Here is a 57,671-nt window from a genome sequence, read left to right as displayed (position 1 = left end):
AATGCGCGAATCGGATCGCGGCCGGCCAAGCGGACAGGCAAGAGGACGATGGCTGACCTTCGCGCGATTCCATGGGTCTTCGGATGGATGCAGTCGCGGCAGCTTGTTCCCGCGTGGTTCGGCGTCGGTCACGCCCTGGACTTATTTGTCCGCGAGAATCCCAACGGCCTTGAGCAACTGCGGTCGATGGCCCGGGACTTCCCGCTGTTCGTCGACATCATTCGCAACGTGGAGATGGCGCTGGCCAAGTCGGACTTTGGCATCGCGCAGCTGTACGCCTCGCTTGTGGAAGACGAGAAGCTGCGAGACCGTGTCTATACGATGCTGAAGGCGGAGTTCGATCTGACCCAGAAGATGTTGCTCGCCGTGACGGGGCAACAACGGCTGCTGGAGACCAACCCGGTCCTCGAACGTTCGATCCGGCTTAGAAATCCTTATGTCGATCCGATGAGCCTGATCCAGGTGGAACTGATTCGCCGCAAGCGCGCGGCAGCCGCGAACGGCGAGCCGGAATCGACGGAGCTGAACCGGGCAATCTCCGCGACGATCAATGGCATCAGCGCGGGATTGCGGAATACGGGCTGAGATCAGGCGGCAGCGTTCCGCTCCGCCGGATAACGATGCAGATACCACTCTCCGGCGGCATAGGTGGCGGCGAAGCCAATCCAGAACGCGATTCCGAAGAACTGCTGTGGTTCCAGATGCGTGAGACGCGCTGTAACGAAGAAGACTCCCATCACCGGTCGCGTGGTCGCAATCCCCAGCAGAACGGCGATAGCACGCATCATCCATTCGCGATAACGGGGCTGGCGCCGGAGGAAGAGCGTCAGCGCTCGCAGCAGCGAGAAGAGGAAGAGCCCATCGAAGACGATGATGGCGGAGAGCTCCGTGGCGCCGCCCACAGGCGTAGCGACCAGTGGAATTGCCGTGATGCCGATGATGAAGCCAAGGACGAACAACGCCCAGCTGATACGCCGGTGCAGTGTCTCTTTGCTACGAAGACGCGCTGAAAACCAGAGAGGCAGCAGAAGGACGAAGATCAGCGCCGGAACGATATGCGTGAGGGTGAGAGCTTTGCGTGCCGCAAACGCCGCGTCGAGCTCACCGAACTGTCCTGCGCGCGCCGAGGTCTCTACCAGCAGCAACGCAACCATCCGGCGGAGGGCGGCTGCCGCGGCAATAAAACAAAGCACATAGAGGACCGGCCGCATCCACGCGGACTGCCGGACTGCACTTGTCGCCATCTCGAACTCCTTCGGAACCGGCGCAACCGTCCTCGGGAATCGGCCCGCTCAGTTAGAAGCCCTGGTCGGGTCGGAAGGCCGTCGCCTTGTTCTTAATAAACGTTACGGCGATAGGCTTGCCTAAGTTCGCATAAACCACGAGACGATTGCCGTAATCATTGCTGAGGCTTTTGCTGACCTGGCCCAGGGCAAGCTGCGTCTCGCGCTCGCTCATTCCCAGGATCACGACGTGCGAATCGACTGCCTTCCAGATCTCCGAGCCCCAGTGCTTGTACAGTTCGTGTGGATCGTCGTAGAAAAAGATCTCGTCGAGATAAAAGGTGTACTGGCCCGACTCATGGTAGCCGACCGGCACGCCATATTGTTTCGCCGGATTCTCTGAGGCCGGCAGGGTGAACAGCATCAGAACCTGGCGGTCGCCGCCCGGAACACGATGAGTGGCGGACTTGGGAGCAGTCTGCTCGACGAAGTCTTTCACCTCGAGCTTCTGGGCCCCGAGCAGCGTACCGGTGACTTTGGCATAGTCGACGCGCTTCCCTGCGGCCGGGTAGAACTCCATCTGCCCCCCTGCGGAGACCCATATCGCTGAGCCGTTGAGCTCTTTGGCGTCGGCCATCGAAGACTGGCGTTTCTTCTTCAGAAACACCAGGTCGTCGTCGGCAATCTTTGGGCGAGCAGGTGCGGCGACAGGTTTTTCCGGTGCATTGCGCTCGCGGTAGATCATTCCCACTCGAGCCCCCACCACTGCCAGAAACACCAGGGTCCCGCCGATAGCCCATTTGGCACCGCTCTGCATCGTCTTCCCTCCGGAAATCTTTTATACGTGAGCTCGGGTGTACTTTAGTCGATTGGCTCCGCTGTGCTCAACTCCCGATTGGCTTCCATCAGCGACTCGGGAGTCAAAGCATCCGCGTGGCGAAGGTTGGGAAAGAGAGCCGCAGCGGAGCCGGTGACGAGGAGCGAGCCAATCCCTCCGACAATAACTGCCGGCACGGCCCCCCACCAGCTTGCAGTTAGACCGCTCTCAAACTCGCCGAATTCATTGGAAGCCCCGATAAACAGCCAGTTCACGGCGCTGACGCGTCCTCGCATCTCAGGCGGGGTGGCAAGCTGCAGGATGCTGGACCGAACCACTACGCTGACCATGTCGCTGGCTCCTGTCACGAGTAGCGCAGCCAGGCTAAGCCATAGATTGCGTGAGAGGCCGAATACGATCGTCGCCACGCCGTAGATGCCTACGCAGGTCAACATCGTAACTCCTGCGCGGCGTTTGATTGGCCTCACGACCAGAATCAGGGAGACGATCAGCGCGCCTACGCTCGGCATGGCGCGCAGCAGACCAAGGCCGCGAGGACCGGCGTGCAGGATCTCGGTCGCGAAGATAGGCAGCAGGGCGACCGCCCCCCCGAGCATGACGGCGAACAGGTCGAGGGAGATGGAGCCGAGCAGAAGCTTCGTTTGCCAGACATACTCGAGACCCGCAAGTACAGTCCTGATACTGAAAGCGGTCGCCTTCCTCTCGACCGGTTCGGGGCGGATCATGCTGATGAAGACGATGAAGCCGATAAGCATCAGAAGGGTAAGAGAGTAGACAACGGCGGCTCCGCGTAAGGGCTCCAAGGCTCCCGACAATGGAAGCGTGAAGAGCAAGCCACCGATGGCAGGACCGGACATGTTAGCTATCTGGTAAATAGTGGCTCCCCACGTCACGGCATTGACGAAGTGATCCTTGGGAACCAGGCTGGGGAGCAGGGCGCTGGAGGCGGGTCCGCTGAAAGCCCTGCCCATGCCGATAAGGACCAGGACAGCATAGATGGGCCAGATGCGCCGCCCGGCAAGGGTCCAGGGGTTAAGCGACAGCCACAGCAGAATGGCGGTACAGAGGGCCTGAAGCCCGTAACACAGCAGAATAATTCTGCGGCGGTCGTAGCGGTCCGCCACGTGTCCGGCGGCGAGCATGAAGATCAGGCCAGGAAGAAAGAGGGCGAGCCCTGTGAGCCCAAGGTCAAGCGCCGAGTGGGTAATCTGGTACACCTGCCAGGCGACGGCGACCGACTGCGCCTCCGCCCCTATAATCACCATCAGTCTCGCGCTTTGATACAGCCGGAAATTACGCGAGCGAAAGGCAGCCCCCGCTCTCGCGGGCGTTCGACTCTCCCCGTCAGCCATAATTCTATGCTGTCATACTTTCACGGCACTCAAAGTGCAGACAGATCACAAACCTGTGAGTTGTTGGTTAACCTGTCCCGATTGGGTAATGGCAGGAACCCCACAGATTTAGACTCGTGAGTATGGCTTGAAAGCACCATAGAAATACAGATCATTTTCTGGTGTGATGAGGACGAGGGCCGATCGATGCACCATAGAGATGGCCCGATCTTCACGTCGTTTAGCGCCGGACACGGACGCGATCTCGTTTTTTATCGTCGACGTCCGGTTGCCTTTGCAGAGGATTCGCCAAAGCGATTTATTGTTCATGCACGCCTGATTTCTGCTGTTCGAACACATTCTGTCTTGTTGAAAGAGGGCCACTTGAAATTTCAAATCATGAAGCGGATCCCAGGGCAGGATCCTGAAAGGGTTTTGGGAGTACTGGAAGATTGCCTTCGCTCGGTATCCACCGAGATTGTGCGGGAGGGCAGACGGATTACATTCTTTGGGCTTGGCCCCTCGCCCCGCGCCATCAATCGCCGGGACACCACTGTGATCGACGTCGATGCCGAGGAAGGCGTAACCACGATCGGCGCGGATGTGAGCTTTCAGGCGTCGGCCTTCCTGGGCAACACCCCGCAGGATGTCGTGGTACAGGAGAAGCTTGACCGTGTCTTTGACCAGATGAGGATCCAGCTCGGGCTGGATCAATTTGAGGCATCCTCTCATCCGGAACCCTCCATCGCCGACGTGCCAGCTGCTGCTACGAGTTGGGAAACTCCACTTGAAGTTCCTCCTCCGGAAGACATCGTGCCCGCGGAAGAGATTGTGGTACTTCCCATCGTTCAGCCGGACGCGCCGTCCTCCACATCGCCCGCGCTGCTCTCTGAGAAGTCGCCTAAACCCCGTGAGCAACCGCCGGTCGAAACCGTGCCTGTGACCGAGATCGTGATCCTGACGACCGATCTGGAGACCGAAGCAGCGGCTGCGAACACGAAGTTAGAACCGGAAACAACGGCGCCTGAACCTGCGCGAGCGGCATCATCGGCGATCGGCTACGAATCTGCGACAGAGAGACCGCGGAGGTTCGAGCCGCGAGTTGCGGAGGTCATGACGCGGTCGCGGTCGAGTATCTCCGCAAAAAGACCGTCCAGTGGCGCCATCGCCACGATGCTCGAAGAAGAACCTTTGGAGGCAGCAGTAACCGCTCCGAGACTGCTACTCGATGAAGCGGTCTCCGATGAACAAGACGAGAAGAAGTCCAGGCGATTGCAGTGGAGCGCCTGGGCGGCCGCAATTGTTGTTCTGGTCATCGCGCCTGCAGCCTGGCTGTTTCTTCCAAGTCACTCGGAGACCAGGACTCCGCCGCCCCAAAGGCAGCAGTCTCCGGTTCCCATCTCCCAGCAAGCTCCCATCCCTGTCTCGCAGCAAGCCCCGGTTCCACCCGCCCCACCCGCTCCGAAGGAGCCTGGGCTCAGGGACGATCTGGCTGAGGTCGTGCAGGAGTGGGAGGCGGCAATGGGCTCGAGCGACGCCGCGGCCCAGGCCGCCTTCTATGCTGACCCCGTCGAGCGGTACTTTCTTCGCCACAACGTCAGCAAAGATCAGGTTGTTGCCGACAAGCAGGCTGCGATCGACAGGCGACACGGGACATGGGCCGTGAAGATGGAACAGGTAAAGGTGACTCGCCCGGATGACGCAATCGCGAAGGTTCGCCTTATAAAACACTTCGCGGTGCGACAGGACGGCAGACTCACCTCGGAGTGGTTCATTCCATCCCAGCTTCAACTGAACCGGCTGGAAGGCAAGTGGCGAATTACCTCGGAGCGCGATCTCGGCTGGGCCACCTCCATGGACGAGCTGGACTATTGAGAAGCTAACTCTTCTGTTGCTTCAACAGTCCCAGAACCTCTTCCGCGTGTCCCTCGGGTTTCACCTCTTCGAAGACGTGGATCAGCCGCTGTCCCTTTCCGGTATCCGGGCTGATAAGGTAGGTTGTCCGCTTGACCCCTTTCACCAGCTTGCCGTACATGTTCTTCGGCTTGATGAGGTCGTAGCGGTTGATGAGGACCATCTCCGGGTCTGCGAGCAGGTCGTAGGGAAGCTTGTACTTCTCTTTGAACTTCTTCTGCGCCGCGACGGTGTCGCGCGAGATGCCCAGCACCACAATGCCTTCCTTCTGAAACTTCTTGAAGGCGTCCCGAAATCCGCAGGACTCGATGGTGCAGCCCGGCGTATCGGCGCGCGGGTAGAAGAAAAGCACCACGGGTGAATCCTTGAAGTCGGAGAGGGAGACGTCTTTGCCGTCCTGATTCTGAAGGGTAAAGTCTTCTACGAGCTCGTCGGGTTTCATTGTTCAATCCTCTCAGTTGTGGCCAGCTTAGCGGGGCATCGACTTCAGAAGCATCGCTGGCCGTGTGACTATTTTAATCTCGAAGATCGTGGGCCATTGTTTTCCGGTAACAAACAGCCGGTCCTGCTGTGCATCGTAAGCTATGCCGTTCAGCACCGATTCGGCATCGGCCTTCTGATCCTCAGCAAGAATCCCGGTGAGATCGATCCAGCCGATAACGTGCCCGTCCCGGGGAGAGATGCGGGCGATGCGGTCCGAGTGCCAGACATTCGCATAGATCTCGCCCTTGACGTACTCCAGCTCGTTGAGTTGCAGGATCGGTTGCGATCCGTCCTTGACGATGACATGATGCGTCTCCTTGAAGGTCTCAGGATCGCGAAACCGCAACGTTGCAGTACCGTCGCTGGTGATCAGCTCTCGATCGGTACGGGTCATGCCCCAGCCTTCCCCCGTATAGCGGAACTGTCGGATCGGTCGCAGGCTGAAGCGGTCGTAGACGAAACAGATGTGGGACTGCCAGGTCCACTCATAGAGATTCGGTCCCCAGTCGACGATTCCTTCGCCGAAGTATTGCGGCGGCAGCTGGAGCTGTTGAACCGCCTCGCCCGTCTGGGGCCTGGTAACCACAACCTTTGAGCGTCCTTCGAGTCCGGTGCCTTCGTAAAACAATCCGCCCAGGTAGAAAAACCCCTCCGTATAGCTAGAGGTAGCGTGCGGATACTTCGCCACGACCCTGTAGCCGGCAACGGGAGCCGCAACTGCGCGGTCCGCTACGAAGAGCGTGGCAATCAGGGCCAGACCGCGGGCTGCATGGAGCAGATGTTTCATCGCTGACATCGATTGAAGGCTCCTGCGTTAGTTAAGAGCCGTTATCACCTTCTCAAGCGAAGCCGCATCCTCGACGTTGAGAGAGGCGATGGCGGAATCCCTGCCCAGAATCTGGCGGTTCAGGCCGGTCAGGACCTTTCCTGGGCCAACCTCGATAAAGTGGGTTGCTCCCTGCGCGGCGAGCAGTTGAATGCACTCCACCCAGCGCACCGAGCCCGTGACCTGGCGAATGAGACAGTCTCTCGCGTCCGTCCCGCGGGTAATCAGGCGGGCATCGACGTTCGCCGCAATGGGAAATGCGGGATCGTTGAACGGAATGCCCTCAAGATCGATTGCGAGCAGATCCTGTGCGGGCTGCATCAGCGCGCAATGGAAGGGAGCGCTGACCTGCAGCATCACAGTTCGCTTGGCTCCTGCCTCTTTGCACAGATCCGCTGCCCTTTGCACTGCCGCGGCCGAGCCGGAGATAACCGTCTGGTCCGGCGAATTGAGATTTGCGGGGGCGACAATCGATCGAGCCATGGCGGCTCGCGTGGCCTCTGGATCGGTAGCGCCCGCAGCCGAGGGTGTCCCTGCGCTCGCAGCAACGGCTTTTTCAGGATTCGGTGCGTCAGGATTAATCGGAGGTGGCGGCGGGGCTGTGTTTTCATCGGAGGCCTGCGCGCAGAGCTCCGTAATCCGCGCTGCGGGCAGCCCAAGGATCGCGGCCATCGCCCCCTGGCCCGCGGGAACCGCCTGCTGCATATACCGTCCGCGTGCACGAACCGTGCGAACCGCATCCGCGAAGCTGAAGGTACCTCCTGCGACGTGGGCGGAGTATTCGCCAAGCGAGTGGCCGGCAGCCAGCGTCGCCGTAATGCCGCGTTCGGAGAGCAGGCGCGTGACCGCGACCGACACCGTAAGGATGGCAGGCTGTGTGTGCTCGGTGAGCTTCAGCTGGTCCTCCGGACCTTCGAAGATCAGCTTCGAAAGCGGGAATCCAAGTGCCGCATCGGCCTCTTCAAAGACGGAACGGGCGGAGGGAAAGGTCTCGTAGAGATCACGCCCCATGCCAACCGATTGCGAGCCCTGGCCAGGAAAGAGAAAAACTGGTTTCATCATGACTATCGTAAATGACCAGCGCCGCGTTCTCGTGTGGGCGTCTCCATCGAACCCTGCTCTGCAAAACCACGCATTCGTGGAGATCTGGAAGCTTATCGAATGCTGCAGGAGCTTGCCCTCTTTCTTCTGGCGGCGGTCCGGCCCTTGAAGTGCAGGATCAGATCAATCGCCCCTGCTGTTCCTCATGGAAGACGATGCAGTTGCGGCCCCGGGCTTTTGCGCGGTAAAGGGCCTCGTCTGCGCGGCGGATCAGGTCTTCCGCCACGACGATACTGGGGTGGGACCATGCAACGCCGAAGCTCGAAGTTACGTGCACGGAACGATTCTCGACCTCGAAGGGCTCGCGGGAGATCGACTGCAGCAGCTGGTTGAGGCGCATGTGGGGATCGAGCAGCGGCAGGCCCGGCAGAACGATGAGAAACTCCTCACCGCCATAGCGTCCGATAAAGTCATAAGGCCGGATGTTGTGAAGCATGCGTCTGCTGGCGTCGCGCAAAATGGAGTCGCCGGCAAGGTGTCCCAGCGTGTCGTTGATCTGCTTGAAATGGTCGATGTCGGCCAGGACAACTGCGAACATGACCCCCGTGCGCCGTGATCGGTCCATCTCGCGGGTCAGAATGTCGAAGATCGCCGCACGGTTCCATATCCCCGTGAGTGCATCGCGCGTCGCCTGGTGGCTCAGTGCCTCTCGCGCGGCGACCAGCTCCGCCTTCTCGGCTTCAAGTTCCCGGGTCCTTTGCGCGACCAGCTGCCGCAGCATGTGCTGACGATGCAGGAGTCGCCGCTCCCGCCAGTGCCACACCAGGATGGATGCCACGAAGGAGAGAATCCCAAGCAGCAGGTACATGGCCCGGGTTCGCCACCAGGGCGGCCTTATCGTGAAACGCAGCGAGAGGATAGCCGACTGTTTCTGCTGATCTGGATCGACCGCCTGAAGTTCAAAACGATAATCCCCAGGTGCGATGGCCGGATAGTGCAAGACATGCGACGTGGTCTCGCTCCAGTCAAACTCCATTCCCGTCAGGCGATAGCGAAAATGCACGGAGCCTTCGCGCGCGAAGTTCAGCGAGCTGAACGCAAGATCGAGCGGTGCGTCCTGCCAGGGGGTCAGTGTCGTCGAGGTGAGAGAGAGCGGTTGCGTCCCCAGATCGGCGGAGGTGAAGCGTACATCGAGAGGCGCGGAAGAGAAGAGATGCTCGGGTTGAAGCAGATGAATGGCTCCGCCGTTTGCGCCAATCCAGACCGAGCCATCGGTATCGGCTAGAAAGGCTCCCTCATCGGTGTCGTTCGAGATGAGGCCATCGCGACGTGTCAGCAGACGCCACTGCCTGCCGTCAAAGACATTCACGCCAAGGTCGGTGCCGATCCAGAGCCAGCCCCGTCCGTCGATCCGCACGATCTGAACGTCGCTTGAGGCAAGGTCGGGGGAGGTGACTCTATTCACCATCGTGGCGCGATCGCCCGCAACACGCAGATGAAGCAGTGCGGGGATTCCGCCACCGATCCATAACGTGCCGTCCGCGGCGGCGGCAATGTTTCGCATCTGGCCACGGGTTTCGTCAGGGTCCAGCTCGACTTTGCTGAATCGCCCACTCTTGGACGACAGCCGGTAGAGGTGATTGTCAGCCAGGAACCAGAGATCGTGGTCGGGACTCTCGGCCGCATCCGCAAATGCGTCTCGAGAGATCAGGGAAGCGGCGATCTTCTCGATAAAGGGTTGATCCGGATTGCGAACCACGTAAAGGCCGTTCCGCGACAGGATCCAGATTCGATGCGACGAATCCGTAAACGCACGGGCGAGGCTGGGAAGCTTGGATCGAAACACGATCCGTCTGATCGCCGCATCGGTGCGATAGACCTCGCCATCCAAGGTAAAGATCCAGAGCGATCCGTCCGGCGACTCCGCGAAGCTGGTGCCATGAAGGATCGGTGCATTTTGAAAGGTCCTGGGTGTGGCGAGCCGCTCGCCTCTTTTGTTCAGGCGATTGATCTGGAACTGATCCGCAATCCAAAGATCATGATGGCTATCTCGAAAGATGGGCCAGACGACGTCATCGTGCAACCCTTGAGCGATGGTCCAGTTTTCCGCCTCACGGTAGCCCCTCCACCGTACGACACCTTGTCCTCGCGTGGAAAACCATGGAGCCCCATGGCGATCAAACAAAATGGAGCTGACATCCTTGAAGTCGACGCCATTGGATGAGTCGAAGATCCTCCAGGAAGATCCCTCCCACCGGGCCAGCCCGCGGTTGGTTTGCGTGAGGACGGCTCCCTGGGGATCCTCAGCTATGGTGAGAATGCCCGAACCTCGATAGGCAGGCAGTCCATCGGACGAAGGAATATCCCGCGAACGGAAGACCGCTTCGCCACGGGCGAGCACCCGGACATAGCGGCGGCTGCGCGCCCACAGGGTTCCCTCGCGATCCCTGAAGAAGCAGGTCCATGAATCCGCCGGAATGCCTTGAGCGTCGGAGAAGACGTCCACATGCTGTGGCTCTTGTGTCTTCAAAGACCCGCGGATACGGCAGACGGCCTGACCGCATCCCAGCCATAGATCGTATCCGGAGAGTCGATCTTTCGAGACGAAGATGCTGTGAAGCTTTCCCAGAGCGGGATTCGCATCCACCTCAGGAAGACGGAAGAACGGCGCTGTGGTCCAGCCAGCAGCGCCCTTGCCCGTTCCCCTCTGCGTAACAAGCATCAGGGAACCATGATCGAGAAAGAGAATGTGCGCAGGATCGATGGAGTTGATCGGTTCCTCGACCCCGAATTGCACCGTAGAGCTCCCCAGGGGAGCAGGAAGAAAACGGCTCCCATCGAAGAAGTACAGATGATCGTTCGTTGCTACCCAGATACGCCCGGAAGCGTCCTTGTGCAGTCCCAGCACAAGGGTTTCGCCGATTCCGTCTTTGGGTCCAAAGCGATGGAACTGTGCGCCATCGTAACGGAACAGGCCGTTCTCCGTGGCAAGCCACAGCAGACCCTCGTCGTCCTCCACCAGTCCGAAGACGTCCAGGTTCCGGAGACCTTCGTCCTGGCCATAATGGGCAAAACTGAACTGCTGGGCAACGGAGTTTGTGATTCCCGAAATGAAGACAAATACAGCAAGGGTGAGATGCAGGATCGAGCTTCCACCGACCGATGGCAACCTCGGAGGCAGGGGAGTAGGTTTGCGTTCAGGTTGCCTGCTCAACGGAGTCACCTGCGCAACACCTTGGGTCCGGACCGGAATCAGCAAGTGGCTGGTTCGGCCGAGATAAGTTTTGGGGAGGGGCCCGGGTGTGTCTTTTTTAATGTATCAAGTCGAATCCGCTGCGGGATATCTATCTTCCAATAGATCGCGATTTAGCGGTGGAAGAACGCTGCGCCTGACGAATCCCGGAAGAAAGAAAAAATTGCGTTCGACAGTCAGCGGAATTATTAAACGCCCAGCCCGAAGTCGACGTCCTGCTCGTCTCCGGAGTGCGAATAGAAGTCATAGGGTGTCCGGCGGTTGAACTTGTAACGCTGGCGAAGCTCGCGGCCAATAAATAGCCCAAGCGCGACCGCTCCCAGACCGGCCGAAACCCAGCCGATCGTCTTGACAAGGGTCGACTCTTCCTCTCCTTCAGGAAATGGGAGCGTATTCAGCGTATTCAAGGCAGAGGCCACGGAATCCTCACTGCAAGCGGACTTCATGCAAGGATGATAGCGCAGGTTGCAGAAGGCTGGCAGGGGCACACAACCGGTTTTCTGAACGAAAGGAACCCTTCTGGGCTCTGCCCATCCTCAGCTGACGTCCACCTGCTGGAAACCCAGGCTGTAAAGCAGTGTAGCCACCGTGGCGCGGGCGTTTTTTCGGGCGGCATCCAGAATTCCGTCTGATAGCGCCGTCTTCTGTAGCTGCTGCTCGGCTCTCGCTCGCGTCTCCGATTCGAGATTTTGATCAACAGGCACAAGAATGCCGGTCGACCGCGCGTAGACGCGGGTGTGCTGGTTATCGAGCGTGGTAGCAAACAGCTGCGAAGCCGGTAGCGTGACATGGATGCCGCGCACACCGTTGTTCTCCGTAATGCGGATATCTTCCGGCTTGAGATTGGAAAGGTCGATCCCCGCGATCGCCTGGCCATGAACGACCAGCAGAATACGGTCTCCGGCCAGCAGATCCGGAAGTACGGCGCTGGACCTGGAACCTTCGACGATGGTGTCCATCGAATAAACCACGGTTTCAAGGCGGTTGAGCCGCTGAATACGCTGAACTATGGCTAGAACCGAGGTATCGAAGGTTGTACTACGTCCTGCGATACGATCCGCTATGCGAGCCATGTAGCCGCCGGTCGCTTGGCGGAGGAAGAGAGCCAGGGCGGCTGCTCCGAGCAGCAATGCGAGCAGAAAGGCAAGGAATGGTCCCGACGAGCTTCGGCCGGTGTTGTATTGAGTTGTCATCCTGGTTTGGATGGTACCGCACAGCTATACCGATGGATGGAAAGTCCCTTAGCCGGAAAGTCAGCAGAAACAAAGATTCCGGGGGAACAATCGAGTTCCCCCGGAAGGAGCGGAGTTGCTTTCTTCAGGCTACAAATTTACGAGCGCCAAAGGCCACGATGCCAAGAGCTCCTGTCCCGAAGAGAAGCAGGGAGGAAGGCTCTGGAGTCGCCGCAGTGCTCGGAGTGGCCAGGATCAGTCCCGCTGAGCCCTGCCCGCCAAGGATGTTGGTATAGACGTATCCCAGCCCGGCGGAATCCAGCGTGATCTTGAAGAAGCCGTTCCCCAGAGCTCCGTCGTAATTGATGCTGCTTACGCTTCCAAGAAAGAAGAAGACGGAAGCCGGAGACTCGGAGTCGGCGAGGGTGAAGGTGTTGCCGCCGATCGTCAGAGACAGGTCGGTCAAATCGCTTCCGGCAGAACCATTCTGGAAGAAGGCATCTGCGAGAAAGTTTGGGTTGTCATCCACGGTGAATGAGCCGGTACCTCCGGCGACGTTCCCGAATATATTGACGAGGGTTAAATCGTACGTTACGGGCGAAGCATGAGCCGCCATAGGAGCAGCAGCTAAACCAAGTGCGAGAACCAGTGCAGAGAGAATTTTGCGCATTAGAAGGGCCCCTTTTCAGATCCCTGTAATTTCAAGGTATCTGTAAGGTGCTACTACACTTACGAGGCAGTCAACGGGAAAGATGCTTCCGCGAAATGCGCAAAAGAATGCACAAACCCGTCTCAATCCGCACAAAATTGCGGCTAAAGAGGGTTGAACAGTCGGTCAGTCCCAAATGGGGAAAGACTAACCGGCTTTTAGGTCGAGATCATGCAAATATTTGCGCACAAAAACTTTGGGCATCAGTACCCAATTGGGCCACTTTACCCCTGCGAGACTGCGGTCAGGCTTGGGGTCGCGCTCTCGGACGATGCCTCGCGATTGCGATAGCTCGCTGCGATGAAATCGCGGAAGAGCGGGTGTGGCTCGAGAGGCTTTGATTTGAACTCGGGGTGAAACTGGCAGCCGAGGAAGAATGGGTGACCGGGAATCTCCACGATCTCTACATAGGTCGCGTCGGGAGTCGTTCCGGTCAGGCGAAGTCCAGCGCCGGTCAGCACCGCCTCATACTCGCGGTTGAACTCGTAGCGATGGCGGTGGCGCTCGCTGATGTCCGTCGTCCCATAGGCTTTGGCCGCAAGCGATCCGGGCTCGAGCACGCAAGGCCACGCGCCGAGGCGCATCGTTCCGCCCATCTCCTCCACGCCGGTCAGCTCGCGCAGCTTGTAGATGATGCGGTGAGGCGTGGCAGGATCGAACTCGCCGGAGTTGGCGTCCTTCAGTCCGCAGACATTGCGCGCGTACTCGATGCATGCAGTCTGCATTCCGAGACAAATGCCGAAGTACGGCGTCCCCGTCTCGCGCGCGTAGCGGATGGCGTTGAGCATGCCTTCGATGCCGCGCTTGCCGAAGCCTCCTGGAACCAGGATGCCGTCGAAGTCCTCAAGCTGGCGGCGGTAGTCGAGCGTGGGCCGTCCATCGGCGTCATGTGTCTCCAGACCCTCGGCTTCGATCCAGGTGACGCGAAGCTTGAGGTTGTGCGCGAGCGCGCCGTGTACGAGAGCCTCCTTCAGCGACTTGTAGGAGTCTTCGTACTCGACATACTTGCCGACGATTCCGATGGACACCTCGTCCTTGGGGTTGTAGGCGCGATGGACGATGTCCTGCCAGCGCGAGAGATCGGGCTGGGGCGCGTCGAGATGGAGGTACTTGAGGACGAGCGCATCCACGCCTTCCGAGGCGAAGTTGAGCGGGCACTCATAGATGCTGGCGACGTCACGGGCGGCGATGACGGCCGGCTCCTCGACGTTGCAGAAGAGGGCGATCTTCGAGCGCATCTCGCGCGGAACGGCGCGGTCGGTACGGCAGAGCAGGATGTCGGGCTGGATTCCGATGGAGAGCATCTCCTTGACGGAGTGCTGCGTGGGCTTGGTCTTGAGCTCCTGCGCGGCGGCGATCCACGGGATGAGCGTGACGTGGACGAAGACGGTGTTCTCGCGGCCCAGATCCTGGCGCATCTGGCGGATGGCTTCGAGGAAGGGAAGCGACTCGATGTCGCCCACGGTCCCGCCGATCTCGACGATGATGACCTCGGTGTCCTGCGCTACCTTGCGCATGGCGTTCTTGATCTCGTTGGTTACGTGCGGGATAACCTGCACGGTCTTGCCGAGATAATCGCCGCGACGCTCCTTCGTGATGATCTGCTCGTAGATGCGGCCCGTTGTCAGATTGTTGTCGCGGCAGAGCTTCGCGTGAGTGAAGCGCTCGTAGTGGCCGAGATCGAGGTCGGTCTCGGCCCCGTCGTCGGTCACGAAGACCTCGCCATGCTGGAACGGCGACATGGTTCCCGGATCTACATTGAGATAGGGATCGAACTTCATCAGGTTGACGCGGAGTCCGCGGGCTTCCAGCAGACAGCCGATTGAGGCCGCAGCCAGGCCCTTTCCTAACGAAGACACAACGCCGCCCGTTACGAAGATGTACTTTGCAGACATTTCCGCGACCCCTTGAGATTGATTGGAAGTTTGTGCGTGCTGTGCACGATTAAGTATCGCAGGGTCTTCCTCCTGAATCAAGGTGCAGACCCTCCGCGGAGACCGATGGAAAAGTATTTTCAAAACATCTGTTCGATCTTCGGCCCAAACGCCAGCTGCCCCGTCTTACTTGGTAAAGTAAAAAGAGACGTTTCGGTGACATTTGGTTTACCTGAATGGTCTGACATTAAGACAGCCATCAACTCAATCTGCAGGTTGCGATTTCACGATGAAGAGGGACGCTTGAACTCACGAAAATCAATCTCCACACTAGCTTTCGCTGTTTTTGCGACGGTGACCTCCCTGTCGGCACAGGATGCCAACTTTCATAACGCGCCAGCCTCTTCGGTCACGGTCGAAAATCCGCACACCGCACAAGCGGACGCCGAGGCTGGCGGAACCGTCTACCAACAAAAGTGTGCAGCCTGCCACGGGCCCACAGCCAAGGGAGCGGGAAACATTCCTGCGCTGGCCACTGGAGCAACCCAGTCCGCCAAGGCCGGTGAGGTCTTCTGGTACATCACGCGCGGCGATCTCGCGAACGGCATGCCGTCGTGGGCGACGCTCCCCGAAGAGCAGCGCTGGCAGGTGGTGAGCTACCTGAAGTACCTAGGCGGACCGAATGCCAAGGCGTTGACTCCCGCGCCGAGCGAAGCGACCGCGAGTACCGCGAAGTTCGAAGCCCCTGCGCCAAAACCTCCGTTCACCGACTTCCGCTATGAGGATCCGGGCAAGACCCGCAAGATTACCGTGGCCGATCTTCCTCAGCCGTATGCGACGGAGTCAGCGGGCAATCCGCCCAAGCTGGTTCCGCGTCCCGAGGGCGTGTGGCCGAAGGCACTGCCAGGGTTCAAGGTCGAACAATATGCGACCGGGCTCGAGAATCCGCGTCTGATCCGCACCGCGCCGAACGGCGACGCCTTCGTGGCCGAGACAGCGAAAGGACAGATTCGCGTCTTCCGCGGCATTACGGCCGATGGCAAGCCGGAGATGACGAGCGTCTTCGCCACCGGGCTCAACAAGCCCTTCGGAATTGCGTTCTATCCTCAGGGTCCGAATCCGAAGTGGATTTACATCGGCAACCTGGATTCGGTGGTGCGCTTTCCTTATAAGAACGGCGACGTGAAGGCGAGCGCCGAACCGGAGCATATTGCCGATATCCCTGGCGGCCGCGGCCACACTACGCGCGACGTTCGCTTCTCGCTCGACGGCAAGAAGATGTGGGTTTCGGTCGGATCGGGATCGAACGTGGACGATCCGGACACGAATCCGGCGGAGAAGAACCGCGCCGATGTTCTGGAGTTCAACCCGGACGGAAGCGGCATGCACATCTACGCCTACGGCATTCGTAACTGCGTAGGCGAAGAGGTGAACCCGATTACCGGCGAGCTGTGGTGCTCGGTGAACGAGCGCGATGCGCTGGGCGACAACCTTGTTCCGGACTACATCACCAGCGTGAAGCCGGGCGGTTTCTACGGCTGGCCGTGGTGGTACATGGGAGCGCACCAGGATCCTCGGCATGCGGGCAAGCATCCGGAGCTGAAGGACAAGGCGATCGTGCCGGACGTCCTGCTGAATCCTCACAACGCGTCGCTTCAGATTACGTTCTACAACGGCAAGCAGTTTCCCGCGGAGTATTCGGGAGATATCTTTGCCAGCGAGCACGGCTCGTGGAACCGGTCGGCCCGCGTCGGATACGAGGTCATCCGCGTTCCGCTGCACCAGACCGGCCATGCGACGGGCGAGTACGAGGACTTCCTGACCGGGTTCGTGCTTCCGAGCGGCGATGTCTGGGGCCGACCGGTGGGCGTGACCACGGCGAAGGATGGCTCACTGCTGGTGACGGACGATGGATCGAACTCGGTCTGGCGCGTCAGCTACACGGGAAAGTAAGAGCTCTCGACCAACCCTTGTGGAGGGTGTTTCTCCATGAGGGTTGGTCTACCCCTCCCTACAATATTGTGCAAAATCTTCAATCCAAATCGTTTAGCTTTGGACCGGCCCACAAAAATCTATAGCCCCAGAAATAGGACAGGTGCCATCGAGGCGAGTACGGCTCCGGCTTGTAGAGCAAGCACGTAAAGAGTCTGCTTTGGAGCTCGGGGTAGCCACCGGATCGCAAAGAGTGCGAGCAGCGGTAATTGTCCAGCCATAAGCAATTGCCAGATGTGCGCCGAAGTTCCCTCATCGGAAGGTTGATGGGCGACCCCGAAGACGGTTATGGTCACGAGGACGAGCGTCAGAGCAGCCAGCGACATTGCGATAGGAACAAAGGCAGTCGGCTGCCGGATGATGAGGCCAAAGGGATATGTCTGGTGACTCATGTCGGCTCCTAACGTTGGAACGATATGCTCGCAAAATCCGGAGAGCATAATGTCTGCGATCGTGCGAAGGCTGGCGGGTCCGCATTGCAGCAGCGCCTCAAATTCCGCACCATAGCGCTCACGCCAGCGGCGTGGATAGAAGCGCATGAGCAGACGTGCAAGCCTGACGTTCATACCAACTCCAGTCTCTGGAGTCCGGCTTTCGAGAACTGATGCAATGTCTTCAGTTTTGCGCGAAGGACGCGTATTCCTTCGGCGGTGATGCGATAAGGCCGTCTCCGCTCTTCAGGCGGTAGAGGCTCAATTAAATGCTGTTGCTCGAGCCGGGCAATGGCTCCGTAAAGGGTTCCAGGGCCTAGACGGGCTCCACAGAGGAACACAATGTCCTCAATCATGGCGTGGCCATGCTTCGGCCCGTTGGCAAGGCTGGCCAAGACAAGCAGAGGTGGATCGGAGTACTGTTCGTTTTCCGTTTTTACTACGTTCCGCGTACTACGCATGACGTAGTTATTGCATGACCCCATGAAATCCGCAAGCGGATTCCATGGAATTAAGCAGAAAGACCCGGCCGGACGGCCAGGTCTTTATTCCTTCATAGTTCAAGTGTAACAATGTTCGGCTAACTCATCGGCACTGTATATCTTACAGTATCTAAAACAGATAGGCCCGATTGACACTTGACAGGGTTGGGTGGGTCAGCAGCTTTTCGACGGCGAACCGACCGGTGCCGCGCTTGCAAGCACCGGGTTTTTCGGTGGAGTAGACGTGTCCGTAGCGCTCGCTGATGTCCATGACGCGCTGGATCTGTGCGGCGGAGGGGATCTTGTGACGGTAGGGGCTTTCGCGAACGAAGGGAAGGCCCGCGTCTTCGAAGAACCGCCCGAGGTTGGGGGTGCAGGTGATGAGCACGCGGACGTCGGAGGTGGTGGGGTTGCGGAAGCCATGGAGCTTCATGGAAGGGATGTTGATCATCTCGCCGGGGACGGCAAAGCACCACTCGAGACCGGAGGGCGATTCGAGCGCGAACTCGGGTGCGCCTTCGAGTACGAGGAAGGCCTCCTGATCGGGATGGCGGTGAGGGGGCACCATGACACCGGGGGGAATGGTGGCCTGGAGCACACAGTACTGGTTGTTGGTTTCTGCGTCGGTGAGCTTCCACTCGAGTTCGACGCCTAAGAGTTCTACCTTCTCGGATTTGTTCATTGGTCTTTCACTTTCCTGCTTTTATGTTGCTGCTCTGTTTTAGGAATGTTTTTTGCGGCCTGGATGAGGGCTTCGAGAGTCCAGGCGACAGCCTCCTGCGCGTCGGCCCCGGAGAGCAGGCCGCGATCGCGGAGCAACTGCCAGAAGGGCGCGCTGTAGATGGAGACGAAGACGGCGATGATGCGGTCCTTCTCCGTCTCGGGCAGACCTTCGAGGGCGGAGGAGAGGCTTTTGGAGAAGGCGGCGCGTCCCTCGGTTCCTCCGCGCTCGCGAACCTCGGTTCCGGCCGGCGAGGTGATGACGGCCCTCACGAGAGGCTCGTTGGCCTCGAACTCCTCAAAGACGGAGCGGGCGAGGGGAAGGATCTCCTCTTCGGTCTCGGGGAAGCGGGTTTTGGTGGCTTCGCGCAGCCTTATCCAGAGAGCCTGAAGCAGGGATGCCCGATCGGGGAAGTAGCGATAGACGGTGCGTGCGCCGAGTCCCGCAGCCTCCGCGATGCTCTCGTGGGAGAAGGTTCCGCGTGGGCCCTGGCCGAGCTGATGCATGGCGATCTCAAGGATCTGCTCGCGGGTGGCGGCGGTCTGCCGGTCCCTCAGGGTGAGAACTGCCTCGCTCATGACAGTATTCTGTCATCGAGGCAGTAGTATGTCAATGACAGTTTCAAAAGAGATTTCTGTTTTATCTATGAAATCAGTCCCGAGTTCTGGACCGTGGATTTCCCCGGTTTTTCCCATCTGCGGAGGGCGTGGAAGTGATGTTCCATATGTGCGATGTAGTCCTCGATGAGAAAGCCGAGGGTGAGGGGAGAATCGGCGACGACGCCCTGGTTGGAGAGGCGGGAGAGGTCGATGTGGCGGATGACCCAGACGAGATGCTCGTTGAGGGCAAACCAGAGGGCGAGGACCTGGGCCCATTCGCGGTCGCGGTAGTGCTGGAGCGCGACCCAGGACTGCTGGTCGTAGCCGGGCATGCGTTCGGAGCCGATCTGCATGCGAACGATTCGGCTGAGGTTGTTGATGGCCGAGTCGGTGAGATGACCGAGGATCTCCTTGGCGGACCACTTGCCTTCTGCTTCGGGGGTGCCGGCATCGGCGTCGGAGAGGGTGACGAGCCACGGGACGGCGGCCCGGATGGTTGCGGAGAGGCGCTCGCTGAGCTCGACGGAATCGAGGCGGGCGGGATCGGTTCCCTGGGTGTAGGTTATGCCCATTCGAAGGCTCCCTGGTTGAGGACGAACTGGGGTTCGCCGGGTTGCATTGTCTCTTCTAGAGAGGCGAGATAAATGGAGAGGACATCGAAGCGTGCGGTTGCGGGACGTGCGGACTCTGGCAGGCGGCGCAGGTAGACGCGGGCGAGGCGGCGGAGGACGCGCTGCTTTTCGGAGTCGACGGCGAACTCGGCCGCGAAGGCGTCGCGATGACTGCGGGTCTTGACCTCGATGAAGCAGAGGACGTTGCCGTGCCAGGCGACGAGGTCGAGATCGCCGCGAAACTTCGAGGACTTCCAGCGACGAGCGACGACGGTGTATCCGGAGCGGCGGAGATGGAAGAGGGCTTCGCGCTCGCCGAGGGCTCCGGTTTGAAGATGAGCGGCGGTGCCATCGCGGTGCAGGGCGTGAAGACGGCGGATGGCCCATGCCTGGGCATCGATCCAGAGGCGTGTGGGTCTTCTTCGCGCGGTGGAGGTTGGGGCTGGGAGCGCCATGCGATCCAGAATAGAGCGCGGACGGGCGGATTCGCACCAAAGATATAGCAGGGAGTCGCAAAAAGTGTGGGAGCGGAGCAAAGTTTCTTGACAAGGGGGAAGCACGAGCGCAGTATCACTGCGCATATCAGGATCCATCAATGGTGGGTGTGACCTGAATCCTGCGGATCTTCCCCGGGCCCTCGTGTTCCTTCTCGAAGGAGTCTATCTATGCCCAGCCTCAAGAACCTACTCTCCAAGCATCTCTCCCCGGGACTGATCTTTCATCGCCACTGGTGGTGAGATCCCATCGACATGGAGATCTTCGAAAAACATCAACGATGTCGCGCAACGTCAGCTGGTGGCGGTGAGTCTTGAGACCCAGACTGCGATGCTAAAGACGCAGGCCGAGGGATTGGATAAGCTGGCCGACGCGTTGGGACAGCGTTGAAAGAGCCGAGAGGCGATCGACGAGCGTGAGGAGCTGCGCTGGCGGCTGCAGGGCAGAGGTGCTCCGCGCGTCGATCGCGTCCGGATTTTTATAGCGAGATTGTGGCGAGCGCGCAGAGACTGCAGCCGATGATCGTGGGCTTCTCGCTGATCTTTCAGTTCTACATCCGGCAGTATGGGCTGATTGTGGAGAGGCTGCGCAAGGTGCAGTTTCTGGAGGCGCTGCTGGAGTCGCTTCGGATTCTTCCGTTGGAGCCGGTACCGCAGGTGGAGGGTGTGATGGGCGCGGTGGCGATCGCATGAGGGGCTTGGGTCGACAAGGTTTACGTCTGAGGGGCGGGAGGTGGGAACATTTGAAGCCGGTGCGACGGTCTAATATAGGCGAGTGAAGATGTGAGGGGGATCGATGACTCTGCTGAATGCACCGACGTACGATGCGGGCCGGGAGCGGCGCAAGACAGGCCTGGTGATTGGGGGGATCGCACTGATTCTGATCGCCGCTGTGGTGGGAGTGGGTGGATATCTGACGGGACATGGGTGGTTCTACACCAACCTTCCGGCGGAGCATAAAGTAGATAAGTTTTTTCAGGCGCTGGAGGCGAAGGACTATAACCAGGCGTATGCGCTGTGGATGAGCGATCCGGACTGGCAGAAGCACCCGCAGAAGTACGACTATACGCTGCAGCGATTCACGGAAGACTGGACGACGGCGAGCCCGGTGGGGCCGATCAAGTCGCATCACGTGGATATTTCAAAGACGGATGGGACGGGGACGTTTGGAACGGGGATCATCGTCGCAGTGCGGGTGAATGGCGATCACAAGCTGTTTATGTGGTACGAGAAGAAAGACCGCACGCTGACCTATCCTGCTCCTCATGAGCTGGGGTACAACTGACATCTGTTGCGGAGACGAGCAATGGATGACTTCTCAGGTTCGGCACAACCTTAAAAAGATGGAGCTTGCAGCACTTCTTGTTGTCGCGGCGGCACCTCGATAGGCAATATTACGGGTGGAAACTATCGGAGGTTGGTCCCGCATGAAGCTGCTTGCCCTATCCGTCGTTCTGGTGTCGTGCTTTGCCCACGGTCAGGGCATGGAGGGATTTCCTGACCCCACCGTGCAACAGACTTATACGATGCATCGGTCCTCAAGCCGTGAGGCGACGGGAGCGAACGCAGATTTTCGCACGCTCACGCCGGGTCAGACGTTGACCATTCTCGATGTCGATGGTCCTGGAAGGATCTCGCATATCTGGTTCACGCTGAACTCTCCGGAGAGCTACCACCTGAAACGAATTGTGCTGCGGATGTACTGGGATGGAGAAGACACGCCCAGCGTGGAGACGCCGATCGGCGACTTCTTCGGTTTAGGCACGGGGCAGTATTACTTCTGGTCCTCGCCGGTGCTGTCGGCCGGGAGCGATCGTTCGCTCAACAGCTACTTCCAGATGCCGTATGCAAAACATGCTCGCATCACGGTGACCAATGAAGGCAAGCAATCGCTGAGCAATCTGTACTGGAATATCGACTATCGGCAGGATACGAAGCCTTTGCCTGTCGGGACGCTGTATTTTCATGCGCAGTACAGGCAGGCCCAGCCGAATCATGGGTGGGTTTCAGACTGGTATGACAATGGCGACCCGCGAGTGAACTACCGGCGCAATCCGGATGGCAAGGACAACTACACCTGGTTTGAGGCAAAGGGGCACGGACAGTTCATTGGCGTGACCATGTCGGTACTGCAGAATCAGGATGGGTGGTGGGGCGAGGGAAACGACCGGTTCGAAGTGGATGACGGGGCGGTTCCGACGATGGTCGGGACGGGGTCGGAGGACTATTTTTTAGGTGCATGGGACTTCGGCGGCTCGCAAAGCTTCCCGCTGCATGGTTCACCGGTTGTGGGGCAGGAACTCGCAGGATCGCGGTCAAGCGTGTATCGGTTTCATCTCGATTCCCCGATCCCGTTTACGAAGTCCATGAAGGCAAGCATCGAGCATGGACATGGTAATGCTCGCTCGGACAACTTCTACTCCGTCGCGTACTGGTATCAGGCCGAACCCCATATGCCTTTTCCACCGTTGACGGAGATGAGTGAGCGCATTCCTGCCTTGCAGGCTGTGGGTGGCCCCGGCAATGCCAAGCAGCCACAGAAAGAGGGCGATCCTCAACCGCGTTGATTCGCGGCTTGTGGTTCGTCATTCAGACGGAGAGCCGGTTGGATCGTATTTCCGCCAGTGCCGTGTCGTGGTGGGTTTGAGTGTTTCAGGAGATGCTATGAAGTTGTCGTCTCACGTCATCAAGAGCACGATCGTCGGAGCCCTTGGCGGGCTTCTCTTCGGGTTCGATACCGCAGTGATCTCCGGAACGACGGCCGCGCTGACCCAGCAGTTTCATTTGTCTGAAGCCGCGCTCGGCTTTACCGTGGCGAGTGCGCTCTGGGGTACCGTGATCGGCGCGATCTTTGCGGGTATTCCCGGTCAGAGATACGGCCGACGAGACAGCCTGCGAGCGATGGCAGCCTTTTATGTCATCTCTGCGATCGGCTGTGCCCTTGCGTGGAACCTGTCGTCGCTCATCTTCTTTCGCTTCATCGGAGGATTGGGGATTGGCGGTTCGTCGGTACTTGGTCCCATGTATATCGCCGAGATTGCGCCGGCACATTGGCGGGGCCGGCTGGTGGGATTTTTTCAGGTGAACGTAGTTGTCGGTATTCTGCTGGCTTACATCTCCAACTATCTTTTGGGAACTTTATCCCTCGGCGCAGCGGAGTGGAGATGGCAGCTTGGAATTGCCGCGCTTCCCGCAGCTCTTTTTCTCATCGCCCTCTTCTTCATACCGCGAAGTCCACGCTGGCTTTTGACGCAGTCAAGGAACAGCGAGGCTTTGGATATCCTGCGCCTTACGGGAGTGGAAGATCCCACGCGAGAGCTGGAGGAAATTGTTCAATCGCTGCGCGAAGAGGGGCAGGGAGGACGCGAATCGCTGACAGCGCGGAAGTTCCGACTTCCTGTGTTCCTCGCGATTACGGTGGGAATGTTCTGTCAGCTTACCGGGATCAATGCGGTTCTTTACTATCTCAACGACATCTTCACGCTGGCCGGGGCGACGAAGGTCTCCGGTAATCTGCAGGCGGTTGCGGTAGGCGCTACCAACCTGGTGGCCACGCTGATTGCAATGTCGGTCATCGATCGCCTGGGACGAAAGAAGCTGCTGCTTACCGGAACGGTTGGCCTGGTCGGATGTCTTTCAGCGATCGGTTACATGTTCTACACGCACCAGCATCTAAATTTGATTGTCTGGTTCCTGATGCTGTACATCGCATTCTTCGCGATCTCTCACGGGGCCGTGGTCTGGGTTTATATCAGCGAAGTCTTTCCGACACGGATGCGCGCTAAAGGGCAGAGCCTGGGCAGCTCCTCGCACTGGATCACGAATGCGATCATCTCGCTAGTCTTTCCGTTGCTGGCGAAGTCGTCGGGGGCGGTTCCTTTTTTCTTCTTCGCGAGCATGATGGTGCTGGATCTGTTTCTGGTCTGGTTTTACTATCCGGAGACAGCGCGGATCTCACTTGAGAAGATGCAACACGCGATTGGGCGGGATTAGCGCGAAGCCATCCACCTGGTCGCTCGAATGAAAAAGAGGAGACAGCGCGATGGAGCGCCATCTCCTCTCGGATGGATGCTCCTGCTTATCCCAGTTGCTTGATCTTCTTCCGAAGACCTGCAGCTGCGGCTCCGGGATCTTTTGCGCCATAGATCGCGGCACCGGCAACCGCAATGGTTGCACCTGCAGATTCGACCCCTCCGATGCGCTCTGCGTTGATGCCGCCGGCAACCGAGAATGGCATGTCGGCACTGCGCCCGACCTCGAGCAGTTTCTCAATCGAATAGCCTGCCTGCGCCTGCTCATCGAGCCCCGCATGCAGTTCAACCCAGCTCACGCCCATGGCCTTCAGCTCGTGAAGCCGCGCAGCCTTATCCGCTACACCGATCATGTCGGCCACGACTGCCTTGCCGTGCGCTTTGCCTGCCTTCACCGCGCCGGCAATGGTGCTGTCAGCCGCTGTAGCCAGCACGGTCATAATATCCGCCCCTGCCTTGAACGCGAGGTCGGCTTCGAGCTCGCCCGCATCCATGGTCTTCATGTCTGCAAACACCAGCTTGTCAGGATACGCCGCCTTCACATTTGTAACGACGCTCAGTCCCTGCTGTTTGATAAGAGGGGTTCCCAGCTCGATCACATCTACGTGTTCCGCAACCTTGTTAAGCAACGCCAGCGCATCCGCCGTCGAGAGTAGATCTATTGCAACCTGCAGTTTCATTTTTGTACTCCGTTTCTAAGTATTGAAAAAATCAGCGATGATACCAACTAGCCGAGATAAGCCCGCGAAGGGTCTGCCAAAGGGGAAGACGTTATTCCAGATTCGCGTGGCGCTTCCACAGCTGCTCCGCGCTCTCTCCGCGTTCGTGCCACATCACCTGAAATAGTGCGTCCATCACCAGCAGCACACTTTGCTCAAACAACGCTCCCGAATACTGCTCGGACCTCACTCCGCCGTGGTCCTGCTTGGTGGCTGCCGGAATCACGATCAAGCCTTGCGCCAGTTGGCCGAGCTTCGATGCGGGCGCGGCGGTGAGCACGAGGACCTGTGCTTGAACGTTTCGTGCCACTTCAGCCGCATGCACTGCGCCTGCCGTGGTGCCCGATCCCGAGGCCACGAGTAGCAGATCTCCCTGACCGATGGCCGGGGCCGTCACCTCACCAGCTACATGCACGACCAGCCCCAGATGCATGAGGCGCATGGCAGCCATCTTCAGCGCCAGTCCGCTGCGCCCGGCGCCAGTCACGAAGACGCGCCTGGCCAGAAGAATCATCTCGCGCGCAACAGCGATCTCTGCTTCATTCACCGCGGCAAGAGTGCGGTCCAGTTCTTTCAGCAGGAGTACCTGGGAAGACGAATAACTCGGTATTTCGACACAATGGTTGAACATCACTCATTCAGAGTCGCATCGCGGTTTGCGCCGATCAAACAGGAAATTCAAATCTGCTGATAGCTTTTTTCAATCGATAGTTTTTTTTCAATCGATGGAGCAGCTCAGGGTCGATGCAGAGAATTCAGGACTGCTGCTTCGGCGCACTGACCCTGCGGGAATCCTTTGGCTGATAGTTCTTATAGGTCTCGAGCATCGCGCGTATTGCATCGACCAGCTCCGGGGTGTGCGCCATCTCCATGAGGGCATGCACGGCAGCAGGCAATGGGTCGCTCTTCACCGTCACAAATCCCACATTCACCTGCTCGCCGGGCTTTGCAATCGCGATCGCCCGCAGAGCAGGCGTCTTCGCCAACATCGTTACGAGCGACTGAGGAAGCACCGTGGACCACCGTCCCGTCCCCACATGCGCGGCCATCACTGCTGCCGAATCCGTATGGATCACCTTGGGGGCTTTATTCAGTTGTGTCTCCGCAGTGCGTGGGACAGCCGACCGCAACAGGCACAGCGGTAATGTCGCCACCTCCTCCCATGACACGCGACGACCGTTGCCTGCGTCCCCCGTTGTCACGAGAAACAGACGCTCCCGATAGAGTGCATATCCATCCAGCCCCTCGCTCACTGGCTCGTCCAGATACATCAGCGCCACATCCATCTCGCCCTGCCGCACCCTCTGCAACAGGCGCTCCGGGTCACCTGTCTCCATCGAGATTTGCAACTCCGGAAATTTTTCCGCGAACGCCACGCTCAGCACGGAGGCCAGTGCTGAGGTTGCTGCCAACATCCCCAGACGAAATGGACCCTGCATGGCATGATCGCGCAGCACGTGCAGCTCCTGCTTCAACCGCGTGCAGTCTTCGAGCATCTGCTGCGCCCACGCCAGCACGCGTTCGCCCTCGCGCGTGAAGCCCTCAAACCGTTGGCCGCGTTTCACGATCAGCACGTCCATATCCTCTTCCAGCTGCTTGATCCCCGCGGACAGGGTGGGTTGCGATACCCTGCAGGCAGCAGCGGCCCGCGCGAAGTGTCTTTCCTTATTCAATGCCAGCAAATATTCAAAATTCCTGATAATCAAGCCGCTCGGACTCCTTCCTGGATATTTCACCTTCCAGTCTCGCACCTATTCGAAGCCGTCTCGAGTAACTCACCATTGCGAAATGATGAGGGCCCCGAAACGATGAGGCGCGGTTCCGCCTGCGTGCCTTATTTGGTTTGTGAACTTGGATTTTGGTGGGCCGGAGGGATTTGAACCCCCAACCAAGGGATTATGAGTTTTGACCCAACGATGTAAGTCTATGAAATAAAAGAAATGCCGGCGTAATTGAGTATAGCCCTAAGTAGCTGAGCGACCGTAATTTAGAGCAATTTATCGAAACAGGGAAAAGCTGGTGAGTGTACCGCTATTGCACTCGGATATGCGCCAGTCAGTGCCCAAAATGTGATGGAGGCATGTTCTCTTCGATAACAGGAATGTACTTTCATCCGTGAGACGTTCGGAAGGACGAAACTTTACATCCAAATAGCTCTGGATGTCGAGAGTCACTCTCTGTCTGAGAAGCTCGTCCTCTGACAGAGAGCATCTTCACCTTCGCCACAGCACAGCCTCACGGATTCGCTGCTCTCGATTTATATGGGACATTACTTTCCTGTTGATCAGGATTGATTCTTGGGCTGGCGACTGCCCCTCTGAGGGAGGGCTACCAGCAGCCGAGGGTTTGGACAGGTCGCGAAGTTGAGTTCCTTCCGAAATTCCTTTGCTATCGAATACGGACAAGTGAATGCCACCTCTCTGCGTTGGCTCTACAGCGCGCATTCACCAGAGTCGCGTATACAGTCCCGTATTGTAGTAAGGATAGAGTGGCTTACAGAAACAGTTGTCAACTCACAGTCAAGCAGTTGTCATAGGACTGTTGGGATTGATGAGTTCTGATCCGCCGAATGCCTGAGTCCGATAGTCCCCTCAGTCCAGTCTCCCTGCGCGTGATGACCACGAGGGGACTCAGAGCGCAGCCGGAACGCTGTGTCTTCGGTTCCGACCATATATGCGTCCCATAGAAGTTCTCTCGCCTCCTTGCAACAATCGACTGATTAAGACAAGCCAACGTCCAGGTGGCTGTCCGGAAAGATAGAGGCTCGCACGACCACCTGTAGAGCACACGGAGTTGAATCGAACGCGGCATATTTGTCCCCCGGATCATCTGTTCTTTGTCAATTGATGTCACTCCTCTCGTGTGGAGTTATCCGGGATGCTGCTGCGCACAACCGGGCGTTATCGGGGCTCTAAATTGGAGGCAACGAAGAAATGACAATTCACTGATGTACCCATGACACTGCGGATGTGTCCGTTCTCTAGGGTCGATAAGGAGATAGGAGAAGTCGGCAACTCAAGCAGGTGCTGCTTTCATTGGTGTGACCCCCTTTATGACTCTAAGGCAACACGCGTATCCGCATACCTGTTTCGCTCGCACTTCACGCGTGATTCTCTTGGCACTGGCATCCGCTGTGGGATCGTTGTTTCTCCTGGCAGGCAATGCAAGGGCTCAGGGAGTGCTCGGTTCTGGTTCGACGCAGGATACGTCGCAAACCCCGACGAACGATGATCCGAGTGCAGCCACGCTGGCGTTTGGCGGCAGCTCGGATTCTGCGGACGATCGCAGCGCCGTCACAACTTCAAGCAATCTGGATGCGCCCGTAGCGTCGCTGCCCGCCGATCAAATTATCCGGATTTTACAGCAAAACGAAAATCTGCTGATGGACGTGAAATCGCAGGTTGCCGATCGTCTGCAACAGCAGGGCACGCAGATTGAGGCGACCGACATCACCGACGAGATGCTTTACAACCAGATCGCGACGAATGCCAGTGTGCGCGCAAATGTTACGACCTATTTGAGGGCACGTGGGTATGTTCCCCAAGGGGGACTCCAGAGTGCCGGTGCCGGGCCCGCGCAGAACGATTCGCAGTTTGGTTTACCGTCATCCGATGGCCAGAGCACGAGCCCGTCTGGCATGAGTACAGGGGGAGATACGGGGTTCTCTAATCTTGAGAGCGGTGGAGACGGCCAACCGCGCACGACTCTCCCTGCAGGAAACAGCCGGGACAAGATGGAAAACCGTGGGAAGGAAGAGACAAACGCCTCGACCGATGTACCGAAGGTGCTGCGCCTGCCCACTCCCTACAACTTACGCTCCATGCGTGATTTATACACACAGGTTCCAGAGCATGCAGCTCCTTTGAAGCGGTTTGGCTCAGAGGTCTTCGTGAGTCGGGAGTTCCCCTCTATGGGACGCGGTGTGTCCACGAGAGACACTCCGCTTGATATCCCTTTGGGTCCAGATTATGTCGTCGGTCCGGGCGATACCCTCGCCATTAGCCTGTGGGGCGGAGTCACGCAAAGCATCAGCCGGGTGATCGACCGGGACGGTCATATTCTGTTACCCGACGCGGGCTCGCTCCAAGTTGCCGGCCTGCCGCTTCAAAGGGCAGAGAGCCTGATCGAAGGCGCACTCAAGCAGCAATATCGGAATGTTCGGGTCGCCGTCACGATCTCTCGGTTGCGTTCGGTGCGTGTCTATGTTGTTGGAGATGTGCAACGGCCGGGGGGGTATGACATTAGCTCCTTGTCGACCCCTCTGAGTGCGCTCTATGCCGCTGGCGGACCCACCTCGGTTGGCTCTCTTCGCATTGTCCGGCACTACCGTGGACAGGCATTGATCGAGGATATCGATCTCTATGATTTCCTCCTCCACGGAATTCGAAAGGGCAGCGCCCGTTTCGAAAGCGGAGACACGCTTCAGGTACCTCCGGCGGGTTCGCAGGTCGCTATTTCTGGTGCAATAAAGCGGCCAGCCATCTATGAACTGAAGCCCGGCGAATCGACTCTTGCTTCGGTGCTCGAGGATGCTGGCGGTCTAACGGCCGCAGCCTCCCTGGGGCACATCACGATCGAGCGCATCGATGCCAATCGTCAGCGGGAAACGGTAACGCTGAAGGGCGTCAGTGGACAGGATTTGCAGACGGACCGAGCTGCAATCGAGACGTTTGTGGTCAAGGACGGAGACCGCATCCATATCGCTCCGATTCTTCCTTACAGCGAGCGAGCGATCTATCTTCAAGGCCACGTCGTTCGCCCGGGTCGCTTGTCCTATACCGACGGCATGCGGCTCAACGATGTGCTGCACAGTTATCAGGATATGTTGCCCGAGCCGGCGGCCCACGGCGAGATTGTACGTCTCGTTCCCCCTGATCTCCACGCAGAGACCATCGCCTTCAATGTTTCTGAGGTGTTGATTGGTAATGAAAATCTCACTCTTCAGCCCTTCGATACGATCCGCATCTTTGGACGATATGAGGTGGATACGCCGAAGGTCATAGTTCATGGTGAGGTGCTACGGCCAGGAACCTATCCGCTGTCGAACGGCATGACGGCCGCCCAGCTTGTGCGGATGGCAGGCGGGTTCAAGCGCGACGCTTTGCTGAATAGTGCCGACCTGACGAGCTACAGTGTCGAAGGCGGCAGCCGTGTTGCGGGGAGGGTCTCCACTCTCCAAATTGGCGCTGCTGTTTCTGGAAGCGAACCGAATGCGGATGTTCCGCTCAAGCCCGGCGACATCCTTACGATCCACCAGATCACCGGATGGAACGAGATTGGCGAATCCGTCACGATTCAGGGGCAGGTCAAATTTCCTGGCAACTATGGCTTTCAGGAAGGCGAGCGCCTCAGTTCTGTCCTTCGCCGTGCCGGCGGAATGCGCGATACCGCATACCCGGAAGGCGCCGTATTGATCCGTGAGCAGGTGCGTGATCTCGAGGAGAAAAGCCGTCAGGAACTTATTCGTCAGATCGACACAAACTCCGCGGCCGCGCGACTTGGACCGGCTGTCGGGAGTGGTGATACGGGGGGCACCCTGCAGCTGATCAAGGCGCAGCAGGAGCAGGCGGTTACGCAACTTAAGAGCCATCCCGCTACTGGGCGCATGGTGATTCATATCAGCGCCGATATCGATAGCTGGGCCAATACTCCCGCAGACATCGAGTTGCGGAGAGGTGATGTGCTGACAATTCCGAAACGTCCGGGCTTCGTGCTTGTGTCGGGGCAGGTCTACAACGCCACGGCGCTCACGTTCGCTCCGGGAAAGACGGCCGCCTGGTACCTGAGCCATGCAGGAGGGACGAACTCAACCGCAAATCGTAAGGAGATCTTCATCATCCGCGCAAACGGTTCGGTCGTCGGCCGGCACTCAGGTGGATGGTTCGATCCAGATGTGCTCTCGACCAGGCTGAGTCCTGGCGATGTTGTCGTGGTGCCGCAGAAGATCATCGGAAACTCGCTCCTCTGGCGGAATCTTCTGACTACGGCGCAGCTTGCGTCTTCCATCGCCATTACCGCTGGAATTGCGGTGGCGGCCCTCTAGGTCCCATGTTGGCGTCTCGCACGTTTACGGTGATTCTCATGAGTCTTATGTTCAATGCGAATCGACAAGCCGCAGGCTTCTCCGGACCGGGTGACCGATCCCAGAGCAACGCCGCGAACATGGCATCGCCTTATGTTCCCGTGGAGAGCTGGATCTATCCAGCCTTCGAATTGCTGGCGGCGAAAGGCTATGTTCAAAGCGCATTCTTCAATCTGCGTCCCTGGACGCGCCTTGACTGCGCCCGTTTGTTGGAAGAGGCCGATGATCTAACGGCAGACGAGCCCGTCAGCGACGATGTCGCCAAGACATTGCGAGCTCTGAGGCTGGAATTCGCCTCAGAGCTTCGGCGCCGTGCTGGTGGTCGAAATGTAGAGTTCAGGATTGAGTCGATAGATCAGCGCATCACGTCGATCTCTGGCAGGCCGTTGACGGACGGTTACCACTTCGCGGAATCGCATGTGGATGATTACGGCCGTCCGTTCGGTCAGGGCGTAAACCTTTATTCGGGGATGTCAGTCCGAGCGACCGCCGGGCCTTTCGCTGCTTACGTCAGAGGCGAGATCCAGCGTGTGCCATCGGCGCCTGTTCCGAACGCTTCCGCTCAGCAGCAGATTGCCGCTGCTGACTTCACGCCAGCTGCGGCATCCGGGCTGCCATCGAACTTTCTTCGTGGACGATTGCTCGACGCGAATATCTCATACGCCTTCGCCAACAATCAGCTTACCTTTGGCAAGCAGACTCTTTGGTGGGGACCGGCGAGAAGTGGCTCTACTCTTTTCAGCAACAATGCAGAGCCAATCACAATGCTTCGCTACGATCGCGTGCGGCCGTTTAAGTTGCCGGGATTCCTGAATTTGCTAGGCCCGATTCGGGCGCAGCTGCTGGTAGGCCGCCTCGATGGTGCGCAGTATATTCACACAGATCACCAGACGTTCGGAACCCCCGGGGTGGCTCTTGGCAACCAGCCATGGATTCATGGAGAAAAGGTTACGTTTGAGCCAACGCCGAATTTCCAGTTCGGTGTCTCGCGTACAGTGCTCTTTGGCGGCCAAGGAGCGCCTGTGACCACTTCGACATTTCTGCGGAGCGTCTTTTCCGTTGGGACTGGAGACGAAGAAAATGACCCGGGCGACCGGCGCGTTGCCTTCGATGCCGAGTATCGGATTCCTGGTCTCCGCGAATGCCTGACGGGATACATAGATACCTTCACAGAAGATGAACCCTTTCCATTGAACTATGCGAAGCGGAGTGTATGGATCTCAGGGTTTGCTCTTCGATGTGTTCCGAGGGTACCCCATCTGACAATCCGCGCAGAAGGCCTTGTTTCCCCGCATCGAGACGAGTTTCCAGGCTACTACTACTTCAATGTCCATTACCTGAGCGGCTACACGAATAACCGCCAGTTGATTGGTAGCTGGATCGGTAGGGAAGGTTATGGGGAGCAAATGTGGGCGACTTGGCAGGTTTCGCCGCGTTCCTCACTCGAGGTGAGTGGACGCAGTATGAACTCCAGCAGTGAGTTCCTGCATGGGGGCTACGTACGCGATTTTCGTGCAACCGCCGATATCGCCCTCAGTTCCGAATGGCAACTACGCCTCGAAGACCAGGCAGAGTGGTGGCGCTTCCCGCTGTTGTCTCCGCAGCCGCAACGCAATAACGAACTTACTCTTCAGCTTTCCTACAAGCCGATGGGGAGGACGAAATGAACACCATCACTTCCGCCATTTCGACTGAAGAAAGCAGCGAACGGATTCCCGCGAACTGGGCGGTTCGCGCAGCATTACTGTGGCAGCATCGAAGGCTGCTGGCTCGTGTCGCCTCAATCTCGCTCGTGGTGAGTCTCGGAATAGCTTTCCTCCTTCCGAAACAGTACAAATCCACAGCCAGCATTATGCCGCCGGACCAACAGAACTCTGGCGCGATGATGCTGGCGGCGCTAGCAGGCCGCGGAGGACTGGGAGCGCTCGGCAGCGTTGCCAGTGGACTCTTCGGCGGACACACGACCTCGGTATTGTTCGTCAATCTCCTGCAGAGCGGAACGGTGCGTGGACATCTGATTGATCGTTTCGATCTTCAGCGGGTCTACCACTCACGCTATCGGTTCACCGCTGCCAAGCGCCTTGCCCGACAGACCAAGGTCACCGATGACAAGAAGAGCGGAGTGATCACGATCGAAGTAGAGGATACGGATCCTGTACGAGCTCGCGATATGGCGAAGGCCTATCTTGAAGAGCTGAACAATCTTGTTACGAAGACCAGCACCTCGGCTGCGCGCCAGGAGCGCATTTTTATCGAGAACCGACTCCACGCTGTGGAGGGCGATCTCGAGCGTGCGCAACTCGACCTAAGTGAGTTTTCCAGTAAGAACAGCACTATCGATATTAAAGAGCAGACGCGTGCGATGGTCGAGACCGGCGCACGTGTGCAGGGGGAACTGCTTGTTGAGCAGTCTGGCCTTCAGTCTTTGCGGCAGATCTATGGTGATAACAATGTGCGCGTAAAAGGAACCGAAGCACGCATTGCGGCGCTTCGTCGAGATCTAGCGCAGATGACCGGGTCATCGGCTCCGTTAAGTTCGGAAACCTCCGATTCTGGAGGAGCCGTGAGAGGCCCCGATGACAATGGGGCGCTTTACCCACCATTACGTCAGATGCCTCGCCTTGCAGTTCCATATGCTGACCTCTATCGCCGCGTGAAAGTGCAGGAGACCGTTTTCGAGCTGCTCACACAGCAATACGAGATGGCCCGCATCGAGGAGGCAAAGGACGTCCCTGTCATCAGTGTGATCGATATTCCAGGGGTTCCGGAGAAGAAGTCGTTTCCACCACGCCTCATCGTTACGCTGCTATTGACCTTCCTCTCCTGTGCAACCGTGTCCGCGTGGATTTTGCTCCGCGAAGCGTGGACAAGGCTTAGCCCAGACGACCCGCGGAGGCAACTTGCTTCTGAAGTTCTTCCTGTTCTTCGCAGACGATTTCATGCGATCGCTTCACGAGGCAAGGGGATTGCATGAGAAAATACATCACAAATGCCGGATATGGCGTACTGGATTACGCTTCCTATCCGCTGGGCATGCTTGTGGTGGCTCCGGTAGTTCTGCGTAATGCGGGTGCGGCGGAGTACGGGCTGTGGATGGTAGCTACAGCTGTTGTCAGTGCTGGTGGCATCATTGCCTCCGGTTTTTCCGATGTCGGAATACAGCGTGTAGCGAGGCTGCGTGGGGAGAATAAACCCATAGCAATGGTAGAGGCCGTACGTACCATGCTTGCAATCAATCTTGCGCTCGGGTTGGTGATTGCACTGGTGGCCTGGGTAGCCGCACCGTATGCGGCTCGGCACATAGCCGCCCCGCGCCTGACCTCGGAGCGGGAGTGTGTGATTTGCCTTCGTATCGCCAGCGTTATGATCCTCATGCGCGCAATCGAAACTGTCAGTGTCGCCGTACAACGCGCGTTTGAAGAGTATCGAGGAACGGTACAGATCAGTACGGCCATCCGGCTTCTTACGCTGGGGTCCGCCGGCGTTCTTGCTTTGTTGGGCAAGCGGACGGAAAGCATCATGATTGCCACTGCAGTTCTTTTCGCCGTCGGTACCTGGCTTCAGTTTCGACATCTTGGAAAGTTCCTGGATACAACGTCGCTCTGGCCAATGTTTCAGGCTCAAGAGACGCGCAATCTATTAGGGTCGGGAATCTTCGTGTGGTTTCAGGCGCTTGGTAGTGTGCTATTTCGGCAGTCTGACCGGATCCTGTTGGGCATTTCACTTGGAGCGGCGGTGGTCGCGCCCTATTCGGTCAGTATCCAACTTGCCGAGCCACTGTTCGGACTGACGGCTTCCGGTCTCTTCTTCTTCTTTCCTTACCTCTCCAGTCGCGTGACCACGCTCTCGAGTGCGGCGCTGAGGCACACTGTTCTGAACGTCTTTCTCTGTAATTTGCTTCTGGTCGCATGTGGGGGGGGGATTTTACTTCTCGTTGGGAATCCTTTTCTTCGGATCTGGGCTGGTCCTGCAGTTGCGCATAGTGCCGCAAAGATTCTTCCACTGATTATTGTGGGTTCTGCCCTCTCCGGACTCAGCGTCACCGGAATCTACGCGATGCAGGCGCTCGGTATGTTCCGTACCGTAGCGTACATCAGCTTGGGCAGCAAAAGCGTTTTGTTGCTGATGATGCTCTATCTACTTCACCACCGCGGTTTGCAGGGACTTGCGATTGCACGTGTGTGTTATGGAGTGGCCGGACTGTTAGTGTATCTACCCCTAATTCGACAGCTTGGACTTTCCAAGAAGTCCAGCAGCTCCATTCCTTCCAGGCCCATCATCACGGAACTTCAGGGAGGAGCGTGACGATGAAGGTGCTGATCACCGCAGCTCAGTTCTCATCCAGCATTTCCGGAGTGCAACGACACGCGCTAAATATCGTGCGCTGTCTTCTTACGCAATCTAGCATCTCGGCAGTGCATTTTGCACTCGCTCCCTGGCAGCAGGAACTAGTGCAGGCCGCCAGCCTCTCGTCGATGGATCGTGTTACGACTCACGTTGTCGAGATGGATCAAAGCTTGTCGAGTCGGAATCTTTGGTACTACCGCAGGCTGCCAGAGCTGGCTGCTCTGATTCGGCCCGACGTCGTTCACCTGTCGTATCCGGTTCCTGTAAATGCATCGGCAATCTCTTGTCCCATTGTGCTGACACTGCATGATCTCTATCCTTACGAGATCCCGGAAAACTTCGGCTTTCCAAAGGTGATCTTCAATCGCGTTATCTTGCAACAATGTTTGCGCAACGTCGACGCGATCGCATGCGTGTCCGATACTACGGTGCTTCGGATGAAGCAGTATGTCCCGAGGGGCACCTGGAGAAAGGCCATTCGAATATATAACTGCGTCGAGACTGAGGAGCGCTATACACAATACTCGCCTCTGCCCGGATGGCAAGGTGAGCCTTTCCTGCTCTCTGTTTCGCAGCACCGAAAGAATAAGAACGTTCAACTTCTCATTCGGGTCTTTCATCGGCTGCTTCGTGAGGGTTCAGTTGATCCGGAAATGAAGTTGTTCGTGATTGGCATCACAGGTCCAGAGACTGCACGCATTCATCAACTCGTATCTGATCTACGGCTTGATCAGAGGGTGGTTTTTCTGCAGGGGCTCCCTGAACCCGTGCTGCAGTGGTGCTACACCCACTGCAAAGTCCTTGTCGCTCCATCGGAAACAGAAGGCTTCGGCCTACCCGTGGCAGAGGCTATGCTCGCAGGATGCCATATTGTCTGCTCCGATATTCCTGCTTTTCGAGAGATAGACAAAGGGCACTGCCGTTTTGTCGCATTGGGCCCTGGAGCAGAGGAGAGGTTTGCGGACGCAATTCTTGCCAGTCTCCAGGAACCTCCAATGACTCAGATCTCTCTTCCACAATTCTCTTCCGAGGTATTAGGAACTCAATATGCAAACCTCTACCGTGGACTCCTGTCATCGGTGTCCAGCTTGGGGAGTGCTGCACACGCCACTTCGGTTCAGCGACTGCGCCGAAAGGCAGTCGCTATAACGGAGAGATTCAGCCCCGAATCGCAGGGAAAGGTGAGCGAGAGTGATCGCATCTGAATCCTTTGTTTCGAAATTAAGTACTGATGAAGTTGCGGCGTCCGGCAAGCGTCGGGATGCGATTTCAAGAAAGCTGTTTCTGCAGATCACGACAGCCTGCGAGCTCGTCGCGGATTTTGTCACATGTGCCGCATCGATATTTGTCGTTTCCGTACTGCAAGTGCGCTTCACGGACTCAGCCCAATATTCGTTTCACCAGTTGTTAGGGATCAGCGTCGTTTGTGGCCTGTTAGCTGTACTTCTGTTACAGCGAAAGGGAACGGACAGCAAATGGGCTCACCTCCATCCGGTCTGGGAGACTGCGGGTGCGGTTCGGATGTCCTTACAAGCCCTGCTCTTCATTTTGCTGGGCAGTTTCCTATTGAAGTTGGAGGTCCCACGGAGTGCAATTGTTATGGGCTTCTTGCTAATGCCCCCTCTGCTGGCGCTCCAGAAGTATATGACCGCTTTCCTAGTCCAAAGACTGCACAGCAGGTACTCCGTTATGGAACGAGTTGTTATCTACGGAGCATGTGAAGCAGGGCGGCGTATCGCATCGGGACTCTTATCGTCACCCCTTTTGGGGCTACGTCCCGTAGCCGTGATCCATGAGGACCCCGGTTCGATCGATGAATGCAGGTTAGAGCTTGCCTATGGGGGGCACACGATTCCGGTGCAGTGCGCTTCGATTACGGCGAGCCTGCTGGAGTCGCTCCAGTGCGATCTGGTAATCCTGGGGGTGCCGAACCTCCCTTTGAAAGAGGGAAACGAGCTCAGAGCTGTAGTGCGGCAGGTGGGAATCCCTGTCGCACATCTGTCAGATCCTCTTGTACCGGAAGGCGGGCCACGAGAATCGATTGAAATCGGTGGGCTATCGCTGATTCACGAGGAGCCGGCGGATGTCGCTTGGAATTATGCTTTCACCAAACGGGTGCTCGACATTGCAGCTTCCTCCATCCTCTTAGTGGTGCTTTCACCTGCGTTCATTGTGATTGTGCTTCTCATCCGCTTGACCTCACCTGGGCCTGCACTCTTCGTGCAGAGGAGAGTGGGGCACGCTGGCAAGCTCTTTAATATGTATAAATTTCGTTCGATGTCTTCCAGAGCAAGAAAGTACGAGTGCTCTCCGAAGATATCCAGCGACCCAAGAATCACAAGAGTCGGCAGGTTTCTCAGGCTGACCAGTCTGGACGAACTCCCTCAGTTGATGAATGTCTTCCTTGGGCAAATGTCGTTGGTCGGACCTAGGCCTGAGATGCCTTTCATTGTGCGTCGCTATAGCGAGTACCAGCGGCAAAGACTTCAGGTTACTCCTGGAATCACCGGTCTATGGCAACTGAGCCAGGACAGAGCTTTCCCCATCCACGAGAATCTCCATCACGATCTCTCCTACATCAGGAACCGGACCCTATGCATGGATCTGGCGATTCTCATCCACACACTGTTCTTTTCAATGTGTGGAGGAGTATGACGGAGCATTCTCAAACCATGTCTATTTCAAATGGATCAAACTCGCAAATTCTCTATTCGCACGATGGTTGTGGTGCCCCTATATCAGACTCTGCCGTTGACCACGAGCATGTCGACGTCCTCGGTGTAAAGGTGTCGGCGGTGAATATGGTCCGAGCCGTTGAATTAGCCGATCAATGGGTCATGGGCGGACGTGCTGGATACATTTGCGTAACGGGCGTGCATGGTGTGATGGAAGCCCAGAAGGACCCCGGACTTCTGGAAATTCTGAACCATGCTGTAATCAACACCCCGGATGGCATGCCCATGACATGGGTCGGTCAAGTACAGGGGGTTAGCAATATGGATCGTGTTTTCGGGCCAGACTTTATGTTGAAGATGTGTGAACTGTCGCTGGATCGGGGGTATCGCCACTTTCTTTATGGTGGCCGGCCTGGCGTGGCAGAGAAGTTGAAAGAAGCGCTGGAGGTGAGGCTACCCGGCCTCCAGGTGGTAGGAACGTATACGCCCCCGTTCCGAACGCTTAACGAGCAGGAGGAAGAGACATTGTTCGCCCAATTGCGCGATTCGAAGCCGCACATTCTGTGGGTAGGGATGAGCACTCCAAAGCAGGAACGATTTATGGCGCAGTATGTCGACCGTCTACAGGTGCCTCTGCTGGTAGGAGTGGGAGCAGCTTTTGATTATCACACCGGCCGTATCCGCGATTGTTCAAACTGGATTAAGCGCGCTGGTCTACAGTGGCTGCATCGATTGCTGCAGGATCCCAGGCGGTTGTGGCGTCGCTATCTCAGCAACAATCCTGCATTTATCTGGAACATTAGTCTTCAGATGCTGAAGCTGCGTCGTTATCCTAGAGATGTCGAACGCTCCTGCCCCACGACACAGTCGAACGCAGAGGGCGTCTTTGATGCCAGTCTGTGTCAGCCGAATTGCAACCGCGACTCTTCCTCATGACTTACACGACACGTCCCCGGAGTATGCAAGAGGTATGCTTCAGGATCAGCGGGACCCCAGATTGCTCTGTTATATGGGGAAACGACCGCGTATGGATCATCAATACTCGTTCATTAGGGTCTGCGGTTTCGGGAACTCAACCTGAATGCGAAGATCAGCAAAGGCGGCTCAGCAGACTCCAGTTCACACCCGACAAGACAGGAGATTTTGTGGTCATTGTTCCGTATTCTGCGGTTCAGGGTGTGCTGGGGTGATGCTGACCATTCCTGTGGTGGATTTCGGAGGATGTGCGACGTTATACGGACGGACAGACTCAAATGGATCTTGGACAACGGAATTTAGCCGTCGGGAATGCCCGACTGCAAAGGAACGCTGAGTGATGATGAACTGTGGTCGATCGTCATCCTTATGCGTTATTTGCCCCTGTGGGCAGCCAGAACGTTCTAGAGGTGTACAAGCACTTAAATTGAGAAACGTCGATGAACTCAAGTAATAGTTATGTCGGCGGGAAGATCGGTGCACTGCCCACTGACACGGGAATGTCCTTCATCGTCGGGCTATATTTCTCATTCCGGCTTTTTATCATGCTTCTTTCCGTGCGTCTTCTGGGTACTGATCCACAGACAGGAACTGAGATCAACCTTGCGCTGAACTTTCTGCTTCTAATTGTCGTTGCCTTTTATGCCCTTGGGGCCTGCGACCGCACTTTCAGGAGCATGTTAAAGCTCCCAAGCATCCGATGGGTGCTGTTATTTCTGGTCTTCTCGGGCTGCAGTCTGTTGTGGAGTAGTGCAGCATCCTTGGTCGCTGCCATCACCTACTGGTGTGCAATGGCGGCCGACGTCGCGATCGTGGCGTTGCTGCTGCGTGTGGAGCCCCTGACAGAGTCTATTCATTCCATGATGAAGGGATATGTATGGGGCGCTTGTGCCATTGCCCTCATCGCATGGCTCATGCCTGCACAATCGGACCTTCGGCTTGGCGACGAGGAATTGCTGGGCACCAATCAAGTTGGATATTTGTGCGGATTTGCCTTCTTCTTCGCTCAGTACCTTATGACACAGAAGCTAGGGAAGTGGGGGGGGGCGGCAATCGTGCTCGGTGTGACACTTCTGAGGAGTCTCAGTAAGACAACGATCATTGCTTTCATAGTTGCGGAGGGATTCCTGCTCATGAGAGACAAATCCATGAGCAGGAAAACAAAGCTTGGGATGATCTTTGTTGCCGCTCTGATCACTACTGTATTTTCGGGACTTCTGACTTCGTATTTCGATACCTATTCCAATGCAGGAAATAGCCCGGAGACTCTGTCTGGGCGCCTCGGTATTTGGGCAGTCATCCTAGGCGAAGCAGTGAAGCAGCCATGGGTCGGACACGGGTTTTATTCCGTGTGGAAGGTAATTCCCCCGTTCGGTGATTTTGAAGCTCGCCATGCCCACAATGAAATCATCCAGCAGTTCTATTTATATGGTGCCGCTGGAGTCTGCATCATGGTGGGCCTTTACGGAAGTTTCTATCTACATGTGCGGCGTTTCGCTACCGGTTCACAAAGAACCTTCTACTGTGCCTTGTTGCTTTTTATCTTGATACGTGGGCTGGCCGATACGGAGGTGTATGACTTATCGCTTCCGCTATGGGCGATTATCATGTTCAGTCTCTTGTTGGAGCGTCCTAATGGCTCCCCTAAACATAATTGAAATCCGATGCTGCGATGTTCTGCGTTCAGCCTGTTTTTCCGCGGACGAGCGGAACGCGCAAACGAGAAGTGCTCTCAGTTCTGCGACAACAAATTGACAGTGTTCTGACAACTTTCTGTCCGTGCACTCATAGATTGCCTCTTAGGGCGATGATTAGCGGCGTGCCGGTTGAAGAAGGACTTGCCGATGAACTCACCTGAGTGTTTCTCGATAGCAAAAGGGAAAGGAGTTGCGGATTGGATATCGCGTCACCAACGGCAGTTGTTTGCGGGGCAGGCGGGTTTATCGGAGGTCATCTTGTAAAAAGCCTAATTGCCCAGGGCATTCGAGTCATCCGAGCTATCGATATCAAGCGAATGGAAGAGTGGCACCAGATAGCGGATGGTGTTGAGAATCTCTCCCTCGACCTCAAAGAAAAAGAGCATTGTCTGACGGCAACGGAAGGAGCAGACCACGTCTATCAACTTGCCGCAGACATGGGGGGCATGGGGTTTATTGAGAAAAACAAGGCTCTTTGTATGCTCAACGTGCTCACAAACACGAATATGCTGTTAGCAGCCTGCGAAACTGGTGTTAAGAGGCTCTTCTACGCGTCATCTGCATGCGTCTACAACGAGACCCGTCAGACCCGACCGGACGTAGTTGCTCTCAAGGAGTGTGATGCCTATCCCGCCATGCCTGAAAATGGATACGGATGGGAGAAGCTATTCAGTGAAAGGATGTGCCAGAATTTCGAGGAGGACTTCGGCCTGACTTGTCGCATTGCGCGATACCACAATGTCTATGGGCCATACGGTACGTGGAGAGGGGGACGGGAGAAAGTGCCTGCTGCCATCTGCCGCAAGATCATAGAAGCCAAGAGGTCCGGACGTCATGAGATCAATATTTGGGGAGATGGACATCAGACGCGCAGCTTCATGTTTATCGATGACTGTGTTCAAGGGACCCAAATGATCATGAACAGCAATATCGACGAACCCATTAATCTTGGCTCCAGCGAGATGGTTTGCATTAATCAACTGGTGGATATTGTTGAGGAGATAGCGGGCATCCGGCTCAAGAGAACATATGATTTGAAGGCTCCGAAAGGAGTAAATGGCCGCAACAGCGACAATACGATGATCCTCGATCGATTGCGATGGGAGCCGTCGATTCGACTCCGTGACGGTATAGAGAAAACCTATCGCTGGATCGAGAGCCAGATTGCCTTGAGTGATGGCGCAATTTGAATCTAAATGCGACTCACTCAGTCGCTTAGATCCAAGTGTAACTGGCATCATGTTCGCCGAAAATCCATCTCGGATGGGCCGTAAAACTCCAACGAGCTGCAGGTCCGGAGGAATTTGATGAGGCGCAAGGTTTGATTTCCGAAATAGACCAAGGACGGCACTATCAGTGAGAATTGTGACTGGAAACTGATGAATCTCGACAAGCTCAAGAACGATTGGGAATCTCTCGCCGAGCGCGATGCGTTCGGCGCCATTCTCACCGATCCCTCCAGAGGCGATGGCAGGTGGGATAACTCGGAGTTCATGGCCACCGGAGAAGCCGAAATTGGGATCGTCATGAGCCATCTGGCTGGCATCGGCTGCGTTCCCAATTTCGACTGTGCGGCGTTGGATTTTGGGTGCGGTGTTGGCCGCCTAACGCAGGCTCTGGGGCGACGTTTTGCCTCTTGTGTAGGCATGGATATCTCGCGGCGGATGATCGAAAAAGCAGACTCTTTCAACCAATACGCACACTGCCAGTATGTGGTTCACTCCGACGTACGGCTGCCATTCGCTGAGGAAAGCTTCTCATTCATCTACAGCAATATCGTTCTCCAGCATGTGCCTCGGGGCTTTTCGGAGCCGTATCTCCGCGACTTCGTAAGAGTGCTCGCGCCGGGTGGTGTACTCGTGTTCGGAGTTCAAGATTCTTTCGCGGCGCCGGATATCTCATCACAAATGATTCGAGTCCGCCACATCCTTCGTATCCGTTCCAGAATTCAAGATGCACTGGGTCTTGGGCAGCGTCATATGCAAATGCACTGTCTGCCCGAACGCGCTGTCCGACGCGCACTCGGCTCTGCCAGAGTGGCGGATATTCAATTCACGAACACGGCGGCAAAGGATTTCAACGGCAAACTTGTTTATTTACCACAGGCGCCCACGTCCGGTTATGTCGGCAAACAATACTGCGTGGTGAAAGAGCCGTAATTTTGCTTGACGCAATCCGGCGAGGCAAACGACAGGTACCCTTACATCAGTCGTGCCTCCCCCAACTTCCATCCGATTCGGAGTGTAAAGCTAATACCTGATGAGTCTCGTTTCAGCAGCTTCGAATCGCAGTCGACGAAAACAGGGCTTCGCTGGCGTGCCTAGAATGATTTCGGAAAATCTCACAGTGAGTTGTTCATGGGCGGCTGGGGCAGTGGGCGGAAGTGGGGTAGCAAAGACACGCTACATGTTCGACTCGGCGGGTCCGGAGCCGTATCTGATGGTCTTCCACCTAGGCCCAAGGGGATGCACTGGAAGACATATAGGGCGCTCGCCAATCGCTTCCGCAAAGCTGAAATGATGTTGGACGCTGCGACCTATGCCCATTTTCGGCTCGGACAGTAATGTGAAGGCCAGATGCGCGGAGTGGACCTTGTGCGCTGCGGGTTACGCTTTCGGTGCATATGGATTATGCGCAGGTACCAGGAAGAAGGATGATGTCGCTTACTACTATGCCCGCAAGCGGCGGAACGGAGACTTCCATGGGCAAGCTCCGGTGCTTTGGGCTGCTGGTGCTTTGTTGGCGGATGAGAAGAAGTAAGAAGCGTTATGGATTTCAACCATGCTGCGTTGATGAAGCGAACCGCCTGGGAGGGTTGACTCTCCAGGCAGTTCCCTTTTGATGGTTGGAGCAGCTTTTGTTCGAGCAGTAGTCAATAATGGCTTTCACGGGATCAAAAGCTATCTACCAACACTCGGCTCCCTGAGGCGAATACCACATAACTGCCTGCCACGGCTCCAATCCCTGTCGATTTATCGGCTGCTGTCCATGTCGATAACCCGGTGGATAGAGAGTAGATCGCGTTGCGGTCCGGAGAGTAGACCTGATCAGATGTAACCGGCTGAATTCGCAGCAGCTCCGGGAGGGTTGTGGTGGCAAGTTTCGTGCCTGTGGCGTCATAGATTGCAGAGTTCGAATAGGCGTTGGTATAGGCTGCATAGTTGTTTACGAGGACTCGATTGTCGTCGATCCAGCCGACTACCCAACCTGGAACCGCCGTGACTAACAGACCGTTTTTTAAGATGTTCGTACCGGAAGTTGAGCTACCGGAGCCACTTGAGACGGCGATCAGGGTACCGTCCGGCGAGAGTTGGATTGCATTGTTGGGATCGGGTGGGTTATCCGACCATACTGTGGGTCCGCCGCTGACCGGCGCGACCTGCCGAACATAGGTTGATGTTGTCCCGTTGTATGTTCCCAGAACTTGACCGAGCATCGTGCCGGAACTGGAGAGAGAGAAATCATACAGATTCGGCGTGCCCTGCAAAAACTGGTAGGGGATGCTAGTGGTTAGGGTATTTGCCGGAAGTGAGTAGAAGTTGAGAGTTCGATCGGTCTCATATTGGGCATCGGTTGCATTGGCCGCGGAGGCAAGCACGGTCCCGTCCGATGAGAGCACTATCTTCGAACTCGAGAAGCTGATGGCTCCCTGTGGCGTGCTCAGGGCCGGATCGAAGTAGAGGATTTTGCCGCTCGCGGTGGCGACTGCCGCCCTACCTGCAGCACCGGAGATGCTCCAGGCTATACCCAGTCCAAGGTAGCGAGGTGTAGTCGACAAGCTTGATCCGTCGAGGACAACTCCATGAGTATTTCCCGCAAGCCACTGAGAGGTAGAGGTTGCAGCATACGCGGACAGAAACGCGACGGGTAGAGTGTAGTCTGCCTTCGACAGCGTCGAACCCGACAGATCGATCACGCTACTCGCCGCAGTTCCGTAAGAAAGCACACCGATGGTCGTTCCTGAAGGGATGACTGCGGCGGAAGCGCTCAGGTTGTAGGTTGCAGCAGGAGAGTTTCCGCCGACCGGATAGATTGCCAACGGAGATCCGGTGGTGTTTGACGCGTAGGTCCAAACCCAGTTTCCTTGTCCGGTCAGGTTTTCGACCGTTGGGAACGAAACGATAGCCTCTTGGACGCTGGATTTCGAATATGTCCAGACGGCGGTGCCCGTGTTTGTCAGGAAGCGCTCTCCATCGAGGAACCAGGAGTTGAACTGCCCGGAGAATGCCGGACCGATAGAAGATGTTCCGGTTGAAGTTGAGATAGTCTCGACGACGTTCTCGCCCGCAGCCCCATCTGCAACACGCACTTCGCCCGGCGCGGCAAAGGTATTCGCGGCGGAGTAGTCTCCTTGACGGGAGACGAGGAGTTGGCCGGTGGGTGCCCAGACGGAGAGACCTGCCTGGGAGCCAGCGCATATGTAGCTGCCATCCGAAGCCAACTTCCACCAGGCATTTCCCACAGTGGAATCAGTTGGGTCGATCATTGCGGGGGAGATGATGGTGGAGAGAAGATGACCGTCGGATGAGGAACGAACCTCTAACCCATTTGTCTGTCCGATTGCGACAGTCTGTCCAGCCATGTCTACTGGCCAGTAAAATGGGTAGGTATGGGCCCCAGAGGGGCCGGGGAAATATTGATCGCCACTGGCAAGTTCCGTACCCGAAGTGTAGTCCCACAGTGCCCAGTGACCAGAGTTGTCCTGACTGAGGACACGAGTTGTCGTGGTTCGCAGCAGTTTGATTTGAGCAGAGTGACCCAGGTCGAGCAGAGTCGCCAAGGCTTTGTTTACCGCTATCGTCACAACTGCCGTCGTGCTTCCCGCCGAGTTTGATGCGGTAACCGTATAGGCTGCTTGAGCAGTAACGGCAGTAGGCGTTCCAGAGATGGCGCCCGTGGAACTGCTCAGGCTCAAGCCTGCGGGAAGTGCCGGAGTGGCAGCATAGGACGTCACTGTTCCCGTAACGCCGGGAATGTCAGAGATAATTGCCTGCCCAACCGTCGCAATAATCGTCGTCTGGGGATAGGTCAGATTAGAAGGGAGGGCGAGTGCCGCGTTCACGGCGATCTGGATAGTCGTTGAGGTAGATCCGGCCGAGTTACTCGCGGTGACGGTATAAGGCGCCTGGACAGCAATAGTAGTGGGCGTTCCGGAGATTACTCCTGTGGAAGTGCTCAGGCTCAAGCCGGCGGGAAGCGCCGGACTGACGGCATAGGATGTAACCGTTCCCGTAAGAGTGGGGGTGTCGGCTGTGATCGCTTGTCCTACCGTTGCTGTGATCGTCGTCTGGGGATAGACCAGGCTGGAAGGAGGTACAACTGCAGAGCTGACTGTAATCTGGATAGTCGCGGAGGTGGATCCGGCCGAGTTACTCGCGGTGATGGTGTAAGTTGCCTGGGCAGCGGCGGCGGTTGGCATGCCGGAGATTGCTCCTGTGGAAGTGTTCAGGCTCAAGCCTGCGGGAAGCGCCGGACTGACGGCATAGGATGTAGCCGTTCCCGTAACAGTTGGGGTGTCGGCTGTGATCGCTTGTCCTACCGCTGCTGTGATCGTCGTCTGGGGATAGACAAGGTTGGAAGGAGGTACAACTGCAGAGTTGACGGTAACCTGGATAGTCGCGGAGGTGGATCCGGCCGAGTTACTCGCGGTGATGGTGTAAGTTGCCTGAGTAGCGACGGCGGTTGGGGTTCCGGAGATTGCTCCTGTGGAAGTGTTCAGGCTCAAGCCTGCGGGAAGCGCCGGACTGACGGCATAGGATGTAGCCGTTCCCGTAACAGTTGGGGTGTCGGCTGTGATCGCTTGTCCTACCGCTGCTGTGATCGTCGTCTGGGGATAGACGACTTTGGCGGGGGATGTGGCTTGGGATGTGCTGCTCGCTCCACTACTAGCGCAACCGAGGACTGATCCTAAGACTGCGGTAATGACGATCGCCAACAAAATGTTTAAAAAGCATATGGAGTTTCGACGGCAGAAAGAAAAACAAGTCTTGCTATTTGTCATGGATAACCCTCGGATACTTTTGTAAAGGCACTTTAGCAATATCACGAGGCACCTAGTTCGACCAGCTAAATTGAGCCCACTCCGATAGTTACCGATAACCTTTTCCCGTGGACGAACGCTCTCTCCACCTATCGCCTTGGCTTGTGAGCTTGTCTCGGCACAAGATATGACCTTCAGCATTGCGGAGTCGCTTATTGCCATAAGCTTCGTGATTACCTATGGCGTAGCACCCGTCTTCGCATTGGAGAAGCGTGTGGCGCCGATGACTCGACTACGTGCGGTGGAGTCAGCAGACTAAGCAGATTTTCCCCTTGGGGATCCGCTCTTACTGGAGCGACGGTTTTTTTGTAGCTTATCTGCTTGGGCCTTGCAGGGGCCATTTCGCTTAGGCATAAATTTGAGGCTTTCCACAACTGAACGGTACTCCTTACGACATCCCAATATGCAGAACCGAGGAGTAATACCAACGTCAGCACGGTAGTCACTAAGAAACCAACCGCGAATGCGACGAAGATGGCAGAGGTTTCAACACCCGTCGTCCTCGCCTCTTGGCGCACCCGCGCAAAGCGTTTACGACGTCCTGGACACCTTGAGCCGACAGCCGTACAGAGATATCCGAATGCCAGCGCCGATGCCCATAGCGCCAAGCTAATGAGGCTCATCACACCAAACAAGGTGATTCGCGGAATTACCTTGTTTGGGATGTTTGGAAATTGTTCGGTTAGTTTACCGTCCGATTGAGCGGGTGAGCCTCATATGTCCGGACGCAGCACTTTCTAACTTCAATACAGAACCTTGGGTGTTGTTGTAGAGCCGGGATATACAACATACTTCGACCCCATCCAGCCACCTATGGATCCAGTTGTATTTCGCACTCGATATCCAGCGATGGCGTTTGAAGGCGAATTGCTGTCGATCACGTTATTGTTGAAGCCGCAAAGGTCAGTACAAGACCAGCACTCAACGATATAGCCGGTGTACGGCGGAAACGGGGAAGTGTTGCAATTTCGCGCCGTATTGTTATTAAAGACCAAGCCGTCAATATTATTGAGAAAGTAGGCATCGGCGGCCGAATGGTTGACCATATTTCCTGTTAAGGAGATATTTGAGAGCCGTTTGTTTTCAACTTCATATTGATAGTCTGCTCCAAAAGAGCCTACGGTAATCGCGGCCTTTCCTGCCCCGCCTTGGTTGTTATCCCCTTGCAATTTCCCGAGGATTTTGTGGCTCTTAAGGCATGCGTAGGAAACGAGATTGTCGGAGATCACGACATCCTGGACCTGTGCATCGGGTCCTTCAAAACTTTCAAGGGTGTTGAATACCTCAATGCCACAATTGACAACGTGTTCGATTACATTGCCTGTGATTATCAGCGACTGCAAACCGATCGATGCTATCCCGCGCATTGTATTTTTGATTCTGTTGTTGGCGATAATACTGTTACCAGCCTGTGAATACCCAAGGGCTTGGATACGATGTTTGGCGGCGTTGAATCCATAATCATGCATGCTTAGAGCGTCGTCCGTGATGTTCTCCAGATAGTTTCCGCTGTAAAGAACATTTACTGAATAGTGGCTATAGACGCCATCGCGTGTCGTGTTCTTGATGATGTTATCGACTATTTTGACGTTGATGCCATTCGCGATACAAATCCCCATACCCGGAGAGCCGTCGATGAAAATATTCTGAACAACGACGTCCATGCAATTGAGGAAATAAAAACAATGTCGATCGGTAGGCCAAGAAGCACTGGGAACACCGGATCGCGTGTATTTGCCTCCAGTAATTGTCACGAATTCACATTGATCGATCTGGAAGAAATGTTTGGTTAGAGTCGTGTTGGTAAGAATCGCACCAGTTGCCCAAATATGAACGTTTTTGAGAGACTGCAAGTAAATCGTCTTCGATACGAGATAATTTCCGGACGGGAAAAAGATGAGAGCATTAGACTGCATGGCGAGTTGGATATGTTCCGTATCATCGGTAATACCGTCACCCTTTGCGCCATAATCTTTGACGCTTATCACTAGATTTTGATTGGGAATTGAGTTTGATCTAACGAAAGATTGTTCAGCGAGAGATACGGAACCAGCCCAGTTGATTTGATTGTCGCTGCCGTGAGCGGCGGGCGGCTTGGGCATGGAATGTCCTATCACGGCAAGTGAAGACAATGCTAACTGTTTGCAGAAATCTTTCCGGTTGGTCCCAGAGTTCATGAGTCTCCTCTCCGTACTCGGCGCGTAGTAAGACCATTTTATGGACATCTGTGCCAAACGAAGATAAGGGTGGCTTGATTGGATATAGGGGATAGGGCGTGTATTGTCGGAGAGCATCCACATGAACGCCAGTCATTTGTACGCATGAGTGTCACCGCAAAGACTGCGATGCTTGATATTCACGTCTGCGCAATGACTTTAGCGTTATTTTCTTCTAAGCTGGCCGGGCACGCCAAGGTGGGACTTGGCGGAACGCAAAACGCGAGTGTATTTAGCGCTCACGAACGGTAATCAACTCCGATCGGACTCAACGATTCCGAAAATTAGCTCCGCGTCTAGCTACGCCCGAATGCTCAAACAATGTGGAACGCCAGAAGGTGACAGCCGTTACTCGTGGTCGATCGATTTTGCTACCCGCCGTGTCGCGGCCTCGCAAGAAAATGCAACCCTTGCTGGATGAAGTAGCTGAAATAAAGGCGGTTGTGGTTGACCTCGAAGATGAACTCAAGCGCTTGAAGAAAAGCAAGGCGGCAACGGCTAAGCTCGACGCCCTGGTTCAAATGACTTTCCGGATATCCCTGTAAGTCTATGATAATACAAGAAATGTGACCGCAATCGGGCGTAATCCTAAGTAGCCGAGGGAGGGTAATTTAGGGCAGTTCTGTTTAAGCGAAACAGCTGACGTGTGTAGCTACTCAAGGCACGAATGAACCGCATAAGGTGTGAGATTATGCAGTCACGAGATACCTCACTTCTCAATGGGTTATACCACGAACTCTGCGCGATAATGCCGTCCGTGACTGATGAGCGTGATCGAAGCCGCGCGACCGCTAATATGATCATCAACCAATATTGTGAAAACATGCCTTTCTGATTCCCCCATCAGTCGCTGGCTGATAGATCTCAATAGTGTCCATGTGTCCTACGTTTTGGACAAGACCTACCCCAACGAGATCCAGAGAGGCTCCCTCCCTTTGTTCGCGAAATCTGGTTAGATGAGGGTTCTTCGATCAAAGCGAGCTTACTTCTGGCGTTGCGCGCTGCGAGCCCCTATTAGCGGCAATGATTCCGCGCAATTCTTGAGGGAGCTTTCTAGATTTCCGAGCGCTTCCCCTGATGAGCTTAAGGCGACTTACGCCTCTGCAGTCCAAACAGCCCTAAGCGCCTTCACAGATTCAATCAGCCCCTGTCTTTCGAGTGTGCTTAAGTATTCTTCGCGAGTCTTCGGCGGATTGCGAAAGACTCGCTCGATGGGTCTCGGCGGCTTGTAGTATCTCGCCGGGGTACAAGTCGATAAGGTGGTGAATGAACTCGTCTGGAGTTTGCGCTTCAATCTCGAACTCCTCAAGCGCCTCGGCAGGAAAGTCCTTGGTATTGTTGGTGACAATCACGCTAGCACCGCCGCGGACGACAGCAGCCAGGACATGTCGGTCATCGGGGTCGGGTAGATTCAGAGCCGACACTAATTGCCGGTATCCGGTAACTAGGGCATCGGGAGCGTGCTTGTCCATCAGTTGCCGTGTGCGTTCGAGCTGACTTCTAGTTAGGTCCGGACGCCTCTCGAGCAGGTTCGAGATCCACTCCTCATGAACATCGTCAGACCATCGGGCGCGAAAGATCCCCGGCACTGCCAGGAACATCAAAAAGCTCCGGAGTTCGGCGGGATAGAGAATGTTGGCATCAAGAAAGGCAGTGAATGGCGGCATGGATCAGAGGCCGATCTCCTGATCGTAGGCCACCAATTCGGCGAGTGCGGCCTTTCGGTCTGATTCGAGCTTTCTCTTGTACTCCATAGCCTTCGCAAATGAGATGCGCCGATGCGTTCCCACCTTTCGGAACGGGATATGCCCTTGGTCAAGCATCTGGATCAGAGTTGGACGCGATACGTTCAGCAGGTCCGCTGCCTCCTGTGTCGTAAGTTCCGCATGAACCGGCACGATTTTGACAGCGTTGCCACGGCTCATTTCATCCAGGATCTGGACCAGAAGACGCGCCGCTGAAGCTGGTATTTTCACCGTTGGCTCCGATGCGAAATTCATAGCGCGCAGATCGAGCGACGCATTCTTTCCTATGCGCGGGGCGAGGATCTCCTTGGTCTGCTTGGCGAGCACAGCTTCGGCTTCTGAAGGAATCTCGGGCGTGAGGACAGCGGTAGGAGACATGGTTCACCTCTGCTTTCATTGTACGTATATTCGAAGCAAACGAAAGCAAGCGAAGTATTCGAAAACGCACTATGCAGTATAGTGCACGCGAGGGGATTCGACACTGTACCGTACGAGCACCTCCGTGTTCTAGAGAAGCTGGAGGGCCCGCCAGGACTTGAACCTGGAACCAAAGCGTTATGAGCACTCTGCTCTAACCAATTGAGCTATGGGCCCTTAGTGAATCTCCGGCAATGCTTCGCGGAAGTTTAGAGTAATGGACCGTACTCAACGGGAGTTGAGCGCAATTCAGGGATTATGAGTTTTGACTAAACGATGTAAGTCTATGAAAATAAAAGAAATACTGGCGTAATTGAGTGTAGCCCTAAGTAGCTAAGCGACCGTAATTTAGAGCAATTATCGAAACAGGGAAAAGCTGATGAGTGTACCGCTCTTGCACTTGGAATATGCGCCAGTCATTGCGGCAAAATGTGATGGAGGTAGTTCTCTTCGATCACAGGAATCTACGTGTGGCGCTGGAAGCGACGGGCATCTACTCGCTGGGTCTGGCGCTGGCGTTCGCCGCAGGCATCGAGGTTGCGGTGCTGAACCGGAAGGCCGTGAACCGGTTCGCGCAGGCGATCCGGCGCTCGAAGACCGACAAGGCGGATGCCCAGCGCTGGTCGAGTCTGTCTCCGCTGTCGGAGGAGATGTCGGTGCGGCAGTGGGTCGCGCATGGCGGGCTGGATCCGGCGCACGAGGCATGCCCGCGCTGGTGGCCGCACAACGCGACAGGCACATGAAGGCCATCTACGAGCTGCTGCAGAGCCGCCACAAGGCCAAACTCCAACCGCTCATCGCCGTCGCAGGAAAACTGCTGCACGCCATCTACGGCATCTTCCGCAGCCTCACACCTGGAGTAGGGGAACAATGTGCCGATCACTGGAAGTAATTCTCAGTAGGTCGCAAACTGCCTCTATTACTGAAACGATTTCAATGTGCCGAATACAAGCATACTCATTGGACCCGCCGAAACACGTGGGGCGGTTGTAGCATGGGTAGCATGTCAGGCTCGGTCCAGCAGCGAGAACCACGGCTCCGGGCGGAGCCCAGGCTGCTGCATCGTTGGCTCCATTCAAAAGGATTGTAGGAACGCCCAGAGCGTAGGCTACGTGCGAGGCAAAACTATCATGGCAAAGCAACACGCGCAGTCTCGAGATCGCTACGAAACAATCGGAAAGACCACCTGTCACTATTCTTATTCTCGAACTATCCAAGGTGCCGAAGTATCTAACTAGCTCTTCCTTCTCCGAAGGGGAGCCGAATACGTGCACATCCATGTCTCGGGCGACCAAGTGTCGAGCAAGAGATTGCCATTTCTCCATCTCCCATCTTCTCCAAGGCTGACTTGCCATAGGATGAATGCCTACAACGTTCTCTAGAGGATTCCAGACGATCCTCTTCTTTGCAGGCGAGTAAAGGGCAGATTTCCGCCCCTCCGCACCGCTCACCGCACTTCCCACGATGGATGCCGCGTCATAGATGTTGGGCTTGTTCGCAGGTATGAATATCGGTCGATTGGCAAAGGGGATGGCTGAGCGCCGAATTACTTGACCGCAGGCATGGTCAGCTGACCACGCAGGACTCCAATTGTCCCGGTGCGAAATCAATTTTCCCAGAAATTCCTCACGAAAATCGCCCGCGAGATTGACAATGTCGGTATATTCTCGGTGGCGTAACCTGCCGATCAAACGAGGGAGAGCGGACATCTCCCTTAGTCCAAAGTCACGAACAGAACCCATCGGGAAACGCCCTGTATGGACACAATTCACGGATGGGTTGTGTGCAAATATCGAATGAATCTCTGGTCTGGTCAGAACGTCAATTTGTGCAGAGGGAAGGCCACGCGCAATCGTTTCAATCAGTGCGGTGCTGATCACCGCATCCCCTAAATTGTGTGCCTGCAGTATAAGAATTCTACGTTGCTCTGTCATCGCCATCCTTAGTAGGGTGCGCTATTATAAGCCTACCACTACACAGGCCGTTTAAGCCTTGTCCTGTCAGGTATATGAACCATAGTTCAGCCCTACCGGCTGCCGCCTTGCGGTACTTCCCTCGTATCCTACGCCTACAGGGCGGTTCCTCTCCTGAGCATTATTTCCGGCTCGTTTTTTTGCAATGTGACCAACAGGCCTACGAATTTTTCCATCATAAAACCCGCGACTGCGTCAGAGGCGCTATGACCTCTCGAGACCAGCTTTCGGTCTCGAGAGGGTGTCCAATTAGGAGATCTAATTACAGCGACGCAATCGTATTTCAATGCTTGCAAATGGCACATCTCTCATGTTGCCGTTGCCTCAACGGCAGAGATATGTCAGCATTACCTTTGATGCTTAGCCAATTTTTCAAGAGGCAATCCTACATAACAGGATTCCACCCAAGAATATTTTTTCGGAGTCTCTTTGGGGTGCCATCCTTCCTGATTGATCTGTACAAGTACCGAGCGATGAATACCTCTTCCACCTTCCGGTTGAACTTTTTGGACATGTTCCCAATTCTTTCCGACCGGAAAGACAATGCTGGCGTCGCCAGTGGCCATTACTTCCATCAGGATTTATGGGCCGCCAGAAAAATATTTGAGCGACATCCTTCGCAACACATTGATATTGGTTCGCGCTTAGACGGCTTCGTGGCCCATTTGCTAGTGTTCATGCCCGTCACGGTAGTAGATATACGGCGATTGGAAAGTAATCTGACAGGGCTTCGTTTTTTGCAAGATGACGCGACGGAATTGAGCAGTATGGCAGACAACAGTGTCGATTCGATATCTACGCTTCACGCCGCAGAACATTTTGGACTGGGGCGATATTCTGACCCGATTGACCCGATGGCTTGCTTCAAGTTCATTAACGCGCTGCAGCGAGTGCTGGCTCCAGGCGGACGGCTCTATTTCTCGGTTCCAATCGGCCGTGAACGAGTTGAATTCAACGCGCATCGGGTCTTTGCACCGAAGACCATTCTCGATAGTTTTTCCTCTCTCCGTCTAGTATCGTTCTCCTTTGTTGGAGATGACGGGCAGATTTACGAAGAGGTAGATGCTCTGAAAATTCCAGAGAGTGAGCTGGCCTGTGGACTATTTGAATTCACTAAGTAGGCAGGCTGTAGAGTGCTGTCGGTGGTTAGTATGATAAAACAACATGCGCAGATGATCTCCAATCGCAAGCTTCGTATTGCCGTCGAGTGCAGGATCGATGATCCCAATTCAGGCGTCGGTTCCTCTATGCTATGGCTTGCACATGCATTGTCTGGATCATCCATTGAAGATCAGGAATATACGTTCATCGTGCATGAGGCCACGAGGAATTGGCTTGAACCTCATATATTCGGTCCCTGTCATCTGGCAGCTATTCCAAAGCCCCAACCCTCGCAGCTTAAACGCATTCTGCGGGGAGTAGCGCCCGTTCGTAATTTATGGCGTCGGCTGAGAGTCCAGTTCGCAGACGTTCCGGCTTCAGATGGATTTATCGAATCAAATGGATTTGACTTGGTTCATTTCGTATCGCCGACGGCGTATTCAACAACGTGCCCAGCGATCTTTCAACCTTGCGACCTCCAGCACTTGCACTACCCGGAATTCTTCTCAAAGAACGATTTCGTGCTGCGAGAAAAATGGTATCGGGCATTCTGTGAGCAAGCAAAATTTGTCTGCGTGCAGGCTGAGTGGACTAAAAGGGATATTATTACGCACTACAACATCCCGGATGAAAAGGTGGTAGTGGCTCCATGGGGATCGGTCTTTGATGCCTACAAAGATCCATCAGATGAAGAGATACGAGACGCCGTTGAAAGGTACGCTCTTCCATCTCAGTTTTTCTTCTACCCAGCTAAGACATGGGCACACAAGAACCATGAAGTTGTGCTGCGCGCTCTTCATATCCTCAAACGCGAGCACGGCATCGCTCCCCATGTGTTTTTCACGGGATCGTCAACTGATCGCCGCTCCAAGCTCGACGGCCTAGCGCAGAATCTCGGAATATCTGAGCAAATACATTTTTTAGGGTTTGTGGCTTCGACTCAACTCCAAGCTATATTTAAGACGGCGACGGCCATGCTATTCCCTAGCAAGTTTGAAGGGTTTGGGCTCCCAATTTTGGAAGCATTTCAGGCCCGACTACCTGTGATCTCCTCGAATGCCACAACACTGCCTGAAGTGGGCCGAGATGGAGCCCTTTATTTTAGTCCCGATTCGGCCGAGGATCTATCGCGTCTGATGAAGGCAGTTCTGGATTCTCCAGAATTGCGACAGGATCTTGTGGACAAGGGCACCCTAGTCCTGTCGCGATACTCGATGGACAAGACCGCTGCCAGTTTTCAAAGCCTTTACCGGAAAACCGCCTCATTAGCCTTGCCGGATCATCGCATTAGGGACGCTATCGTTGCTTGAAGCGATGCAGCTTTCCGACCTCGACGATGCCTGAGCAACCCTTAGCGGAAGACTACATCATCGCGACAGGTCAAAATTATCCCCTTACTCAATTCGTTGAGACAGCGTTCGACCTTATTGGCAAAGGATTGGAATGCGTATGTCACGATCGATGCGCATTTGACCCTTCAAGTCCGCAAGCCGGCTTGGCTGGAAGGCCAAGCATGGTATGAAAAGAAGTGATAGGCCTGATGCTCGAATCTGAGATGAGGAATCTACGTGAGGAGCAGCAAACTTAGTGAGTTTTTTTTAGGTTGTGAAATGTTCCAGCGGATAGCCAACGAAGAAGTTAACGCGAGCGCCCTAAATTCCGCCGGAAAGAATTTGCGCGTCCGAGTCGAGTTGGTAAACCGCTTATGACGAAAACGCCACTGGAGAGAGCAGATGCAACCGTCTTATATTGCCGAGTTCGTAATGCGCCAACTCGTTTCTAATACCAAACGCCGGCGCCCCGGTCCATTGCGAAGAGGATTTTTTACTCTGACGAGGAAGATGCTCGGGCGATCCGGCAAGAGATATGTTCGATTCAATTTAGCGGATAGCGAAATCCTGGTACCGCTCGGGCATGATTTGCCGCTGATCCGCTCTGCTTTTCCTCGTTATTCGAGCAACATCGCCCGCTTGTGCGGCTACATGTCCAAAAAATACACTGATTTGCACCTTATAGACATTGGAGCGAATATTGGCGATACAGTAGCGATCATTCGTCAGCAAAGTCGATGTCCAATTCTCTGCATTGAGGCCGATGAATATTATTTCAATATACTTTCAGAAAATCTTAGGCGGGCTAACTTGCAGCCCGTTCAGACAGTCCGCGCTTTCGTCGGGACTTATACCGGTGAGTTGAAGGGGCAGTTGGCACCTGTTGCAGGTACCGCGCATTTCGAAAGTCATCAAGAAGGCGTGCTGAAAACCATTAAACTCAGTCAACTTATGGAGAGCTTTCCACAGTTTCGGAATTCGAAGATACTGAAGATCGACACCGATGGATTTGACTGTAGCATTCTTCGTGCCGAACTGGATTGGCTCCGCAAAACAAAGCCGATGATCTTCTTTGAATACGATCCTTTCTTCTTTCAGAACCAACCCTACGATGGGAATCGAATTTTTGAAGATTTATCCCAGGCGGGATACACATTTGCAATACTCTACGACAACGTCGGCGATTACCTCACTTCAGTCGACTTCCAAAGAGATCTGGACATATTAGCGGACGTGCAGAACTACTTCATTGCCCGAGCGAAGCGTGAATATCTGGACATTGCGGCTTTCCATCACGAAGATCGCGAGATTGCTGAGTTTATACGAAAGCAAGAGGCTGAATTTTCGCTTCGGTCGAGACAAGCAGAGTCAAGGGCGGCGCTTTGATTGACCGCGCCTCCAAACCGCAGTCGTTCTGAACTCCAACCAGTTTTGGAATTTCAAAACCGCGTCAGATTTTGGGGGCGACAGCGATAGGATCAGGCTTCCTTGCGTGACGGAGCCACGATTGAAAAAATCGTGGCACGAAAAAGCTGTAAGGCAAAACTACTGCAAGACCGTACGTCAGAATGACTGCCCACGGGATACCAACGATGCCATAGTGTCGAATAGATAGTATTTTCGCCGTAAGGCACACCGCACCGAAGATGGAAGCGCACAGCAGTTGAAATTTGATAATCGACGCGCCATTAAGAAAAATAGCTACGGCGTCGCCACAGCAACCCATGACCGTCCAGACTGTGAGACCGAGCAGTAACAAGAACGAGGGATGAATACGTGAGCCTACCCACCAGTGAATGAGCCTGTAAGCCGCAAGTAGCATTATCAACGAAGCAGTCGAAGTCAAGGCGAGCACGAGAAGCAGAGACCGGCCGAGCGTCCGGCGCACCCAGTCCATGTGTCCTCGGGAGACAGCCTCACTATAAGCCGGCCAAAGAGGGGCAACCAGCATTCCCGACATCATCGTGATGACCGCGAACATGCGTTGAGGGATTGAATACTCCGGCACATTCACCGCTCCTAGTGTTCGGGCGATGATGAAGTTGTCGGCCGAGTAAGAAACCGCCACGACCACCTGAAGCACAAAGAACAGACCACCAAGTTTGGCAATCTCGGATATCACATTGCTCGCCACAAGCTTTCGCATTGGGCGCAGGTCTGGACGTACAAAACCAAAGAAGTGAATAACATTCAGCGTAGTGGCAAAGATTGGCGCGCCAGCGATAGCTACTACCAGTATCGGTAGGCTTACATGAAACCAGATGCCGGCTAGTACACCGATAAATCCCACCACGCTGCCGCACAATTGCCACAGGCTGAACCGATACC

Annotated in this window: 49 protein-coding genes, 1 tRNA gene and 1 pseudogene (2 of these 51 only partly in view); 23 read left to right on the top strand and 28 right to left on the bottom strand. The window is 55.9% G+C overall.

Annotated features, from left to right (window positions below):
• Positions 1-585 carry the 3' portion of a phosphoenolpyruvate carboxylase gene (gene ppc, locus BDD14_RS13905; RefSeq protein ID WP_130423101.1) on the top strand. Its footprint begins 2,259 nt before the window's first position, so 585 of the gene's 2,844 nt are visible here — the last part of the coding sequence; its start codon lies beyond the left edge, outside the window; its stop codon occupies positions 583-585.
• 2 nt (positions 586-587) lie between these two features.
• On the opposite strand, the gene BDD14_RS13900 is transcribed toward ppc, so the two are convergent.
• From BDD14_RS13900 to BDD14_RS13890, 3 genes are read right to left on the bottom strand one after another with little or no spacing between them, the layout of a single operon-like run.
• Positions 588-1,244, bottom strand: a complete 657-nt coding sequence (locus tag BDD14_RS13900) for a DUF2306 domain-containing protein (protein ID WP_130419329.1) — start codon at positions 1,242-1,244, stop codon at positions 588-590.
• A 52-nt stretch (positions 1,245-1,296) separates the two neighbouring features.
• The gene (locus tag BDD14_RS13895; protein WP_130419328.1) at positions 1,297-2,040 is read right to left on the bottom strand and encodes a hypothetical protein; all 744 of its coding nucleotides are present in this window, start codon (positions 2,038-2,040) and stop codon (positions 1,297-1,299) included.
• Positions 2,041-2,084: 44 nt separating this feature from the next.
• Complete coding sequence (locus BDD14_RS13890; RefSeq protein ID WP_479724009.1) at positions 2,085-3,326, bottom strand: MFS transporter; 1,242 nt, start codon at positions 3,324-3,326, stop codon at positions 2,085-2,087.
• A 465-nt stretch (positions 3,327-3,791) separates the two neighbouring features.
• On the opposite strand from BDD14_RS13890, the gene BDD14_RS13885 reads away from it, so the two are divergent.
• Positions 3,792-5,267, top strand: coding sequence for a hypothetical protein (locus BDD14_RS13885; protein WP_165420077.1), 1,476 nt, complete (start codon positions 3,792-3,794; stop codon positions 5,265-5,267).
• Between the two features lie 4 nt (positions 5,268-5,271).
• Here the strand turns inward: BDD14_RS13885 and BDD14_RS13880 are convergent, their stop codons facing one another.
• From BDD14_RS13880 to BDD14_RS13845, 8 genes are all read right to left on the bottom strand, one after another.
• Positions 5,272-5,748 carry a peroxiredoxin gene (locus BDD14_RS13880; protein WP_130419325.1) on the bottom strand — a complete coding sequence of 159 codons (477 nt, stop codon included), beginning with the start codon at positions 5,746-5,748 and terminating at the stop codon, positions 5,272-5,274.
• Positions 5,749-5,775: 27 nt separating this feature from the next.
• Positions 5,776-6,585 carry a glutaminyl-peptide cyclotransferase gene (locus BDD14_RS13875; RefSeq protein WP_242617939.1) on the bottom strand — a complete coding sequence of 270 codons (810 nt, stop codon included), beginning with the start codon at positions 6,583-6,585 and terminating at the stop codon, positions 5,776-5,778.
• A gap of 18 nt (positions 6,586-6,603) precedes the next feature.
• The gene (locus BDD14_RS13870; RefSeq protein WP_130419324.1) at positions 6,604-7,677 is read right to left on the bottom strand and encodes an ACP S-malonyltransferase; all 1,074 of its coding nucleotides are present in this window, start codon (positions 7,675-7,677) and stop codon (positions 6,604-6,606) included.
• A 157-nt stretch (positions 7,678-7,834) separates the two neighbouring features.
• A complete protein-coding gene (locus BDD14_RS13865; RefSeq protein WP_130419323.1) occupies positions 7,835-10,870 on the bottom strand; it encodes a ligand-binding sensor domain-containing diguanylate cyclase in 3,036 nt (1,011 codons plus the stop codon).
• A gap of 227 nt (positions 10,871-11,097) precedes the next feature.
• Entirely contained in the window at positions 11,098-11,328 is a 231-nt protein-coding gene (locus BDD14_RS13860; RefSeq protein WP_207231738.1) for a hypothetical protein, read from the bottom strand.
• 117 nt (positions 11,329-11,445) lie between these two features.
• The gene (locus BDD14_RS13855) at positions 11,446-12,102 is read right to left on the bottom strand and encodes a DUF4230 domain-containing protein (protein ID WP_130419322.1); all 657 of its coding nucleotides are present in this window, start codon (positions 12,100-12,102) and stop codon (positions 11,446-11,448) included.
• A gap of 124 nt (positions 12,103-12,226) precedes the next feature.
• The gene (locus BDD14_RS13850) at positions 12,227-12,751 is read right to left on the bottom strand and encodes a PEP-CTERM sorting domain-containing protein (protein WP_130419321.1); all 525 of its coding nucleotides are present in this window, start codon (positions 12,749-12,751) and stop codon (positions 12,227-12,229) included.
• Between the two features lie 263 nt (positions 12,752-13,014).
• Complete coding sequence (locus BDD14_RS13845; RefSeq protein ID WP_130419320.1) at positions 13,015-14,685, bottom strand: CTP synthase; 1,671 nt, start codon at positions 14,683-14,685, stop codon at positions 13,015-13,017.
• A 282-nt stretch (positions 14,686-14,967) separates the two neighbouring features.
• On the opposite strand from BDD14_RS13845, the gene BDD14_RS13840 reads away from it, so the two are divergent.
• Positions 14,968-16,617: a PQQ-dependent sugar dehydrogenase gene (locus tag BDD14_RS13840; protein WP_242617938.1), complete on the top strand. Its 1,650-nt coding sequence runs from the start codon at positions 14,968-14,970 to the stop codon at positions 16,615-16,617.
• A gap of 119 nt (positions 16,618-16,736) precedes the next feature.
• Here the strand turns inward: BDD14_RS13840 and BDD14_RS33025 are convergent, their stop codons facing one another.
• From BDD14_RS33025 to BDD14_RS13810, 6 genes are all read right to left on the bottom strand, one after another.
• Positions 16,737-17,222, bottom strand: a complete 486-nt coding sequence (locus BDD14_RS33025) for a hypothetical protein (protein WP_242617937.1) — start codon at positions 17,220-17,222, stop codon at positions 16,737-16,739.
• The gene (locus BDD14_RS13830; protein ID WP_207231737.1) at positions 17,219-17,572 is read right to left on the bottom strand and encodes a PadR family transcriptional regulator; all 354 of its coding nucleotides are present in this window, start codon (positions 17,570-17,572) and stop codon (positions 17,219-17,221) included. The genes BDD14_RS33025 and BDD14_RS13830 overlap by 4 nt, the downstream gene beginning before the upstream one ends.
• A gap of 127 nt (positions 17,573-17,699) precedes the next feature.
• Positions 17,700-18,251, bottom strand: a complete 552-nt coding sequence (locus BDD14_RS13825; RefSeq protein ID WP_130419318.1) for a cupin domain-containing protein — start codon at positions 18,249-18,251, stop codon at positions 17,700-17,702.
• Positions 18,248-18,868, bottom strand: a complete 621-nt coding sequence (locus BDD14_RS13820) for a TetR/AcrR family transcriptional regulator (protein ID WP_130419317.1) — start codon at positions 18,866-18,868, stop codon at positions 18,248-18,250. Before BDD14_RS13820 ends, BDD14_RS13825 begins: the two co-directional genes overlap by 4 nt.
• 65 nt (positions 18,869-18,933) lie before the next feature.
• Entirely contained in the window at positions 18,934-19,461 is a 528-nt protein-coding gene (locus BDD14_RS13815; RefSeq protein WP_130419316.1) for a DinB family protein, read from the bottom strand.
• Positions 19,452-19,955: a YraN family protein gene (locus tag BDD14_RS13810; protein ID WP_130419315.1), complete on the bottom strand. Its 504-nt coding sequence runs from the start codon at positions 19,953-19,955 to the stop codon at positions 19,452-19,454. Before BDD14_RS13810 ends, BDD14_RS13815 begins: the two co-directional genes overlap by 10 nt.
• A gap of 531 nt (positions 19,956-20,486) precedes the next feature.
• On the opposite strand from BDD14_RS13810, the gene BDD14_RS13805 reads away from it, so the two are divergent.
• The 4 genes from BDD14_RS13805 (at position 20,487) to BDD14_RS13790 (ending at position 23,987) form a co-directional block, all read left to right on the top strand.
• Complete coding sequence (locus BDD14_RS13805; RefSeq protein ID WP_130419314.1) at positions 20,487-20,687, top strand: hypothetical protein; 201 nt, start codon at positions 20,487-20,489, stop codon at positions 20,685-20,687.
• Positions 20,688-20,790: 103 nt separating this feature from the next.
• Entirely contained in the window at positions 20,791-21,279 is a 489-nt protein-coding gene (locus BDD14_RS13800) for a hypothetical protein (protein WP_130419313.1), read from the top strand.
• 142 nt (positions 21,280-21,421) lie between these two features.
• Positions 21,422-22,561 carry a glycoside hydrolase family 172 protein gene (locus tag BDD14_RS13795; RefSeq protein WP_130419312.1) on the top strand — a complete coding sequence of 380 codons (1,140 nt, stop codon included), beginning with the start codon at positions 21,422-21,424 and terminating at the stop codon, positions 22,559-22,561.
• 97 nt (positions 22,562-22,658) lie between these two features.
• A complete protein-coding gene (locus BDD14_RS13790) occupies positions 22,659-23,987 on the top strand; it encodes a sugar porter family MFS transporter (RefSeq protein WP_130419311.1) in 1,329 nt (442 codons plus the stop codon).
• 85 nt (positions 23,988-24,072) lie between these two features.
• Here BDD14_RS13790 and hxlA read toward each other — a convergent pair whose 3' ends face one another.
• From hxlA to BDD14_RS13775, 3 genes are all read right to left on the bottom strand, one after another.
• On the bottom strand, positions 24,073-24,705 hold the full coding sequence (gene hxlA / locus BDD14_RS13785) for a 3-hexulose-6-phosphate synthase (protein ID WP_130419310.1): 633 nt from the start codon (positions 24,703-24,705) through the stop codon (positions 24,073-24,075).
• 91 nt (positions 24,706-24,796) lie between these two features.
• Positions 24,797-25,375: a 6-phospho-3-hexuloisomerase gene (gene hxlB / locus BDD14_RS13780; protein ID WP_130419309.1), complete on the bottom strand. Its 579-nt coding sequence runs from the start codon at positions 25,373-25,375 to the stop codon at positions 24,797-24,799.
• A gap of 124 nt (positions 25,376-25,499) precedes the next feature.
• Complete coding sequence (locus BDD14_RS13775) at positions 25,500-26,450, bottom strand: LysR family transcriptional regulator (protein WP_130419308.1); 951 nt, start codon at positions 26,448-26,450, stop codon at positions 25,500-25,502.
• A gap of 1,400 nt (positions 26,451-27,850) precedes the next feature.
• On the opposite strand from BDD14_RS13775, the gene BDD14_RS13770 reads away from it, so the two are divergent.
• The 10 genes from BDD14_RS13770 to BDD14_RS13720 all read left to right on the top strand — a co-directional run bounded on the left by BDD14_RS13770 (position 27,851) and on the right by BDD14_RS13720 (position 42,679).
• Positions 27,851-30,787 carry an SLBB domain-containing protein gene (locus tag BDD14_RS13770; protein ID WP_423201756.1) on the top strand — a complete coding sequence of 979 codons (2,937 nt, stop codon included), beginning with the start codon at positions 27,851-27,853 and terminating at the stop codon, positions 30,785-30,787.
• A 38-nt stretch (positions 30,788-30,825) separates the two neighbouring features.
• Entirely contained in the window at positions 30,826-32,493 is a 1,668-nt protein-coding gene (locus tag BDD14_RS13765) for a capsule assembly Wzi family protein (protein ID WP_130419306.1), read from the top strand.
• On the top strand, positions 32,490-33,800 hold the full coding sequence (locus BDD14_RS13760) for a GumC family protein (RefSeq protein ID WP_130419305.1): 1,311 nt from the start codon (positions 32,490-32,492) through the stop codon (positions 33,798-33,800). Before BDD14_RS13765 ends, BDD14_RS13760 begins: the two co-directional genes overlap by 4 nt.
• A complete protein-coding gene (locus BDD14_RS13755) occupies positions 33,797-35,131 on the top strand; it encodes a lipopolysaccharide biosynthesis protein (RefSeq protein WP_130419304.1) in 1,335 nt (444 codons plus the stop codon). Before BDD14_RS13760 ends, BDD14_RS13755 begins: the two co-directional genes overlap by 4 nt.
• A 2-nt stretch (positions 35,132-35,133) precedes the next feature.
• Entirely contained in the window at positions 35,134-36,378 is a 1,245-nt protein-coding gene (locus tag BDD14_RS13750; protein WP_130419303.1) for a glycosyltransferase family 4 protein, read from the top strand.
• On the top strand, positions 36,365-37,828 hold the full coding sequence (locus BDD14_RS13745; RefSeq protein ID WP_130419302.1) for an exopolysaccharide biosynthesis polyprenyl glycosylphosphotransferase: 1,464 nt from the start codon (positions 36,365-36,367) through the stop codon (positions 37,826-37,828). The genes BDD14_RS13750 and BDD14_RS13745 overlap by 14 nt, the downstream gene beginning before the upstream one ends.
• A gap of 17 nt (positions 37,829-37,845) precedes the next feature.
• Complete coding sequence (locus BDD14_RS13740; RefSeq protein WP_130419301.1) at positions 37,846-38,784, top strand: WecB/TagA/CpsF family glycosyltransferase; 939 nt, start codon at positions 37,846-37,848, stop codon at positions 38,782-38,784.
• Positions 38,785-39,263: 479 nt separating this feature from the next.
• The gene (locus tag BDD14_RS13730; RefSeq protein WP_130419300.1) at positions 39,264-40,481 is read left to right on the top strand and encodes an O-antigen ligase family protein; all 1,218 of its coding nucleotides are present in this window, start codon (positions 39,264-39,266) and stop codon (positions 40,479-40,481) included.
• A gap of 236 nt (positions 40,482-40,717) precedes the next feature.
• Positions 40,718-41,710 (top strand): NAD-dependent epimerase/dehydratase family protein, encoded by a 993-nt coding sequence (locus BDD14_RS13725; RefSeq protein WP_130419299.1) that lies wholly within the window; start codon positions 40,718-40,720, stop codon positions 41,708-41,710.
• Between the two features lie 189 nt (positions 41,711-41,899).
• Positions 41,900-42,679, top strand: a complete 780-nt coding sequence (locus BDD14_RS13720; protein WP_242617935.1) for a class I SAM-dependent methyltransferase — start codon at positions 41,900-41,902, stop codon at positions 42,677-42,679.
• 734 nt (positions 42,680-43,413) lie between these two features.
• On the opposite strand, the gene BDD14_RS13710 is transcribed toward BDD14_RS13720, so the two are convergent.
• Together BDD14_RS13710 and BDD14_RS13700 are read right to left on the bottom strand one after the other, a co-directional pair.
• Positions 43,414-46,455, bottom strand: a complete 3,042-nt coding sequence (locus tag BDD14_RS13710) for a beta strand repeat-containing protein (protein ID WP_165420076.1) — start codon at positions 46,453-46,455, stop codon at positions 43,414-43,416.
• An 848-nt stretch (positions 46,456-47,303) separates the two neighbouring features.
• Positions 47,304-48,737, bottom strand: a complete 1,434-nt coding sequence (locus BDD14_RS13700; RefSeq protein WP_165420075.1) for a glycosyl hydrolase family 28-related protein — start codon at positions 48,735-48,737, stop codon at positions 47,304-47,306.
• Between the two features lie 362 nt (positions 48,738-49,099).
• Between BDD14_RS13700 and BDD14_RS13695 the strand changes: the two genes are divergently transcribed.
• A complete protein-coding gene (locus BDD14_RS13695) occupies positions 49,100-49,321 on the top strand; it encodes a hypothetical protein (RefSeq protein WP_165420074.1) in 222 nt (73 codons plus the stop codon).
• A 548-nt stretch (positions 49,322-49,869) separates the two neighbouring features.
• Here BDD14_RS13695 and BDD14_RS35025 read toward each other — a convergent pair.
• The 4 genes and pseudogenes from BDD14_RS35025 to BDD14_RS13680 form a co-directional block, all read right to left on the bottom strand.
• On the bottom strand, positions 49,870-50,070 hold the full coding sequence (locus BDD14_RS35025) for a VapC50 family PIN domain-containing toxin (RefSeq protein WP_479724008.1): 201 nt from the start codon (positions 50,068-50,070) through the stop codon (positions 49,870-49,872).
• A pseudogene (locus BDD14_RS13690) lies at positions 50,015-50,377 on the bottom strand (PIN domain-containing protein); the annotation flags it as partial. The pseudogene BDD14_RS13690 and the gene BDD14_RS35025, both read right to left, overlap by 56 nt.
• Before the next feature lie 69 nt (positions 50,378-50,446).
• Positions 50,447-50,899, bottom strand: a complete 453-nt coding sequence (locus BDD14_RS13685; RefSeq protein WP_130419294.1) for a helix-turn-helix domain-containing protein — start codon at positions 50,897-50,899, stop codon at positions 50,447-50,449.
• A 139-nt stretch (positions 50,900-51,038) separates the two neighbouring features.
• A tRNA-Ile gene (locus BDD14_RS13680) sits at positions 51,039-51,115 on the bottom strand.
• A 230-nt stretch (positions 51,116-51,345) separates the two neighbouring features.
• On the opposite strand from BDD14_RS13680, the gene BDD14_RS13675 reads away from it, so the two are divergent.
• Together BDD14_RS13675 and BDD14_RS13670 are read left to right on the top strand one after the other, a co-directional pair.
• Entirely contained in the window at positions 51,346-51,681 is a 336-nt protein-coding gene (locus BDD14_RS13675; protein WP_130419293.1) for an IS110 family transposase, read from the top strand.
• The gene (locus BDD14_RS13670; RefSeq protein ID WP_165420073.1) at positions 51,678-51,830 is read left to right on the top strand and encodes a hypothetical protein; all 153 of its coding nucleotides are present in this window, start codon (positions 51,678-51,680) and stop codon (positions 51,828-51,830) included. Before BDD14_RS13675 ends, BDD14_RS13670 begins: the two co-directional genes overlap by 4 nt.
• On the opposite strand, the gene BDD14_RS34490 is transcribed toward BDD14_RS13670, so the two are convergent.
• Positions 51,787-52,647 carry a glycosyltransferase family 9 protein gene (locus BDD14_RS34490; protein ID WP_423201796.1) on the bottom strand — a complete coding sequence of 287 codons (861 nt, stop codon included), beginning with the start codon at positions 52,645-52,647 and terminating at the stop codon, positions 51,787-51,789. The two genes, BDD14_RS13670 and BDD14_RS34490, sit on opposite strands and share 44 nt — an antisense overlap.
• Before the next feature lie 698 nt (positions 52,648-53,345).
• On the opposite strand from BDD14_RS34490, the gene BDD14_RS13660 reads away from it, so the two are divergent.
• The 3 genes from BDD14_RS13660 to BDD14_RS13650 all read left to right on the top strand — a co-directional run bounded on the left by BDD14_RS13660 (position 53,346) and on the right by BDD14_RS13650 (position 56,729).
• Positions 53,346-54,032, top strand: a complete 687-nt coding sequence (locus tag BDD14_RS13660; protein ID WP_207231735.1) for a DUF268 domain-containing protein — start codon at positions 53,346-53,348, stop codon at positions 54,030-54,032.
• Positions 54,033-54,062: 30 nt separating this feature from the next.
• Positions 54,063-55,322, top strand: coding sequence for a glycosyltransferase family 4 protein (locus BDD14_RS13655; protein WP_130419290.1), 1,260 nt, complete (start codon positions 54,063-54,065; stop codon positions 55,320-55,322).
• 423 nt (positions 55,323-55,745) lie between these two features.
• Positions 55,746-56,729, top strand: a complete 984-nt coding sequence (locus BDD14_RS13650; protein ID WP_130419289.1) for an FkbM family methyltransferase — start codon at positions 55,746-55,748, stop codon at positions 56,727-56,729.
• Between the two features lie 64 nt (positions 56,730-56,793).
• Here BDD14_RS13650 and BDD14_RS13645 read toward each other — a convergent pair whose 3' ends face one another.
• A protein-coding gene (locus tag BDD14_RS13645) for a lipopolysaccharide biosynthesis protein (protein ID WP_165420071.1) crosses the window boundary here: on the bottom strand, positions 56,794-57,671 show its 3' portion. The gene runs 550 nt beyond the window's last position; the window shows 878 of its 1,428 coding nt (coding positions 551-1,428); its start codon lies off the right edge, out of view — the gene reads right to left on this strand; the stop codon is at positions 56,794-56,796.

The sequence above is a fragment of the Edaphobacter modestus genome (assembly GCF_004217555.1).
GTDB lineage: Bacteria > Acidobacteriota > Terriglobia > Terriglobales > Acidobacteriaceae > Edaphobacter > Edaphobacter modestus.
This window is presented reverse-complemented; position numbering and strand designations above follow the sequence as displayed.

What these genes read in the sequence shown, in the direction of transcription:
- BDD14_RS13900 (WP_130419329.1), bottom strand. Translation starts at nt 1,244, where the DNA reads ATGGCGACAAGTGCAGTCCGGCAGTCCGCGTGGATGCGGCCGGTCCTC.
- BDD14_RS13895 (WP_130419328.1), bottom strand. Translation starts at nt 2,040, where the DNA reads ATGCAGAGCGGTGCCAAATGGGCTATCGGCGGGACCCTGGTGTTTCTG.
- BDD14_RS13890 (WP_479724009.1), bottom strand. Translation starts at nt 3,326, where the DNA reads ATGGTGATTATAGGGGCGGAGGCGCAGTCGGTCGCCGTCGCCTGGCAG.
- BDD14_RS13885 (WP_165420077.1), top strand. Translation starts at nt 3,792, where the DNA reads ATGAAGCGGATCCCAGGGCAGGATCCTGAAAGGGTTTTGGGAGTACTG.
- BDD14_RS13880 (WP_130419325.1), bottom strand. Translation starts at nt 5,748, where the DNA reads ATGAAACCCGACGAGCTCGTAGAAGACTTTACCCTTCAGAATCAGGAC.
- BDD14_RS13875 (WP_242617939.1), bottom strand. Translation starts at nt 6,585, where the DNA reads ATGTCAGCGATGAAACATCTGCTCCATGCAGCCCGCGGTCTGGCCCTG.
- BDD14_RS13870 (WP_130419324.1), bottom strand. Translation starts at nt 7,677, where the DNA reads ATGATGAAACCAGTTTTTCTCTTTCCTGGCCAGGGCTCGCAATCGGTT.
- BDD14_RS13855 (WP_130419322.1), bottom strand. Translation starts at nt 12,102, where the DNA reads ATGACAACTCAATACAACACCGGCCGAAGCTCGTCGGGACCATTCCTT.
- BDD14_RS13850 (WP_130419321.1), bottom strand. Translation starts at nt 12,751, where the DNA reads ATGCGCAAAATTCTCTCTGCACTGGTTCTCGCACTTGGTTTAGCTGCT.
- BDD14_RS13845 (WP_130419320.1), bottom strand. Translation starts at nt 14,685, where the DNA reads ATGTCTGCAAAGTACATCTTCGTAACGGGCGGCGTTGTGTCTTCGTTA.
- BDD14_RS33025 (WP_242617937.1), bottom strand. Translation starts at nt 17,222, where the DNA reads ATGAACGTCAGGCTTGCACGTCTGCTCATGCGCTTCTATCCACGCCGC.
- BDD14_RS13830 (WP_207231737.1), bottom strand. Translation starts at nt 17,572, where the DNA reads ATGGGGTCATGCAATAACTACGTCATGCGTAGTACGCGGAACGTAGTA.
- BDD14_RS13825 (WP_130419318.1), bottom strand. Translation starts at nt 18,251, where the DNA reads ATGAACAAATCCGAGAAGGTAGAACTCTTAGGCGTCGAACTCGAGTGG.
- BDD14_RS13820 (WP_130419317.1), bottom strand. Translation starts at nt 18,868, where the DNA reads ATGAGCGAGGCAGTTCTCACCCTGAGGGACCGGCAGACCGCCGCCACC.
- BDD14_RS13815 (WP_130419316.1), bottom strand. Translation starts at nt 19,461, where the DNA reads ATGGGCATAACCTACACCCAGGGAACCGATCCCGCCCGCCTCGATTCC.
- BDD14_RS13810 (WP_130419315.1), bottom strand. Translation starts at nt 19,955, where the DNA reads ATGGCGCTCCCAGCCCCAACCTCCACCGCGCGAAGAAGACCCACACGC.
- BDD14_RS13800 (WP_130419313.1), top strand. Translation starts at nt 20,791, where the DNA reads ATGACTCTGCTGAATGCACCGACGTACGATGCGGGCCGGGAGCGGCGC.
- BDD14_RS13795 (WP_130419312.1), top strand. Translation starts at nt 21,422, where the DNA reads ATGAAGCTGCTTGCCCTATCCGTCGTTCTGGTGTCGTGCTTTGCCCAC.
- BDD14_RS13790 (WP_130419311.1), top strand. Translation starts at nt 22,659, where the DNA reads ATGAAGTTGTCGTCTCACGTCATCAAGAGCACGATCGTCGGAGCCCTT.
- hxlA (WP_130419310.1), bottom strand. Translation starts at nt 24,705, where the DNA reads ATGAAACTGCAGGTTGCAATAGATCTACTCTCGACGGCGGATGCGCTG.
- hxlB (WP_130419309.1), bottom strand. Translation starts at nt 25,375, where the DNA reads ATGTTCAACCATTGTGTCGAAATACCGAGTTATTCGTCTTCCCAGGTA.
- BDD14_RS13765 (WP_130419306.1), top strand. Translation starts at nt 30,826, where the DNA reads ATGAGTCTTATGTTCAATGCGAATCGACAAGCCGCAGGCTTCTCCGGA.
- BDD14_RS13760 (WP_130419305.1), top strand. Translation starts at nt 32,490, where the DNA reads ATGAACACCATCACTTCCGCCATTTCGACTGAAGAAAGCAGCGAACGG.
- BDD14_RS13755 (WP_130419304.1), top strand. Translation starts at nt 33,797, where the DNA reads ATGAGAAAATACATCACAAATGCCGGATATGGCGTACTGGATTACGCT.
- BDD14_RS13750 (WP_130419303.1), top strand. Translation starts at nt 35,134, where the DNA reads ATGAAGGTGCTGATCACCGCAGCTCAGTTCTCATCCAGCATTTCCGGA.
- BDD14_RS13740 (WP_130419301.1), top strand. Translation starts at nt 37,846, where the DNA reads ATGTCTATTTCAAATGGATCAAACTCGCAAATTCTCTATTCGCACGAT.
- BDD14_RS13730 (WP_130419300.1), top strand. Translation starts at nt 39,264, where the DNA reads ATGAACTCAAGTAATAGTTATGTCGGCGGGAAGATCGGTGCACTGCCC.
- BDD14_RS13720 (WP_242617935.1), top strand. Translation starts at nt 41,900, where the DNA reads ATGAATCTCGACAAGCTCAAGAACGATTGGGAATCTCTCGCCGAGCGC.
- BDD14_RS13700 (WP_165420075.1), bottom strand. Translation starts at nt 48,737, where the DNA reads ATGAACTCTGGGACCAACCGGAAAGATTTCTGCAAACAGTTAGCATTG.
- BDD14_RS13685 (WP_130419294.1), bottom strand. Translation starts at nt 50,899, where the DNA reads ATGTCTCCTACCGCTGTCCTCACGCCCGAGATTCCTTCAGAAGCCGAA.
- BDD14_RS13675 (WP_130419293.1), top strand. Translation starts at nt 51,346, where the DNA reads ATGCGCCAGTCATTGCGGCAAAATGTGATGGAGGTAGTTCTCTTCGAT.
- BDD14_RS13670 (WP_165420073.1), top strand. Translation starts at nt 51,678, where the DNA reads ATGAAGGCCATCTACGAGCTGCTGCAGAGCCGCCACAAGGCCAAACTC.
- BDD14_RS34490 (WP_423201796.1), bottom strand. Translation starts at nt 52,647, where the DNA reads ATGTCCGCTCTCCCTCGTTTGATCGGCAGGTTACGCCACCGAGAATAT.
- BDD14_RS13655 (WP_130419290.1), top strand. Translation starts at nt 54,063, where the DNA reads ATGATAAAACAACATGCGCAGATGATCTCCAATCGCAAGCTTCGTATT.
- BDD14_RS13650 (WP_130419289.1), top strand. Translation starts at nt 55,746, where the DNA reads ATGCAACCGTCTTATATTGCCGAGTTCGTAATGCGCCAACTCGTTTCT.